Source organism: Sphingomonas swuensis, assembly GCF_039538045.1.
Lineage (GTDB): Bacteria > Pseudomonadota > Alphaproteobacteria > Sphingomonadales > Sphingomonadaceae > Sphingomicrobium > Sphingomicrobium swuense.
Genome location: NZ_BAABBQ010000001.1, coordinates 1,218,286 through 1,273,711, shown reverse-complemented (window position 1 = coordinate 1,273,711; position 55,426 = coordinate 1,218,286). Strand labels below are relative to the sequence as shown.

Annotated in this window: 56 protein-coding genes and 1 pseudogene (2 of these 57 running past the window's edge); 21 read left to right on the top strand and 36 right to left on the bottom strand. The window is 66.8% G+C overall.

The annotated features are described in order from the left end of the window. From ABD727_RS06320 to ABD727_RS06285, 8 genes are all read right to left on the bottom strand, one after another. On the bottom strand, positions 1–7 hold the 5' portion of the coding sequence (locus ABD727_RS06320) for a hypothetical protein (RefSeq protein WP_344706540.1). 317 nt of this gene lie to the left of the window's left edge; only the first 7 of its 324 coding nucleotides appear in the window; its start codon is at positions 5–7; its stop codon lies beyond the left edge, outside the window. 172 nt (positions 8–179) lie between these two features. Continuing rightward, positions 180–818, bottom strand: coding sequence for a hypothetical protein (locus tag ABD727_RS06315; protein ID WP_344706539.1), 639 nt, complete (start codon positions 816–818; stop codon positions 180–182). Next, the gene (locus ABD727_RS06310; RefSeq protein ID WP_344706538.1) at positions 815–955 is read right to left on the bottom strand and encodes a hypothetical protein; all 141 of its coding nucleotides are present in this window, start codon (positions 953–955) and stop codon (positions 815–817) included. The genes ABD727_RS06315 and ABD727_RS06310 overlap by 4 nt, the downstream gene beginning before the upstream one ends. Beyond that, positions 940–1,233, bottom strand: a complete 294-nt coding sequence (locus tag ABD727_RS06305; protein WP_344706537.1) for a hypothetical protein — start codon at positions 1,231–1,233, stop codon at positions 940–942. Before ABD727_RS06305 ends, ABD727_RS06310 begins: the two co-directional genes overlap by 16 nt. Continuing rightward, positions 1,230–1,595 carry a hypothetical protein gene (locus tag ABD727_RS06300; protein WP_344706536.1) on the bottom strand — a complete coding sequence of 122 codons (366 nt, stop codon included), beginning with the start codon at positions 1,593–1,595 and terminating at the stop codon, positions 1,230–1,232. Before ABD727_RS06300 ends, ABD727_RS06305 begins: the two co-directional genes overlap by 4 nt. Further along, complete coding sequence (locus ABD727_RS06295; RefSeq protein WP_344706535.1) at positions 1,592–2,290, bottom strand: N-acetylmuramidase domain-containing protein; 699 nt, start codon at positions 2,288–2,290, stop codon at positions 1,592–1,594. The genes ABD727_RS06300 and ABD727_RS06295 overlap by 4 nt, the downstream gene beginning before the upstream one ends. Continuing rightward, a complete protein-coding gene (locus ABD727_RS06290; protein ID WP_344706534.1) occupies positions 2,287–2,715 on the bottom strand; it encodes a hypothetical protein in 429 nt (142 codons plus the stop codon). Before ABD727_RS06290 ends, ABD727_RS06295 begins: the two co-directional genes overlap by 4 nt. Then, positions 2,705–2,986, bottom strand: a complete 282-nt coding sequence (locus tag ABD727_RS06285) for a hypothetical protein (protein ID WP_344706533.1) — start codon at positions 2,984–2,986, stop codon at positions 2,705–2,707. Before ABD727_RS06285 ends, ABD727_RS06290 begins: the two co-directional genes overlap by 11 nt. A 119-nt stretch (positions 2,987–3,105) precedes the next feature. Here ABD727_RS06285 and ABD727_RS06280 point away from each other — a divergent pair, with 119 nt between their 5' ends. The 3 genes from ABD727_RS06280 to ABD727_RS06270 all read left to right on the top strand — a co-directional run bounded on the left by ABD727_RS06280 (position 3,106) and on the right by ABD727_RS06270 (position 5,513). Then, on the top strand, positions 3,106–3,315 hold the full coding sequence (locus ABD727_RS06280) for a hypothetical protein (protein WP_344706532.1): 210 nt from the start codon (positions 3,106–3,108) through the stop codon (positions 3,313–3,315). Positions 3,316–4,063: 748 nt separating this feature from the next. After that, complete coding sequence (locus ABD727_RS06275; protein WP_344706531.1) at positions 4,064–5,038, top strand: hypothetical protein; 975 nt, start codon at positions 4,064–4,066, stop codon at positions 5,036–5,038. Beyond that, positions 5,025–5,513 carry an OB-fold protein gene (locus tag ABD727_RS06270; protein WP_344706530.1) on the top strand — a complete coding sequence of 163 codons (489 nt, stop codon included), beginning with the start codon at positions 5,025–5,027 and terminating at the stop codon, positions 5,511–5,513. The genes ABD727_RS06275 and ABD727_RS06270 overlap by 14 nt, the downstream gene beginning before the upstream one ends. A gap of 173 nt (positions 5,514–5,686) precedes the next feature. On the opposite strand, the gene ABD727_RS06265 is transcribed toward ABD727_RS06270, so the two are convergent. From ABD727_RS06265 to ABD727_RS06235, 7 genes are read right to left on the bottom strand one after another with little or no spacing between them, the layout of a single operon-like run. After that, positions 5,687–8,572: a hypothetical protein gene (locus ABD727_RS06265; RefSeq protein ID WP_344706529.1), complete on the bottom strand. Its 2,886-nt coding sequence runs from the start codon at positions 8,570–8,572 to the stop codon at positions 5,687–5,689. Positions 8,573–8,615: 43 nt separating this feature from the next. Continuing rightward, the gene (locus ABD727_RS06260; protein ID WP_344706528.1) at positions 8,616–9,485 is read right to left on the bottom strand and encodes a transglutaminase family protein; all 870 of its coding nucleotides are present in this window, start codon (positions 9,483–9,485) and stop codon (positions 8,616–8,618) included. Further along, the gene (locus ABD727_RS06255) at positions 9,485–10,426 is read right to left on the bottom strand and encodes an alpha-E domain-containing protein (RefSeq protein WP_344706527.1); all 942 of its coding nucleotides are present in this window, start codon (positions 10,424–10,426) and stop codon (positions 9,485–9,487) included. Before ABD727_RS06255 ends, ABD727_RS06260 begins: the two co-directional genes overlap by 1 nt. Next, complete coding sequence (locus tag ABD727_RS06250) at positions 10,404–11,879, bottom strand: circularly permuted type 2 ATP-grasp protein (RefSeq protein ID WP_344706526.1); 1,476 nt, start codon at positions 11,877–11,879, stop codon at positions 10,404–10,406. Before ABD727_RS06250 ends, ABD727_RS06255 begins: the two co-directional genes overlap by 23 nt. 2 nt (positions 11,880–11,881) lie before the next feature. Continuing rightward, positions 11,882–13,876: a M3 family metallopeptidase gene (locus ABD727_RS06245; protein WP_344706525.1), complete on the bottom strand. Its 1,995-nt coding sequence runs from the start codon at positions 13,874–13,876 to the stop codon at positions 11,882–11,884. Continuing rightward, entirely contained in the window at positions 13,869–14,684 is an 816-nt protein-coding gene (locus tag ABD727_RS06240) for a transglutaminase-like domain-containing protein (RefSeq protein ID WP_344706524.1), read from the bottom strand. Before ABD727_RS06240 ends, ABD727_RS06245 begins: the two co-directional genes overlap by 8 nt. Before the next feature lie 5 nt (positions 14,685–14,689). Further along, a complete protein-coding gene (locus tag ABD727_RS06235) occupies positions 14,690–15,610 on the bottom strand; it encodes a transglutaminase family protein (RefSeq protein WP_344706523.1) in 921 nt (306 codons plus the stop codon). Between the two features lie 43 nt (positions 15,611–15,653). On the opposite strand from ABD727_RS06235, the gene ABD727_RS06230 reads away from it, so the two are divergent. Together ABD727_RS06230 and asd are read left to right on the top strand one after the other, a co-directional pair. Further along, a complete protein-coding gene (locus tag ABD727_RS06230) occupies positions 15,654–16,412 on the top strand; it encodes an N-formylglutamate amidohydrolase (protein WP_344706522.1) in 759 nt (252 codons plus the stop codon). Positions 16,413–16,508: 96 nt separating this feature from the next. Beyond that, positions 16,509–17,360: an archaetidylserine decarboxylase gene (gene asd / locus ABD727_RS06225; protein WP_344706521.1), complete on the top strand. Its 852-nt coding sequence runs from the start codon at positions 16,509–16,511 to the stop codon at positions 17,358–17,360. Positions 17,361–17,436: 76 nt separating this feature from the next. On the opposite strand, the gene ABD727_RS06220 is transcribed toward asd, so the two are convergent. The 5 genes from ABD727_RS06220 to ABD727_RS06200 form a co-directional block, all read right to left on the bottom strand. Continuing rightward, the gene (locus ABD727_RS06220; protein WP_344706520.1) at positions 17,437–18,909 is read right to left on the bottom strand and encodes a DUF3482 domain-containing protein; all 1,473 of its coding nucleotides are present in this window, start codon (positions 18,907–18,909) and stop codon (positions 17,437–17,439) included. Between the two features lies 1 nt (position 18,910). Beyond that, complete coding sequence (locus ABD727_RS06215; protein WP_344706519.1) at positions 18,911–20,413, bottom strand: DUF2868 domain-containing protein; 1,503 nt, start codon at positions 20,411–20,413, stop codon at positions 18,911–18,913. Between the two features lie 184 nt (positions 20,414–20,597). Next, entirely contained in the window at positions 20,598–20,750 is a 153-nt protein-coding gene (locus ABD727_RS06210; RefSeq protein WP_344706518.1) for a hypothetical protein, read from the bottom strand. A 27-nt stretch (positions 20,751–20,777) separates the two neighbouring features. Continuing rightward, complete coding sequence (locus ABD727_RS06205; protein WP_344706517.1) at positions 20,778–21,929, bottom strand: hypothetical protein; 1,152 nt, start codon at positions 21,927–21,929, stop codon at positions 20,778–20,780. Positions 21,930–21,933: 4 nt separating this feature from the next. Next, entirely contained in the window at positions 21,934–22,149 is a 216-nt protein-coding gene (locus tag ABD727_RS06200; protein ID WP_344706516.1) for a hypothetical protein, read from the bottom strand. Positions 22,150–22,516: 367 nt separating this feature from the next. Between ABD727_RS06200 and ABD727_RS06195 the strand changes: the two genes are divergently transcribed. Next, entirely contained in the window at positions 22,517–22,735 is a 219-nt protein-coding gene (locus ABD727_RS06195; protein ID WP_344706515.1) for a hypothetical protein, read from the top strand. A gap of 82 nt (positions 22,736–22,817) precedes the next feature. Here the strand turns inward: ABD727_RS06195 and ABD727_RS06190 are convergent, their stop codons facing one another. Beyond that, positions 22,818–23,195, bottom strand: coding sequence for a sugar 3,4-ketoisomerase (locus ABD727_RS06190; protein WP_344706514.1), 378 nt, complete (start codon positions 23,193–23,195; stop codon positions 22,818–22,820). Between the two features lie 107 nt (positions 23,196–23,302). Between ABD727_RS06190 and ABD727_RS06185 the strand changes: the two genes are divergently transcribed. From ABD727_RS06185 to ABD727_RS06165, 5 genes are all read left to right on the top strand, one after another. Next, the gene (locus ABD727_RS06185) at positions 23,303–24,397 is read left to right on the top strand and encodes a DegT/DnrJ/EryC1/StrS family aminotransferase (protein ID WP_344706513.1); all 1,095 of its coding nucleotides are present in this window, start codon (positions 23,303–23,305) and stop codon (positions 24,395–24,397) included. A gap of 142 nt (positions 24,398–24,539) precedes the next feature. Further along, on the top strand, positions 24,540–24,965 hold the full coding sequence (locus tag ABD727_RS06180) for a DUF2231 domain-containing protein (protein ID WP_344706512.1): 426 nt from the start codon (positions 24,540–24,542) through the stop codon (positions 24,963–24,965). Beyond that, positions 24,962–26,287 (top strand): PQQ-dependent sugar dehydrogenase, encoded by a 1,326-nt coding sequence (locus ABD727_RS06175; RefSeq protein WP_344706511.1) that lies wholly within the window; start codon positions 24,962–24,964, stop codon positions 26,285–26,287. The genes ABD727_RS06180 and ABD727_RS06175 overlap by 4 nt, the downstream gene beginning before the upstream one ends. A 62-nt stretch (positions 26,288–26,349) precedes the next feature. Beyond that, positions 26,350–27,030 carry a cytochrome c oxidase assembly protein gene (locus ABD727_RS06170; protein ID WP_344706510.1) on the top strand — a complete coding sequence of 227 codons (681 nt, stop codon included), beginning with the start codon at positions 26,350–26,352 and terminating at the stop codon, positions 27,028–27,030. Next, complete coding sequence (locus ABD727_RS06165) at positions 27,027–27,698, top strand: cytochrome b (RefSeq protein WP_344706509.1); 672 nt, start codon at positions 27,027–27,029, stop codon at positions 27,696–27,698. The genes ABD727_RS06170 and ABD727_RS06165 overlap by 4 nt, the downstream gene beginning before the upstream one ends. 13 nt (positions 27,699–27,711) lie before the next feature. On the opposite strand, the pseudogene ABD727_RS13955 reads toward ABD727_RS06165, so the two are convergent. Then, positions 27,712–28,263: pseudogene (locus ABD727_RS13955) on the bottom strand (c-type cytochrome); the annotation flags it as partial. Positions 28,264–28,281: 18 nt separating this feature from the next. Here ABD727_RS13955 and ABD727_RS13950 point away from each other — a divergent pair. From ABD727_RS13950 to ABD727_RS06130, 7 genes are all read left to right on the top strand, one after another. Beyond that, positions 28,282–28,647, top strand: a complete 366-nt coding sequence (locus ABD727_RS13950; RefSeq protein ID WP_425566764.1) for a c-type cytochrome — start codon at positions 28,282–28,284, stop codon at positions 28,645–28,647. A 2-nt stretch (positions 28,648–28,649) separates the two neighbouring features. Beyond that, on the top strand, positions 28,650–29,588 hold the full coding sequence (gene coxB / locus ABD727_RS06155) for a cytochrome c oxidase subunit II (RefSeq protein WP_344706507.1): 939 nt from the start codon (positions 28,650–28,652) through the stop codon (positions 29,586–29,588). Continuing rightward, on the top strand, positions 29,585–32,122 hold the full coding sequence (locus tag ABD727_RS06150; protein ID WP_344706506.1) for a cbb3-type cytochrome c oxidase subunit I: 2,538 nt from the start codon (positions 29,585–29,587) through the stop codon (positions 32,120–32,122). Before coxB ends, ABD727_RS06150 begins: the two co-directional genes overlap by 4 nt. Next, on the top strand, positions 32,122–32,412 hold the full coding sequence (locus ABD727_RS06145; RefSeq protein WP_344706505.1) for a hypothetical protein: 291 nt from the start codon (positions 32,122–32,124) through the stop codon (positions 32,410–32,412). Before ABD727_RS06150 ends, ABD727_RS06145 begins: the two co-directional genes overlap by 1 nt. Before the next feature lie 122 nt (positions 32,413–32,534). Further along, a complete protein-coding gene (gene otsB, locus ABD727_RS06140; RefSeq protein ID WP_344706504.1) occupies positions 32,535–33,260 on the top strand; it encodes a trehalose-phosphatase in 726 nt (241 codons plus the stop codon). After that, the gene (locus ABD727_RS06135; RefSeq protein ID WP_344706503.1) at positions 33,257–35,038 is read left to right on the top strand and encodes a glycoside hydrolase family 15 protein; all 1,782 of its coding nucleotides are present in this window, start codon (positions 33,257–33,259) and stop codon (positions 35,036–35,038) included. Before otsB ends, ABD727_RS06135 begins: the two co-directional genes overlap by 4 nt. Next, the gene (locus tag ABD727_RS06130) at positions 35,035–36,414 is read left to right on the top strand and encodes an alpha,alpha-trehalose-phosphate synthase (UDP-forming) (protein ID WP_344706502.1); all 1,380 of its coding nucleotides are present in this window, start codon (positions 35,035–35,037) and stop codon (positions 36,412–36,414) included. The genes ABD727_RS06135 and ABD727_RS06130 overlap by 4 nt, the downstream gene beginning before the upstream one ends. Before the next feature lie 15 nt (positions 36,415–36,429). Here ABD727_RS06130 and ABD727_RS06125 read toward each other — a convergent pair whose 3' ends face one another. The 11 genes from ABD727_RS06125 to paaA form a co-directional block, all read right to left on the bottom strand. Continuing rightward, positions 36,430–37,467, bottom strand: coding sequence for an AI-2E family transporter (locus ABD727_RS06125; RefSeq protein ID WP_344706501.1), 1,038 nt, complete (start codon positions 37,465–37,467; stop codon positions 36,430–36,432). Between the two features lie 46 nt (positions 37,468–37,513). Further along, complete coding sequence (locus ABD727_RS06120; RefSeq protein WP_344706500.1) at positions 37,514–38,278, bottom strand: SDR family NAD(P)-dependent oxidoreductase; 765 nt, start codon at positions 38,276–38,278, stop codon at positions 37,514–37,516. A gap of 10 nt (positions 38,279–38,288) precedes the next feature. Then, positions 38,289–39,515: a zinc-dependent alcohol dehydrogenase gene (locus tag ABD727_RS06115; protein ID WP_344706499.1), complete on the bottom strand. Its 1,227-nt coding sequence runs from the start codon at positions 39,513–39,515 to the stop codon at positions 38,289–38,291. Positions 39,516–39,526: 11 nt separating this feature from the next. After that, a complete protein-coding gene (locus ABD727_RS06110) occupies positions 39,527–40,408 on the bottom strand; it encodes an SRPBCC family protein (protein ID WP_344706498.1) in 882 nt (293 codons plus the stop codon). Between the two features lie 54 nt (positions 40,409–40,462). After that, positions 40,463–41,677, bottom strand: coding sequence for a dihydrolipoamide acetyltransferase family protein (locus tag ABD727_RS06105; protein WP_344706497.1), 1,215 nt, complete (start codon positions 41,675–41,677; stop codon positions 40,463–40,465). A 1-nt stretch (position 41,678) separates the two neighbouring features. Beyond that, a complete protein-coding gene (locus tag ABD727_RS06100) occupies positions 41,679–43,730 on the bottom strand; it encodes an alpha-ketoacid dehydrogenase subunit alpha/beta (RefSeq protein ID WP_344706496.1) in 2,052 nt (683 codons plus the stop codon). Then, positions 43,723–44,931 carry an amino acid aminotransferase gene (locus tag ABD727_RS06095; RefSeq protein WP_344706495.1) on the bottom strand — a complete coding sequence of 403 codons (1,209 nt, stop codon included), beginning with the start codon at positions 44,929–44,931 and terminating at the stop codon, positions 43,723–43,725. The genes ABD727_RS06100 and ABD727_RS06095 overlap by 8 nt, the downstream gene beginning before the upstream one ends. A 19-nt stretch (positions 44,932–44,950) precedes the next feature. Further along, a complete protein-coding gene (locus ABD727_RS06090; RefSeq protein WP_344706494.1) occupies positions 44,951–46,027 on the bottom strand; it encodes a 2Fe-2S iron-sulfur cluster-binding protein in 1,077 nt (358 codons plus the stop codon). Continuing rightward, entirely contained in the window at positions 46,024–46,845 is an 822-nt protein-coding gene (paaC, locus tag ABD727_RS06085) for a 1,2-phenylacetyl-CoA epoxidase subunit PaaC (protein ID WP_344706493.1), read from the bottom strand. Before paaC ends, ABD727_RS06090 begins: the two co-directional genes overlap by 4 nt. Further along, complete coding sequence (paaB, locus tag ABD727_RS06080) at positions 46,845–47,126, bottom strand: 1,2-phenylacetyl-CoA epoxidase subunit PaaB (protein WP_344706492.1); 282 nt, start codon at positions 47,124–47,126, stop codon at positions 46,845–46,847. Before paaB ends, paaC begins: the two co-directional genes overlap by 1 nt. 64 nt (positions 47,127–47,190) lie before the next feature. Then, complete coding sequence (gene paaA / locus ABD727_RS06075) at positions 47,191–48,186, bottom strand: 1,2-phenylacetyl-CoA epoxidase subunit PaaA (RefSeq protein WP_344706491.1); 996 nt, start codon at positions 48,184–48,186, stop codon at positions 47,191–47,193. A 68-nt stretch (positions 48,187–48,254) separates the two neighbouring features. Here paaA and ABD727_RS06070 point away from each other — a divergent pair, with 68 nt between their 5' ends. Next, a complete protein-coding gene (locus tag ABD727_RS06070) occupies positions 48,255–50,417 on the top strand; it encodes a primosomal protein N' (protein ID WP_344708033.1) in 2,163 nt (720 codons plus the stop codon). Positions 50,418–50,449: 32 nt separating this feature from the next. Then, positions 50,450–51,979: a hypothetical protein gene (locus ABD727_RS06065; protein ID WP_344706490.1), complete on the top strand. Its 1,530-nt coding sequence runs from the start codon at positions 50,450–50,452 to the stop codon at positions 51,977–51,979. Here the strand turns inward: ABD727_RS06065 and ABD727_RS06060 are convergent. Beyond that, the gene (locus tag ABD727_RS06060; protein WP_344706489.1) at positions 51,976–52,470 is read right to left on the bottom strand and encodes a CAP domain-containing protein; all 495 of its coding nucleotides are present in this window, start codon (positions 52,468–52,470) and stop codon (positions 51,976–51,978) included. The genes ABD727_RS06065 and ABD727_RS06060 overlap by 4 nt on opposite strands. 122 nt (positions 52,471–52,592) lie before the next feature. Here ABD727_RS06060 and ABD727_RS06055 point away from each other — a divergent pair, with 122 nt between their 5' ends. Then, positions 52,593–54,203: a cryptochrome/photolyase family protein gene (locus ABD727_RS06055; RefSeq protein WP_344706488.1), complete on the top strand. Its 1,611-nt coding sequence runs from the start codon at positions 52,593–52,595 to the stop codon at positions 54,201–54,203. Here ABD727_RS06055 and ABD727_RS06050 read toward each other — a convergent pair. Next, entirely contained in the window at positions 54,143–55,366 is a 1,224-nt protein-coding gene (locus ABD727_RS06050) for a sulfotransferase family protein (protein ID WP_344706487.1), read from the bottom strand. The two genes, ABD727_RS06055 and ABD727_RS06050, sit on opposite strands and share 61 nt — an antisense overlap. Continuing rightward, a protein-coding gene (locus ABD727_RS06045) for a CPBP family intramembrane glutamic endopeptidase (protein WP_344706486.1) crosses the window boundary here: on the bottom strand, positions 55,363–55,426 show its end. 863 nt of this gene lie beyond the right edge of the window; 64 of the gene's 927 nt are visible here — the last part of the coding sequence; the start codon falls outside the window, past its right edge; its stop codon occupies positions 55,363–55,365. Before ABD727_RS06045 ends, ABD727_RS06050 begins: the two co-directional genes overlap by 4 nt.

Genomic DNA, 55,426 nt, shown 5'->3' with positions numbered 1-55,426 from the left:
GGATCATGCGCCTTCCTTCGCTCGGTATGTCGTGATGACCGGACAAACAGGAAAGCCCGACCCCATGCGATGCTCAAGATAGCGCTTGCCGCACACCGCACAGTCGGGTCGCTGGCTATCCAAGATCATGCGGGCGATGTCTTCGGCGGGCCGGTAGCCTGTCTGCGAGACTGAGTTCATTACAGCACCTCGAATGATAGAATGGTGATGGAGCTAGGCGTGTCGGCAGTGACCCCGTGGCCAAGCCCGTCCCCGCCTCCGAGGGTGAAACCGACACGATCCGCCTTTGCCTTGGCTGCCTCGAAGGCTGCCGCATTGGCGGAGGTCATGGTCATGACGCTGCCCCACACACCTTTGAGTGAGGCGACCAGTTCATACTCGCCGGGCTCGATCGGCATCGGCGGCAGGGAGACCCACCAGCGCTGTCCATCGCTGCGCCAGTCGTTGTCGCTGGTCGCGAAGTAGAGGACCGGGCCAATGCTCGGCAGCTCGGGAGCCTTCACCGGGCGAAACAGCCCGCCCTCGACGCGGTAGCGCATTCGGATCGTGGTCTTGCCAGCCAGCGAGCCATGCCGGAAGGCGACATAGTGGACGTGCGTCTCGGGCGTCGGGAAGGAGATGACCAGCCCGTCTGCGGCCTGCTCCGGGTGCAGCGGAGCGCCGCCGCTGTAGTTGTTGCCGTTGATGACGGGGCCGATCTCCCATGCCGTGCTGACCGCCGGGTCACCTAGCGGACCCATCTCCTCCGGGGTCGGTGCGCGCGGCTGATCGTCGTCGCAGCCGGCGAGGAGCAGGGCCGCGAGGACGAAGCGCTTCATGCCGTGCGGACCCGATAGGTGGTCGCCGGGTTTGCCTCGGCAAAGGCCTTGCTCACGAAGCGTCCGGTGACGCTTGAGCGGTAGGCGTAGCGGCGCCGCAGAATGACGTCCGCAGCCTTGGTCAAAAAGCCAGCCATGTTTCCTCCTTTGCGTTCTTGAGGCCCTGCAGCCATCGCTGGACGAACAGGACTGCTTCTTCCTCCAGCGCAGCCAAAGCCTGCCGTTCGGGAGTGAGGGCGACCCCCTGCGCCATGAGGAGCGAAAAGGACGTCGCACCCATCCACTGCGCCAGTTCGGCGTGCAGACCGTCGTGCGCGTTGTTCATTTCCTCGACCGTCTCGCAGCCGAGCCACTCCGCCATTTCTTGCTGATGCGCCTCGAAGGGCTGGTCGGGCTGTCGGCGGGGTATCGTCACGGTCGCGCCTCGGCGATCTCTTCCGCCTTCTCGCTGGCCGCCGCCGCAACAGCCTGAGCCGCCGCCGGGGCATCATCACCGCCCGACGCTTCGAATCCGTCCTTGCCGAGCTTCAGCGTCCGCTTGTTGATGGCGAGGCCATAGCTGGCGAGAGTGATGCCGCTGATCGACAGGATGAGGATCAGCGCGAGACCGAGCTTGTCGATGCGGGCGAGTTCGGTGCCGGCGGCCCAAGGCCCCTTCCACAGGATCCAGGTGATCCAGACAGCGAACACCGTCATGGCGATCCCGCCGCCGATCGAGGCGATGAGGGCGATCAGCGCGCGAAGGTCCCGCGGCGCGAGGGAGCGGAGCCAGGTCATCGGGCGGCCGCCACAGCATCGGCGAGCTTCTCGTGGTAGCGGAAGGTCTCGTAGGTCGGGCCGTTGTAGCCCCGGGCGAAAGCGCGGTTGTCCGCCGGGTTGGTCGACAGCGACCGGAGCGCGCCGCGCAGGCCAGCCTTCTCGATGTAGCGGGCCAGCAGCTCGTAGTGGGCCGCCTCGGTGCCCACGGTCGAGTAGGCGAGCTCGAGCGGCGACGAATAGCCGAGGTCGAGCATCCCCGGGTAGCGCGGGGCTCCGGCATGAGAGCCGAGCACCTGGAAGCGGCCCCAACTGACCGCGGCGAAGGCGGCGACAGGATCAAGGCAGGCCGCCTGCGCGAGCTTGTCCCAGCTGTCCTCGCCGTAGCCGCCGCCCTTTGGATTGCTGAAGGCGGAAAGTCCGTGCGCGCCGCCGGTGAAGCGGTGAAACAGGTGCCGCTCGAACAGGACCTTGGGCCGGCCCTGAGCATCGTAGGCCGTGCCGCCGCTCTCGACCTTGGCGACGGCACGAAGCTGGCGCGTGGCGCAACCGAGGCGCAGGGCGATGCCGCTGATCTCCTCGTTGGTGACAGCCGGCGCGCAAGGATTGGTGAAGGCGACCACGAGCGCCGCGCGCGTCTGCCGACCGGGCAGCCCGTCGACGGCGATCGACTGCCCGCGCTCGACGAGCCACTGTTGGAAGTCGCGAGGGGTCATGGGTGATCCACGATATTCTGAGTGCGCGCCCTGGCCAGCGCGACCTTCTCTTCGCCGATCTGTGCCCGGCCAGCGTCGCGGCGGACCTTGACCCGCTTGGCGTGTTCCGCGGCCTTCTCGGGGTTCGCCTCGATCAGTTCCATGAAGAGGTCGAGGGCGTGGTTCGCATTGGCGAGGTCGTGGCGGAGAACGCGCATCTCTTCGTAGGCGAGGTCGAGCCGCTTCTCGAGGGCGCTGATGTGGTCACGCATACTGGCCATCTCGTCGGCCCTCTCCTGCAGGAGGTCTTTCTCGCGCTTGTTGGCGAGTTCGGTCAGGACGGGCTTCAGCTTGAACCAGCCGCCGACCAGCAGAGCGAGGAGCCCCCACCCCCACGGAGCGCGCTCGAAGGAGCCGCCCACTGCGACCATGATCTTATCGAACATGCCGCCCCCTCCCGTAGGTGCGCATCAGGCGCAGGACGAAGCAGCCGGTGCCGCAGGACAGGACGAACACCACCGCGAGCAGGGACTCGCTCTGCGGCGCGAAGAGCCAGCGCAGACTGCCGAGCAGGATGGTGGCGGAGACCATCGCGACCCCGAGGCGCATCGGGTCGCCTTGCCTTGCCGAATGGCGGAAAGCCGACACGGCGCCGGGGGCGGAGTAGACGAGCGTGGATCCCCAGATGAGGACCGCCAGGACATAGAGCAGCGTCATCCCCTACCCCTGCCCGCGGCTGTGCAGCGCTTGAATCATCGGCCTCATGCTCCTGTGGTAGGTGGCGCGGTGGGTGGTCGCGTGTGGACAATTGCGCGGGGTTGGACCTAGAAAGTGGGATGAGCGACGTCGTGCCATTCCCCAGTCGGCCGCTGGCCGTGGACAAAAGCAGCGCAGGGATGCTCGCCGCCGAAGCGATGAGGCTATCGGCTGGCTCGAACAGCAATCCGGATGATGGCCAATCGGAAGAGGACTATGATCGGGCTATCGCCATGCTCGAGCTTGCGAGCGCCTTTGTGAGGAACTGGAAGACTGCAAACCTCGCCTAGGGGTTTGCCGCCCGTGCTTCTCCGAACTCACCTTCCCTCGCGAAGAATGCTGTCTTATGAGCAGGAATGCGCCTCCGACGATTTTTCCGCCGATGGTCTCCACAGGACTGGCTGTTCCTGGCAGCCTGCGCTGCCCTGATTGGCGCCGTTGCCGCGCTATTGGCATTAGCCGGCCCCCAGCTGTTTGACGGCTTCATCAAGTCTCAGACCGGATGATTCTGCCTCCGAGTGCTCGAAGGCTATGAGCTTGCCTGATTAATTTAGCCGACTATTAAGGCCGCATGCGCTTTCTTCGCCAGTACCTTGCTATCGTCGAGCGAGTGGACCCAACTTCAGCCTTAGCTCTGGTCGTCCTAGGCGTCGGCGCTTTAGCGCTGCACTTCGACCCGCGCTTCGCGCACCTATTTTGAGCACTAGCGCTGCGGCGAGCCAAGACGGGACAGCGTCAAGGCTGGTTCCAGTCTTTTCAGCTGTAGCTGCCGTGCTCGTCGCACTACAGTTCATTGCCGTATTGTTGCTCACAGCGCCCTGGATGCGCTCTGCTGACTCTGCGAGGTATCTTGCTTTAGCTAAGAACCTTTCTGCTGGATTTTTCAGCCCAGACGGCACAACGCCGGAGGCGGTTTGGGCGCCCGGCTATCCCGCTATCCTCGCCGCTTTGCATTACGGCGCCGGACTACACCTCGCAGTTGTAGTGTTCCTCCAATTGGCCCTTGTGGGTGCGGCGATTGCTCTGGCAGCTCGCACGTTGGACCGGACCGCCAGGCTGTTTTTCCTGATGCTTTGCGCCGGCTACCCCATGATCGCACTGTACAGCAGCGCAGTCATGTCCGAGGCAGTCGCAACGGCTGGCCTCACGACGCTGGCCATCTGGCTCCTGCGACAGCCCTCTGTCGGTCACCTGATTGCCGCGGGAGCGACGTGCGGACTGTTGACAATGGTCCGGCCCGATCTTGCGCTCCTGCCTTTCCTGATCGCGGCCTATCTTGTGTTGACACGCCGATGGAAGGAAGCCGTCCTGCCGATACTGGCCGCGGCGGCCGTCCTCACTCCATACGCGGTATGGAACGCCGTTACATTTGGAAAACCGTCTCCTCTCCCAGTGGCGTCGGCCGTTGGCTCCTCGCTATACCTAGCGACATGGCAGGGGAAGCTGCCTCCTTCGGACTTGAACGCGCTCTACCAGCAAGAGGCGACTCCTATGGCGGAGGCCTCAGGACTCGCCCGCGAGGTTCGCTCCGTCAATGAATCAGTCGGAGCGCCCCCGCTTCACCCACCCTGGAATCCATTCCTTTATCCGAGTGCCTTGCAGAGTGATGTCAACTCTAGACTACTGGCTCTTGCGGTTTCTCGCATCCAGAATGACCCGCTCTCCTACGCGAAGCACGTCGTCCGCAACCTTTGGGCGCTCTGGAACACGAGCTCCTATCCACCACAGGTCCCAGCGCCGATCGCTTGGATTCTCGCAGTGTCCTCCGCCATAATCTTTGTGCTTGCTCTGGGAGGGGCCTGGCTTACCCGGCGCACCTTTCTGCCCTACGTCACGTTCTACCTCGCAGGAGTGCACTTGCTGCTGCACACGGAAGCTCGCTACACCGCACCGTCACGCATCTTGCTGCTCATGCTTGCGGCGGTGGCCCTCGAGCGGGTGTTGCGTTTACCTTACTTCAGCAGGTTGCAAGGCCCGTTTGCCTTGAGGAGTGGCCTAGATGCGTTTCGCTAATTCCGAGGCTGGAAAGTTGAGCACCCAGAACAAACTCGTGCTCGGCATGGCCGTGTTGTTCGCCGTGCTCTCAGTCTTCCTTCCTGTAATCGACTACTTGGCGAAAGACGTATTCAGCAGCCGTGCTGCAGAGCCGGTGATTGAAGTCACTGCCCACGATCTTGCCCTTGCGTATCACACGAACGACGAGGCTGCTCAGGAGCGCTTCGGCGGACGGCGGCTCCGGGTCAGTGGTGTGCTAGACGGCGTCGCTCGGGAATATAGTGAGCCCTTCCTGAAGCTCGGCGGCATCAATGAATTCATGCCGCTGCAAGCCAGGTTGGCGCCTCAAGACCATGCATTGGCGTCGAAGCTGACGAGGGGAGCGACCGTAAGCCTTCGCTGCGACGCGGTTACTGAGATGGCGGAAATTCCGGTGCTCTCCAATTGCAGTATCTTAGAGGACTCCGGGATGGGGGCGAGACCATCCTTCTAACACGCCCGGAGTCGAAAACCTTCTGAAGGCCCTGCTTTTCCCCTTAAAGCCTCACTTGAGAGCAGCAGAGTACGCCGCAAGCGGCGCGCCGATGGCCTCTGTGAGCCATGCGCCAAGCCTGTTTCCAAGCCTGGCGATCCAATGTGCCTCAACTGCTGGGCTGAGGATGAGATCTAGACCTTCTTGAAGCTGAGGTTGGTGAAGGTCGCGGTGTCTCCCATCGCGCCCCATCCGTCGATGCCATCGAGGACGCGAAGATCGACAGCGACGGCAGTTGACGGTCCCGGTAACATCACAGTGAGGTTGATCGTCGATCCCGCTCGGAGTTCGTGCTGCGCGCTTACGCCGCCGCCAAGCTGGATCGTGGCCTTCACCCCGCTCGAGGCCGCCAGTGTGCCGGTCAGCTTGTAGCTTGCCCCCACCTCAAGGCCGCTGATTACCTGGCGACAGAGGTCGCCGGCTGCGTTCTGCGTCATCACGAGAACGCCTGCGCTGGGCTGAGTGAGGGTTGGAGTGCCGACGCGGCCGTCGAACGCGGCGGGCGTGTTGGTCAGAAGCTCAGGATTGGTCGTGCCTCCGGTTCCGCCCGTGCCACCGGTGCCGCCCGTGCCGCCCGTGCCTCCGTCAGTGGTTGAGGTAGTGCCGGCGAATCGCAGAACCTCGATCGCTTCCCCCTGTTTGAAGGTGTAGATCGACAGCTTTAGCGGCTCGGTCGGAGAGACGGCGAGATCCTGAAGCAGCGCGCCGCCCCTTAAGAGTTGCAGCCGACCGCCGACCCGGCGCAGGGTCTCAACAACATCCACCCCGTAAGAGCCCCCACCGTCTTCGGTATTGCCGTCGTAGAAATACACGGAAGGGTGCTGGTAGCGGACACGGAAGCGGATTACGCCGGCGCTTGTTGCCACCCCGATTGCGGTGCCAGCGCACTGCTGCTTCACCCGCCAAGACAGCTGAAAATCGCCGGTCATCAATTCGGACGAAGTAACGATCTTGTCGAAGCCGGTGGTGCTGTCAGCCGCCGTCCGCGTGAAGGTGTTGGCCGGGTTCTCCGTGACACCAGTCGGAACGTTGCGTGTCCAATCCGCTGCCGCCGGAAGCGCGGGATGCACGATCGGGGCGCCCGATCGGAGCCGCTCAAGAGCGCCTGGCGGGTGGCGATAGTTCTTCCCGAATGGAATAGGAACCCCGGTCACGCCTTGGATAAGCGGGCCGTCGATGTCATTGCGGACGTATGCCGGAATTGCGCTGTGGTGGCCCGTTCCTGCCGCAGCGAGCGAGGCGGAAGCCTCAGGGAAGCGGTTATTGATGATCGTCACCAGCTCGCCCTCGGCCATGTTGCCCATAGCAACCGGGACAGCCGTGCCGTGGATCAGGAAGTCATTGTCCTGAATGTCGGTGAAGAGCGGCCGCGAGGACTCGCTCATGTCGATGCTATAGCCCGGAACGCCAAGCGCCACCGGATCACGGGCGTTGCCGATGATCTTGTTGCGCCGGTAGGTGAAGCTGCCCATGCGGGTGCCGCTCAGCTTCACCGGCAGCGACACACCATCGAAGATGCAGTCCTCGACGATCAGCTCGTCGATGCCGTGAACCGGGTGAAGCGCGTCGGGCTCGGAAAGGACACTGAGCAGGCCGATGCGCTCGTCCGTGCTGGTCCGGTCGTTGACGGTGTGCAGCCGCGAGATGCGAAGGGTCCCGAGGCATTCGTTCATGGACAGCGGCTTGGCGGCATTCTCGACCCGGATGTTGTCGAGCGTTACGTCGCGAAGCTGGCGACGCATTGCCGGGGTGCCGGTACGGAACGAGCCCTCGACGATGGCAATGCCAAGGTTCGAGCTCGAGGAGCCGCCAGCCGTGCCGCCACAGGCAATGCGCCCGTTGCGAATGTCCACCCGCTCCGAGGCAAGGATGCGAAGGTTGGGCGAGAAGACCGTGCCGTCGGTGATGTCCGACTGGAACAGGAAGTCGTGCGCTCGGAAGTCGTCGGTGCCGAAGACGCTCATCGCCTGGCACTTGTGCCGGATGGTGAGGTTCCAGGCATGGATGTTGCGCGAGGCGATCCAGTCAGTGGCAGGCGCATCCTTGGCAGAAGCGCCGACGACCAAGCCAAGGCCCGTGTCGTCGAGAAGCACGTCATGGATGGCGATGTTCTCGAGCAGGCGAGGAAGGTTGGTCGTGTCCCAGCTGGTCGTGACCGCGATGCAGGCGGGGTTGTTGGAGCCAATTGCCGGCAGGTTGCTCTGCGAGATGCGGAAGTGGTCGACTTCGATGTCCCGGGCCTGGATGTAAAGCAGGCTGATGCCCTGCCCATAGGATGAGCCGTCGACCTTCTTGATCCGCGACGCAAAGCCATGCCCGGTTAGACGAACGCCGTTGTTCCGGATGAAGATCTGGGACTCGAGCTGCGAGGTAAGCATCGTGAATGGCGGCAGCATCAGCGTGGAGCCAGCCGGGATCGACATCAGCGCGTCGTTGAGGATGGGCACGCACTCGGTCGTGTCCGGGGTCAGGCCCCACCAAGTCGCGAGGAAGGTGAAGCCGCGCAGCACTCGGACGAAGGCGCCCGCGCTCGAGGCCGTGTCGTTGGCCTTGATGAACAGCGCCTCGCGATTGTCCTGCGTGATCTGAGCGGAGTAGTCGCCAGCGCGCCACTCGAACTCACCGACGCGGCCCTGCTCCATCAACAGGAAGACGTCGCCGACGTTCTTCTCGGTGATCGATTTGAGCGCCGCACGGTCGACGACCGGGATGGTCAGCTTGCCCGAGAGAGTCGTGCCCGCCAGCAGGTCGACGATGTTGTCGCGGACGCCCGCCGCATAGGCCGCATCGGCGCTGGCAGTGTCGACCCAACCCTTCGCGCTCTTGACGAGCAGCCCCTGGCCGGGCGCCGGGCCCTGCGCCCATGCCTGGGCCGTCGAGATTGCACCAGCCGCCTGCCCTGCCGAGCCGCTGGCCGCGCTGGCGCTGAGAGCGGCCTGCGCGGCATAGCCGTTCGCCGCGTCGCGCGCAGCCAGAGCCGCCGGGGTCACGTCACCCGACGGCCCGGCGAGCATCTTCACCGGCTTAGGGCGGGTGAACGGCCATCCTGCCCACCCGCTTCGATCATCCTTGCGATTGCTGCTGCCACGAACCGCCGCTGCCTTGCCGCTGCGACTGGCGGCTGCGTGCCGAACTGGTGACCCGGACCTCGACGGTCAGCTCCTCCTCGCCACCACCCCGCCGTGCACCGACGATCGGCGACACGTCGGCAAAGTCGAGGCCGGACGCGATCCGCACATAGGCATCGTCGGCACAGATGCCGTTGGTCGGGTCGAATGCGACCCACCCGAGGTCCTCGACCCAGGCCTCGATCCAGGCGTGGCTGGCCGGCTGGGTGCCCGCCCCGTCGCGGCGGTAAAGGTGGCCTGACACATAGCGGGCAGGAATTCCGCCGGCACGCGCCGCGGCGATGAAGATGTGGGCATAGTCCTGACACACCCCGCGCCCGGTGGCGAAGGCTTCGGCGGCGGTGGTCGACACGCTCGAGGTGGCGACGTCGTAGGTCATCCGCTCGGACAGGCTGGCGTTGAGAGCATGGAGGCGATCGAGCGGTGCCGGCACCCTCCCCGCGATCTCGTCGGCGAAGGTGCGGAGCGCGTCATCGGGCACAGTCAGCGAAGTCGGGCGGAGGAACACGCCCGGCGGCAGGTCGCTCGAAAGTCCGGACACGACCCCGGCGCGGTCCTCGGTCACGACCTGACCTTGCGCGGTGATCGTCAGGGTCGTCACGGGCTGGTCGACGTACAGTGCGGTGACGCAGTTGCCATAGCCATCCCGGGCCTCGCGCAGGCGGGCGTCGCAATCGACGTCGATCCGCCAGTCGAGGACCGTCTGGTTGAGGCAGCTGAGCGGCGTCAGGCGCAGCATCTGGATCGCGTCGCCCAGCGGCCGGGCAAAGCGGAAGCGCGTGCGATGGCTGATCGTCAGGCGCATCAGGGAAAGCGGAACTGCTGTGAAATGGCAGCGTCGATCCGTGCGTTCTCGGCGACATAGTCCTTGAGGAATTCGTGCAGGCCGCTGCGGAACACCTCGTCGATATTGGTGTCGGTCAGTCGCGAGTGGCGCAGGCGCGCGAGGCGGTCGGCCTCCCCCTGTCGCCCGGTGCGACCGCCGATCTCGGCCAGCAGGTCGACGACTTCGGCCGAGGCCCCGGCGACCGAACGCGGCAGTTCGCTGCGGAACAGCAAAAGGTCCGCAACCAGCCACGGCTTGAGCGTGTCGCGGTAGAAGAGGCGGTAGGCATTGCGCGCCGACACCGTGTGCAGGATCGCCGTCCACTGATCGCGATCAAGCACGCCGCCGACCTTCTGCCCCTTGGGCAGGAGCAGATAATATTTGACGTCGAGCAGCCGCGCGCTGTTGTCCCCGCGTTCGACCGCAGAGCCGAGGCGCATGAACCAGAAGCCTTCATGGCGCAGCATGCGCGCAAGTGCGCCTTCGAACCCGCGGCTGCTGGCCTTGAGCGAGTCGATCAGGGCGAGGGTGTGCTGGACACTTCCGGGGCTGGTGCGGTCACCGACGTCGAGCCAGGCGCGGTTGATCGCCTGCCACACCTCGGAGGAAAGCGCATTGCGCGCCGAGCGGGCATTGTCGCGCGCCCGCGACAGGCAGGAGCGGATCGAATTGGGGTTGTCGAGGTCGAGCGCGAGCGTCCGGCAGACGTTGAATGCGGTTGCACCCGGCGCCGCGGTCTGCCCGGGAGCCGGACCGCGGCCGACCACTGCAAGGGCACTTTCCCAGGTCGCGCTGGCAGCGTCGGCGCCATAGGACAGCGACGACAGGCGCAAGGTCGCCTCGATCAGCCGCGTGGTGAACTCGGCGCGCTCCATGTAGCGGCCGATCCAGTAGAGGTTAGCGGCTGTACGGGAGAGCATGCTGCTCCTCCTGTTCCGCTTGGACGGGGCCGGCGATGATCAGGCTGTCCTTGGTGCCCCCGCCCTGGCTCGAATTGACGACCAGCGAACCATCCTCGAGCGCGACCCGGGTGAGGCCACCGGGAACGATGGTGACCCGCTCGGCGCCGCTCAGCACAAACGGGCGGAAATCGACGTGGCGCGGGGCGACACCGGCATCGGTCAGGGTCGGGACGGTCGACAGCGCAAGGGTCGGCTGGGCGATGTAGCGCTGCGGCTCGGCGATCAGCGCGGCGCGGAAGTCGGCGATCTGCTGCTTCGACGCGGTCGGGCCGACCAACATCCCGTAGCCGCCAGATCCGTCGACCAGCTTGACCACCAGCTGCTCGAGGTGATCGAGCGTGTAGCGAAGTGCTTCGGGCTCACGGCAGCGGAACGTCTCGACGTTGGGGATGCGCGCCTCCTCGCCCATGTAGTAGCGGACGATTTCCGGCATGAAGCTGTAGACCGCCTTGTCGTCGGCGATCCCCGTCCCGGGCGCATTGACGATGGTCACGTTCCCCGCGCGATAGGCCGCCATCAACCCGGGGACGCCGAGGCCGCTTTCCGGATTGAACGTCAGCGGATCAAGGAAGGCGTCGTCGATACGGCGATAGATGACGTCGACCCGGACCTTGCCCTCGATCGTCCGCATGTAGACGATGTCGTCCGCAACCTCGAGATCGCGGCCCTCGACCAGCTCGATACCCATGCTGTCGGCGAGGAAACTGTGTTCGTAGAAGGCGCTGTTGTAATGGCCCGGCGTGAGCAGCACGCAGACCGGTGAGTGCGATCCGCGCGGGGCGACCGAATAGAGCATGTCCCGCAGGAGGTCGGGATAGGTATCGATCGGCTGCACCTCGAGTTGCGCGAACAATTCGGGGCAAAGGCGCAGCATCGCCTCGCGATTCTCGAGCATGTAGGACACGCCCGAAGGAGTTCGCGCATTGTCCTCGAGGACGAAGAAGTCGTCCGCTCCGGTGCGGACAATGTCGATCCCGCAGATGTGGGTGTAGATCCCGTGCGGCGGCACGGCACCGTTCGCAGGGATGCAGAACTGAGGGTTGCCGAGGATGATGTCCTCGGGGACTATTCCGTCTTTCAGGATATGCCGCGGGCCATAGACGTCGGCGACGAAGGCATTGAGGGCACGCACCCGCTGCTCGAGCCCGAGCGACAATCCCGACCATTCGGCGGCGGTGAACAGCCGCGGGATGATGTCGAACGGAATGATCCGCTCCCCCGCTTGCTCATCCCCGTAGACGCTGAAGGTGATGCCGAGGCTGCGGAAAGCGGCTTCGGCCATGGCCTGGCGGCGGGCGAGCTCGTGCACCGGAGTCTCGCGGAGCCAGTCGCCCAGTTGCTCGAACCCGGGACGCGCGGTTTCGCCGGCGCCCTGCCCCCACAGTTCGTCAAACGCCTTGCGCCTTGCCATCGTCAGGCCAGGCAGCGTGCGCGCAGAAGCGCGGCTTCGTCGGGCTGGCGGCCGCGGAAGGCAGTGAAGGACTGCATCGGATCGCGCGCATCACCCCGCGCCAGGACCTCGCGCCGGAGCCGGTCGGCGAGATCGCGATCGAACAGGTTGCCCGTCGCGGTGAACGCCTCGAAGACGTCGGCATCCAGGACTTCCGCCCACAGGTAGCTGTAGTAGGCGCTCGCATAGCCGCCGTCGAAGACGTGGGTGAAGTAGGCAAGCCGATGGCGCATCCCGATCGCTGCGGGCATTGCGAGCGCGGCCAGGGTGTCGCGCTCGAACGCTTCGATATCGGTTGGCGGCGGCTGCGCCTGGTGGAGCTTCAGGTCGACGATCGCCGAGGCGAGGAATTCGATTGTCGCGAACCCCTGACCGAAGGTTTCGGCGCGCGCGACGGCGTCGGCCAGGTCGGCGGGGATGCCGAAGCCGCGCAATGCTTCGGGCGAGGCGACCCAATGCTCCATCAGCTTGCTCGGGAATTCGACGAAGTCGCGTGCCACCGCCGTCCCGGCGAGGCTGGGATAGGTGACGTCGGACAGCAGGGCATGAAGCGCGTGGCCGAACTCGTGGAACAGGGTTCGCGCCTCGTCGAGCGAGAGCAGAGCGGCATCCTCGGGCTCGGCGCGGGTGAAGTTGGCGACCGTATAGACGATCGGTCGAACCGGCCCGTCGATCTTCTCCTGGACTCGGAGGCTGCCCATCCACGCCCCGCCATGTTTTTCGGGCCGGGCGAGATAGTCGGTGAACAGCAGCCCGACCCGTGTCCCGTCGTCATTGTCGACCGACCAGGCGGCGACGTCGGGATGGTAGACCGATACGTCGGGGCGGCGGGTGAAGCGCAACCCGTATAGACGTCCGGCGGCAGCGAAGGCGGCTGCTCGAACCTTGCCCAGCGACAGGCGCGACCGGATCGCGCCCGAGTCATAGGCGTAGCGCTCGCGGCGCACGCGGTCGGAAAAATAGCGCCAGTCCCAAGCGGCGAGCGTGAAGCCGCCGCCGTCACGGTCGACGATCTCCTGCAGCGCCGCCGCTTCGCGTTCGGCCTGGATGAGGCCAGGCCGCCAGACCCTTTCCATCAACCCGGCGGCAGCCGCCGGAGTCCTGGCCATCGCATCTTCCAGCGCGAAATCGGCATAGTTGTCGTAACCGAGCAGCCGCGCCTTCTCGTTCCGAAGCGCGACGATCTCGGCGATCAGCGGATAGTTGTCGTAAGGGCCCGCCTGGCATCGCGCGGTGAACGCACGCCAAACCCGCTCTCGCACCGATCGCGTGTCGGCGAAGGTCAGGAGCCCTTCGTAGGTGCCGCGGTCGAGCCCGAACAGCAGCTGTCCCGTCAGGCCCCTGGCCGCGGCCGCTGCGGCCGCCACCGCACGCAGGTCGTCGGGAATACCTCCTGCCTCGTCCTCGGCGACAAGGACCTCGGTCGCATTGGTCGCGGCAAGGACATTCTGGCCGAATGTCACCCCGAGCATTCCAAGGCGCTCGCTGATCTCGGCCAGCCGGCGCTTGGCCTCCGGCTCCAGCGCCGCGCCGCCGGCCACGAACCCCTTGTAGCTGTTGTCGACCAGTCGCGCCTGCTCGGGATCGAGGCTGTCGCGCCCCTTCCACACCGCGGCGATGCGGGCAAAGAGCGCCGCGTTCTGGCTGACTTCCGTACCCCAGGCCGTCAATCGCGCCGACACCTCGGCCTCGATCGCGTGAATGCCGTCGTCGGCCTGCGCCGAGGAGAGCATCCAGAAGATCCGCCGCACCCGCGCCAGCGCGGCGCCGGAGCGCTCGAGCGCAGCGACGGTGTTGGCGAAGTCGGGTGCCGCGGGATTATCGGTAATCGCGGTCAGTTCGGCTCGGCTGAGCGCGATCGCCGCGTCGATCGCCGGCAAGAACTGATCGGCCTTGATTGCAGCGAAATCGGGCGAGCCCGCCGGTCCGGCCCACTCCTCGAGCAAGGGATCAGTCAATGCTGTCGACCAGATCGGTATGGACGTCGAAGCCGGTCAGGATCGCCGAACCGAAGGCGGTCGTCAGCGCGCAGTCGGTGGCGTCGCGCCCGCGAGCCATGAGGATCCGGCCGATCCGCGGAAAATTGTGCCGGGCATCGACCGTGTGCCACTCGCCGCCGAGATAGGCTTCGAACCAGGCCGAGAAATCCATCGGGGCGTCGGCCTTGGGTACGCCGATCTCACCGAGGAAGCCCGTGCAGTAGCGCGCCGGGATGTTCATGCAGCGGCACAACGCAATGGCGAGGTGGGCATAATCGCGGCACACGCCCCGCCGCTCCTGATGCGCATCCCAGGCGGTCTTGGTCGACCGCGCATGCTGGTAACCGAACTCGATCTGCTTGTGGGTGAAGTCGAGGATGGCCTGGAGCCGGGTCCAGCCGGGGGCGACATGGCCGAACAGCCCCCAGGCGGTGTCGGACAGCCGGTCGGTCTCGCAGTAGCGGCTGCCGAGGAGATAAACGAGCACATCGTCCGGAAGGTCTTCCACCGGATGCTGGATCGCATCGGGGGTCACCCGGTCGGGTTCGCCGCTGTCCTCGATGACGAAGGTGTTCGACAGCAAGGTCTCGCCCTCGGGGAGGACGAAGCGCGTCGCGACATTTCCGAAACCGTCGGTGTAGTCGTGCATGGCGATGGCGGGATCGCTGACCAGCTTCGGTTGGGTGCGCAGATCCTGATGGCGCGATTCGTGGACACCGAGAAGGGCCATCATCGGCGTCGGCTGGCGGCAGGTGAAACGGATATCGTAGCCGGCGCGGATCAACATTCGGATTACTTTCTCACTGCAGTGGCGCGGATCGCCGGGGAAACGGATTGGGCGGAATCGTCAAGGGTGACGTCGACGGTGACCGCCATTCCCAGGTCGCTGGAGGGAAAGCCGCTCCACGTGCCGGAGATCGGGATCGCCTGTGCGGGATCACGGGCGACGGCGACGCGGATCAAGCCCGCATTGCCGACGATGCCGTTGGTCGGATCAAACTCGACCCAGCCCGAGCCGGGGAGGAAAATCCGAACCCACGCATGTGTACTGCCACCCCCGATACGCCCCGAAGTTCCTTTGGGATTATACAGATAGCCGGAGACGAAGTGGGCGGCGAGTCCCAGCGCGCGGCACGCTTCGATCATCAGCACCGCGAAGTCGCGGCACGTGCCCTGGCGCTTCTGGAGCGTCTCGATCGGCGACTGGGTGCCCTTCTCGGCGCGCGGAAGATAGGTGAAGTCACGGCGGATCGCGTTGGTCATCGCGCTCAGCATCGCCAGCGTGTCGGTCTCGCTGCTCTTCTTGACGAATGCCCGGGCCCAATGGTCGAGGATCCGCTCGGGATCGTTGTGCTGGCGCTCCATCGAGCGGAGCAGGTCTGGCAGTTCGTCGGGCGAATAACCGAAGGGATAGCGCCGCGCGTAGGGCTCGATCTCGACCTCGTCGGTCAGCAGAGGGTCGTGCTTCATCCGGATCCAGCTGTCGATCCGCAGTTCCTTTGCCCGGCGATCAAAGGTGGCAAGCGCAAGCGAATTGCCGAACACGTCCTGGGTCCAGCGCAATTCTGCGGGTTCGGGCGTGATATCCAAGCGCGCTTCGAGCAGATGCTGGTCATAGCTTTCGCGCGGACGGACAAATATACGGTGCTCCCCGAACGCCACGGGCTGCCGGTAAGTGTAGCGCGTCACATGAGAAATGGTCAGTATCGTCATGCAAAATCGGCCCACCGTGGCAGCGTCACCGGTCGCTCCTATCTTGGCTGTTGATGAGCCGCCACCCGTCAATGTGCTGAACCCCAGGGCACCTTCTCCGTTCCTGCTGCTTGGCGACCATGCCGGAAATCGCATTCCGCGCCTCCTTGCCGATCTCGGCCTCGACGAGAAGGAGCGCACACGGCACATCGCGGTGGATATCGGGATCGGCGCCCTTGGGACCGCGCTGTCCAGCCGGCTCGACGCGACATTCATCCACCAGACCTATTCGCGGCTGGTCATCGACTGCAATCGGCGTCCGGGTGCCCCTGACTCGATCCCGGCGGTCAGCGACGGAACCGCGGTTCCCGCCAACTCCGGACTTGACCAGGCCGGCGCCGCCGCCCGGGCAGCAGCCATCCACGCACCCTATCAGGCAGCGATCGGAAGCGACATCGAGCGCCGGCTCGCTGCTGGTCAGCAGACGATCCTGATCGCACTGCACAGCTTCACCCCCTCAATGCGCGGGTTCGACCGACCCTGGCAGGTCGGCATCCTCCACGATGCAGGCGACAGCCGCTTCGCGCGCGCCATGCTGGCCTTCTTCGACCGGGACGCGGAGCTGACCGCAGGGGACAACGAGCCTTATTCGATGGACACCATCGACTACACCATTCCCTTCCACGCCTACGAACGCCGGCTGCCTTACGCCGAGATCGAGGTCCGCCAGGACCTGCTTGCCGATGCTGATGGTGTTGCCGCCTGGTGTGACCGCATCGAACAGGCTCTCCGATACGCACTTGTCGAATACCCAACGCTTTGACCGCGACATCGTCGGGCCCATCCTTTCGGAACGCCCGTCAGCCATCGTGCGCTTCATGACCTGCTTTTTCTGTTTTCCCTTTTCGAAAGACCGCGATTGTCCGACCGCCTGAAGGTGCTGCTTCAACATCTGCTGCCCAAGCAGCGCCTCACCGCCTTGGCGGGGCGCGTGGCCGGCGCCAGGGACGCGGCTCTCACTCCTCACCTGATCCGCTGGTTCGTGGAGAAGTATCAGGTCGACATGACCGAGGCGGAGCATCCGGACCTCGGCAGCTACCGAAGCTTCAATGATTTCTTCACGCGCCCCCTGAAGGCGGGAGCGCGTCCGCTCGCGGCGGCCGACTTCATCTGCCCCGTCGACGGCGCCATCAGCCAGTTCGGAGCGATCGACGATCATCACATCGTTCAGGCCAAGGGGCATGGTTTCACCACGACCGAGCTGGTCGGTGGCGACGCAGCCCTGGCAGAAGACTTCCGGCACGGCAGCTTCGCCAACCTCTACCTGTCGCCGAAGGACTACCATCGCCTGCACATGCCTTGCGATGGCCGCCTTACCCGCATGATCTATGTGCCGGGGGCGCTTTTCTCGGTGAATCCGGTGACCGCCCGCGGCGTCCCGAAACTATTCGCACGCAACGAGCGCGTCGTTTGTGTCTTTGACTCGCCAGAGCACGGTTCGTTCGTGATGGTCCTGGTCGGTGCCACGATCGTCGGCAGCATGGCCACCGTGTGGCATGGCGTCGTCAACCCAAAGCGCACCGGCAAGGTGTCCGAATGGGATTATGGCGACCAGCATATCCTGCTCAGGAAGGGCGAGGAGATGGGTCGCTTCCTCCTCGGCTCGACCGTCGTGCTGCTGTTCAGAAAAGACACAATTGCCTTCAATCCAGACTGGGCGCCGGAGCGACCCGTCCGGCTCGGCGAGATGATGGGCAATCGTCCGAACTGAGGACTCTCGGCGAGCACGGCGCGCCGTGAACCTGTCGGCGATCCGATTGATCGACGTCAGGACCGACCGATGATCGTCAGGCAGGCACCGGCGGGGATTGAAGTTCGCCCGCAAACAGGCGCCTTGCCTCGGGATAGAAAGCTTCCAGCAGCCGCTCGGAGCAGCGACCGAGCAGCCGCTCGATCTGCGCTGCCAGCTCCTCGAGGGGCGTATCCTTGGCACGGGCCCAGATCCGGCGGATGTCGGTCCGCTCGTCGGCGACCTGCTCCTGCACGGCAGCCTGCCAGCTGGTCGGGTGTTCGGCTTCCTCCCAGTCCCCGCGTCCACGACCGAAGTGGGCGACCGCGAGATAGCGAAGCAGGGCGGAGCGAACGAAGCCGGTGAACGCTTCCTCGGACCACCGGGCCGCATTGGTCTGCTCGCCCCGGACCATGTTGTAGCCCCGGGCGGCGCTTCCGGCCCCGAGGGCCCCGAGGATGCTCCCGATCACCATTCCGCCACCAAGCGTCAGCCCGCCTGCCGCCAGGTCGGCGGCCAGACCACCTGCCGCGCCCGAGGCAAGGCCGCCGAGGACCGCTGATATGCCTTCGCGCGCCGGCGCGCTTTCGGTGTAGTCCCTGCGCAGGCGAGCAAGGATCTCGTTGCCGGCGCGACCCGAGAGGCCGTGGAGCCGGATCAGCTCGTCGGTGCTCGTCCGGATGCGCTTGTCGAGCCGCTCGCCGAGCTTGCCGATGGCGCGCTTGCCTGCCGCCGACATTTCGCCACCGGTCGGATTGAGGATCGCGCCGGTCACCCGGTCGTGCCACTTGCGATCGCCAATCTCCTCGCGGTCGGCGACCGTGTCCGCGAGCTGCCTGGCAAGCGTCTGCATCGATCGCTTGAAGCGGTCGAGATTACGTTCCGACCAAGCGTCGATCAGCGCTCGCATGGCACTCTGCTTGGCCGCCGGGAGGAGCGGCTCGACCATCTGGAGGAGGGTAAGCTCCTGGACCCAGCAGCGGGCGAAGGCGTCCAGCGTCAGGCTGCCACGAACCAGTCCGGTCGAGCCGAGATGCTCCTTCCAGCGTTCCTCGTCGCCAACTCCCTCAGCGTTGGGTGGGCCCGCCTGGTTGAGCAGGAGCACGACCGGTTTGCCGATGAAGGACAGCACCTCCATCTCGAGTGGCACGTAAGCGGCGCCGATCGGATCCTCGCTGGCGTTGACGAGGTAGAGGATGACATCCGCCTCGTCGCGCGCGTTGCGAGCCGCCTGCTGGCTCGACCACAGGGGCTTGTCGCGGTAGCGGTCCCAGACCTGCCCGAGCAGCCAGCCGATCGGATTGCCCGACAGCCGCAATCGGCGCACCAGCCGCGCGGTGTCGCCGAACCCGGGCGTGTCCCACAGCATCAGCGCATCGTCGTCCGCCTGGACCATGAGGTAACCGGTCGCGACCTGGGTCACATGCGCAGCGTCGCGCACTTCGCCGACATCCTGCTGCAGGATGGTGCGGGCAAGCGTCGTCTTTCCGGCGTTGGTGTGGCTGATGAGGCTGAGATTGACGGTGGTCATGTCAGCCTGCCGCCGTTCGGGTGCGAAGAAGCCCGCGCTCCAGCGACTGCGCCGCTTCGTCCTCGGCTGCAGCTTCAAGGGACGTGAGGATGGGCTCGACCCCGGCGCCGGCGAGGACTGCACTCCAGGCCCGCACCCGCTCGGCGATGCGACCGTCTGAACTGCGGGAAGCCGGCAGGCGCGCGCGCATCGCCCCCTCCTCGAGCAGGACGACGAGGCTGGCCGGTCCGCCCGCCAGCTGTTTTCGGACAGCGCCAGCGAAGGCGCCGTGATTTTCGGCCTCGGGGGTCGAAGAGAGATTGAACAGGAGGATGAGGTAGTCGCTGTCAGACAGCGTGCCGGCATTGTCCGACAACCACTCGTCCTCATCGCCATAGGCGACGGGTGCATCGAAGCTGATGCTGACCTTTTCGCCAAGGGCGACCCCCAACATGCGACCGAGGCGCTGGCGCCTCTCCCCGGCCAGATCGATGCCGTAAGCGACGACCCGCGCCTTGCCCGCTTCGCCCAGGGCGTCGCGAAGAAGGCCCCTGAAGTAGAAGTCCTGCCGGATCGGCAGACCGCGCCGGAGGATCTCGGCCTTGAGCCCGCTCAGCAGGGCCAGCAGCAGCCGCGGAAGGATCACGAACAACGAGGCCGTGACCGCCCACAGGAGCAGCCAGTTGCCTGCATTCTGGGCGCTTCCCCGAAGCTCCTTCAGTTGTTCGACATCGGGGAGAGGAAGCCCCGTCAGCAAGCTGGCGGGACCCAGGACGACGTGCAGGATAATGGCGATTTCCTGCTCGGCCCCCGCCCAGGTGCCCGACCAGCCAGCCTCATAATCGGCCATGTAGCGGGCGCGAAGAAGCATGGCCGCGATCACCCCCACCGCAAACAGGGCGGCGCCGAGGTGCAGGCTCCGGCGCAGCCGCGCATCGGTCAGCTCACGGGAGGAGTCCGCCCAGTCGCCGGCGAAGCGGATCAGTCCGCGCTCGAGCGTCGGCTGGCCGGCGAGGCGGTCGCTCCTCGGCTGGGTGACGCGGCGGATTGCGTTGCCGAGCCAGCCGCCCTTCGGGACTCCGGGCCGCACCACCCTGGCGAGCCATTCCACAGCCAGGACGACGAAGACCGCCAAATTCCAGGCGATCAGGCCCAGCAGCGGAAAGGCGACGATGTTGAGACGATTGCCGGCAAAGGCGTCCGTCGAGAGAGCCAGCAACAGTGCCGCTGCCGGTATGCCGATGCTCAGCCAGGCCGGCCAGCGAACGGCAGCGACATATTTGTTCAGACCGGGATAGCGGCCTCCAAGCCGCTCGAGCGCGATCTCGGCCCGGCGCGATAGGAATTGCGCGGCTTCGTTGCGGGTGCCCGGCCTCCCCTTCAGCCCCGACAGGGCGGCGCTGGAAGCATAGAGACGGTCGTCCGCCGTCAGCAGGGCAGCCTCGCGATCTTCCGTCTCGATGGCGCGGACCAGCAACAACCTGCTCGCCCTGGCTTCACCGATGCGGATCGTATCTGGAAGCAATGGCCGGCCCTTTTCAGTTCACGGCCCCAACTCGCCGGTGCGCGGAACGATGCAATCACCGACGCGCGATGCGCGGCGCCGCAAGTCCCACTCCTCCTTCAGCAGCGCCAAGCGAAGTAGCATCCGGTGACATCCATCCTCGCATGCAAAATAGCGAGATCCGGCGATCGCGTGTTGGCGCTGCCTAGTAGGTCTTCCAGCGTGTGCCGGCAGGCCCGACGGAGCGGATCGACCGGAGGTTGAAGGCGTCGGCCAGGCACTGGTTCTCTTCCGCCTTCAGCGAGATCAGCCGCTGCGAGAAGAGCGAGGGATAATAGGACAGGTCGGGCGCGCTCACCTCGCCGGACTGCTTCGAGAGGCCCGATCAGAAGGCCCTCTGCTCGGCCTTGAAGCCAGCAAGCTTCGGAAGATCGTGCAGGGCCATGGTGGTGTTCGGTCCGGTGACGATCAAGGCAGCAAGCGCGATGAGCGATGCGGCCTCAAGACCCTTGTTGCTGATCGTCCCGCGCAGGTGCCAGGCGGCAGCGGCGGTGGCGGAAAGCATGACAGCGAAACCGTAGCCAAGGACGCGGTACGAGGGGACTGTTCCGGCCGCAGCGATGTAGGCGGCATTGCCGGCCAGGGCAGCGACCAGCCCGAGAGCAAGGACCGGGATGGCGCGGCGTGGATTGGGCGATGCTCCGAACCGCGTGGAGCAGGCGGCGACGAGAAGAAGGCAAAGCAGCCGCGGGTCGACAATCGATGCGAAAGCCGAGTCATATGGGCGGAAGAGCTTGGCGGCGTAGCCGAGCAGGCTCGCTTCGGTCTCGACCTGCGCATCGAGTCGCTGCGCCGTTCCGGCCGCGAAGATGACCACGGCGGACGCGAGTAGGGTGAGAACCAGCGCGACGAGCAGGGGCATAAACGAGCGGTTGCGCCGCCACCGATCGACGGCGAGCAGGGCGAGAACAGGGACCAGGACAATGCCCGCCAGTTCGTTGAACGTCGGAACCGCGGCGGCGACAATGGCGCCGATGCCGCTTGCCCAGGCAGGCCGGTCGACCGCCAGCAGGAAGAGACTCAGGCAGGACAGCGCAAAGGGGACGGAATAGCCCGACACGCCGGCAGTCCAGTAGAAGAGGTCGAGCGCGCCTGGGGTCGAGGTCCAGAACAGAACGAGCAAGACCAGCGCCGCTGCACCCCGCTGGGCAGCGCCGGCTCCACGCATGACGAGAGCAGCGAGGAAGAAGAATCCGGCCAGCCAGAGTGGCAGCGACCACCAGACGAGGGCGCCCATCCCCTGCTGCGCGTAATCATGCCCCGATGCCATCGCGGCATAGAGGAACATGGCTGACCAGCGCCCGGACCAGTTGGTGAAGAACCAGTTGGCGGTTTCCGCGGGGCTCCGCTGCCATAGCGTGAAGCAGAAATCGTCCTGATAGGGGTAAGCGGCAGTGATGTAGGCAAGTGCCAGCGCGAGCGCGAGGAGACTTGCCGCGACAACGCTGACGGCGCCCAGCCGGGTATAGAGACGCAACGACCTAGCCGATGTTCGCAGTGTGCCACTGCAAGATCAGCAGCCGGGCTTGGTCGACCAGCGCGAGCGCGCGATTGAAGTCATCCGCTGACTGTCCATCGTCCCGGCTCGCATTGTCCGTCGCCGCGAGGCGCATAGCTTCCGAGGCGAGGAGGCCAGCGGACATTCGATCGGACTTGGGCGCCGCCGGAAAAGGCAGCACGTTGGCGCAGTTACTCATGAATCGCGTCTATGACGGTTAACCGCGCGAGGGCAAGCGCAGCATTGCTCATTTTCGCGGACGTTGATCATCCGAGCGCCAGAATGTCCGGCCTCACAAGAACTACGGCGACAAACACGAGCAACAACAGGCAGGCCATCGAGAACAGGAAATCGGTCGGTGACCGGCGGCGGAAAAAGCGATGTAGGCGCATAACGCCCAGTTAACGCGCAGTTCTGGGTTTCGCTCAATGTTTCGTGCGAGACAAGCGGAACGACATTGCAGCGAGAGCACCTTCAGGCACCCGCGCGACCGCGTCGGTGATCGATCCACAGAAATCGGCAGTCAGTCCGTTCCCCTTATGTTCTCGCTTCGCTATGCCGCAGCGATGTCCACGAAACATATTCGGACCATTGCCGATCTCGTCCGCTTCCGGGCGTCGCTGAAGGTCGAGTGCGGGGACTGCGGAGCCTCGCGGACGCTGGCCGGGGTCGAGGCTGCCGCGATGGCAGGCAATTGCGACCTGCAGCGGCTCGGCGCGCGGCTGAAGTGCGGCCGATGCGGCGGCCGGGCGGGCCGGCTGGTGATCTTGCCCCCCGGGGGCTGAGAGTTCGTAATTGCCCGGCAAGGCCTCCGCAAACTAGGGAAGACATGCGACAGCGAAACCGAAGAGCCCCGACTTGCACAACTTAGGCAGTAAGCGTTTCTCTCTCCCAGATGTAATCATCAGCATCGTAATACTGGTCGGCATAGACCACGAGCACGCAATCTTGAGTGAAATCGCTCATTTCGCGCCACTGGCCAGGACCGAGAGTTACTCCCTTGGTCGGCGCATCAAGGCGATGAGGAATGCCATCAATCGTCATCGTGCAAGCGCCCGCAACGCAGTGTGCGAGTTGACGGAGATTCTTGTGAGCGTGGCGGCCACGCACCGTTCCTTCGGTCGTCCCATAAATCACATAGATACGCTTCACCGCGAAAGGCGGCTGCACATCTGAAGGGTCGACCTCTACAGGTCCAAACGTCGGAAATGGGCCGACAATACGCCCGGCGTCATCATGGTACATACGCTTCGCCTACAGCATGGGGGATGGTGCCGCAAACCAAGTCTCGCCATCGAGTGCTCGGCCCGCTAAGCCGCCCAAATCAAACAGATAAAGGCTTGCAGCGTTCCGTGATCCCCTTTTTGAGCCTGAAAGCGGCCACCGAAGAGCTTTCCACAGAAATCGAAGCAGCGGTTCTCAGGTCAGTGCGCTCCGGTCAGTATATAGGAGGGGAAGAGTGCGCGGTATTTGAGCGAGGCTTCTCGGACTTCACTGGCGCAGCTCACACAGTAGGCACGGGCAACGGCTTGGATGCGCTGCATCTAGCGTTACGCGCCATGGGTGTTGGCCCTGGTGATGAAGTTATTGTGGCGGCAAACACCTTCATCGCCACCTTACTTGCGGTCACGATGGTGGGCGCAACGCCCATCTTGGTGGAGCCCGACGAGCGAACCTACAACCTCGACCCGGCAATGGTCGTCGCAGCAATCACCAAGAAAACGAAGGTCATTCTGCCTACCCACCTCTACGGACAGCCGGCAGACCTCGACGCCCTTCAAAAAATTGCCGACGAGTACGGATTGCAGCTTCTTGAGGATGCGGCGCAAGCCCACGGAGCAGAATACAAGGGTATTCGTGTAGGCGCGCGCGGATCAGCAGCTTGTTGGAGCTTTTATCCCGGTAAGAACCTTGGTGCGCTGGGTGATGGCGGGGCGGTGACAGCCAACGCGCCCGAACTCGCCAACGCTGTGCGGCTACTTGGAAATTATGGTTCGAGTGTTCGCTACGCGCATGAGATGCAGGGCTTCAATTCACGCTTAGATCCCATTCAGGCAAGTGTTCTGAGCGTAAAACTGGCGCATCTGGAGGAGTGGAATAAGCGGCGGGCTGCAATCGCGGGTGCTTATCTCAAAGGATTGAAGGGCACCGGCCTTACTCTGCCAGTCGTGCCAGAGTGGGCGAAGCCATCTTGGCATCTATTTGTGGTGCTCTGCGACGATCGTGATGGATTGCAGAAACGCTTGCTCGCTGAGGGCGTGCAGACGCTGATCCATTATCCGACACCGCCGCATCTGCAGGGTGCTTACCAGGATCTGGGCTTCAAACGAGGCTCGTTGCCGATCACCGAAAGGCTCGCCCGCCACTGTCTCAGTCTGCCGATTGGACCTCATCTTGGGCCCGAACAGGCCGCAGAGGTGATCGAGGCGATCAGGCGCTGCGTTTAGTCCAAGGCGCAAGAGGCAGCGCCTACCAATGGCGTCTGCATCTGCGAGCGAAGGAACCGAACGGGGCGGCGCGGCTTTGGCAGTGGGGGCGCTCCACCCCGCGTGACGCGTTGGTGCGGAACCGACCTTGGAAGGACCAGCTTTGGAACGAACTGCCACCGCCCCGAGGGTGATCCATCCGGTTCACGCCGCGCTGCTCGCCGCGATCCTGCCGCTGTTCCTCGGCGCGCTGCTCGCCGACTGGGCCTATTCGTCGAGTTACCAGGTCCAGTGGATCAACTTCGGCGCCTGGCTCAACGCCGGGGCGCTGGTGTTCGCCGGCTTTGCCCTGCTGTGGGCGGTGATCGACTTCTTCCGCGCCGACCGCCGGCGTGACCCGCGCTCGGCGCTCTACCTCTTGGCGCTGATCGCGACCTTCGTCGTCGGCTTCATCGGCGCGCTGGTCCATGCCAAGGATGCGTGGGCGTCGATGCCCGCGGCCCTCATCCTCTCGCTCGTCACCTTCGTCCTCGCGCTGGCTTCGGTCTGGCTCGGCTTCGCCACCCTTCGCAATGGAGCCGCACGATGAGCCGCCGCCCTGCCGTCCTCGCCCTGCTCGCCACCGCGACCCTGCTGAGCGCCTGCGGAAGCGCCTCCGGCTCCGAGCAATATGGCCCCAACCCCGAGCTTCCGAAGCCCGAGCGGGGGCTGATCCCGCCGATGACCATCGCCGATCCGGCCGGCTGGGGCGACCGCCGCCCGACGGTGCCGCAGGGCTATCAGGTGACGGCGATCGCGACCGACATGAAGATCCCGCGGCAATCGCTGGTGCTGCCCAACGGCGACATCCTCGTCGCCGAGGGCAAGGGCGGCGGCGACGCGCCGATCGTCCGGCCGAAGGACCTCATCGCCGGCTATTTCAAGAAGAAGGGCACGAGCTCGGTCAAGGGCGGCGACCGCCTGACCCTGCTCCGCGACGCCAATGGCGACGGGACCTACGAAGGCCGAACGGTCTTCGCCGAGAAGCTCAACGCGCCGTACGGTCTGGCGCTGGTCGGCAACCGGCTGTTCGTCGCCAACCAGGATTCGCTGGTGCGGTTCGACTATGCTCCGGGGCAGACCAGGGCGAGCGGGCCGCCGGTGCTGGTGACCAAGCTTCCGGCCGAGATCAACCATCACTGGACCAAGTCGCTCGCCGCGAGCCCCGACGGGCGCAGCCTGTTCGTCGGGATCGGCTCCAACAGCAACATCGGCGAACGCGGAATGGCGGCCGAGGAAGAACGGGCGATGGTCTGGCAGGTCGATGCCGAGACCGGCGCGACCCGCCGCTTCGCTACCGGAATCCGCAACCCGACCGCGCTCACCATCCAGCCGGGCACCAACCAGCTGTGGGCGGTGGTCAACGAGCGCGACGAGCTCGGCTCCAATCTCGTGCCGGATTATCTGACGTCGGTCCGTCCGGGCGCCTTCTACGGCTGGCCCTACGCCTATTGGGGCGCGAACCCCGACCGCCGGGTGCAGCCGTTCCGCGAGGAGATGGTCGGACGAACGGTCCGGCCCGACTATTCGCTGGGGTCGCACATGGCGCCGCTCGGGGTCGCCTTCTCCTCGGCGGCGATGGGAGGGCAGTTTGCCGACGGTGCCTTCGTCGGCCTCCACGGAAGCTGGAACCGCGAACAGCCGGTCGGCTACAAGGTCGTGTTCGTGCCGTTCCGCGGCGGCAGCCCGGCAGGTCCGCCGGTCGACTTCCTCGCCGGCTTCCAGGGTGATGGAAAAACGTTCGGGCGACCGGTCGGCGTCACCGTCGATCCTCGCGGCGCGCTGATCGTCGCCGACGACCTTTCCAACACCGTGTGGCGCGTGACTCCAGTGCGGCAAGCCGCCCCGGCGCGGGTCGCCTCGGCAGGGTGAACCCAGCGGGGGCGCAACTCTGGTTTCCCTATTGCGGCGCAGCGCCGGTGCCGGCCGACCTCATGGGACGCTGGAACCTCGATCCCATGCTCCTCGCCGTCCTCGCGCTGGCGGGCTGGTGGCTGTGGCGGCAGGCGCAAGGTGCCGGCCAGCGCCGGCTGCTGGTCGCGGCGGGCAGCCTTGCGCTGTTCCTCTTTGTCAGCCCCTTCTGCGCGCTGAGCTCGGCGCTGTTCGCCGCGCGGGTGACCCACCACGTCCTGCTCGCCGCGGTGCTCGCCCCCTTGCTGGTCTTCGCCTTGCCCGAAGAGCGGATCCGCTGGCCGGGCTCGCTGGCATTGTGGACCGGGCTCCAGGCGGTGACCTTCTGGCTGTGGCACGCGCCCGCCTTCTACGCCGAGGCGCTGTCGAGCGACCTCCTCTACTGGACGATGCAGCTGACGATCACCGGGACGGCGGTCGGCTTCTGGGCCGCGGCGCGCCGCTCGAGCAGCCTCGGGGCGGTTGCGGCGCTGCTCGTCAGCACGGTGCAGATGGGGCTGCTCGGGGCTTTGCTCACCTTCGCTTCCAACCCGCTCTACCTGCCGCACTTCCTGACCACCGAGCCGTGGGGGCTTGCCCCGCTCGAGGACCAGCAGATGGCGGGGCTGATCATGTGGGCGCCGTCGGCCGGCCTCTACCTCGCGGCGGCACTGGCGATCACCCGGCGCTGGCTGGCCGAGCAGGACCGCGAACTGCCGGCATGATCGAGCGGCTTCGGCAATGGGGCAACAGCCATACGCGCCGCGGGCGCTACTCGCCGGTGGGGATCGCCTTCCACTGGGTGATGGCGCTCCTGATCCTGTTCCAGATCGGCTGGGGCTTCTGGACCGACTGGATGATGCCGGGCGGCGACAAGGTGCATGCCTATCAGGTGCACAGCGCCGCCGGGCTTCCGGTGTTGCTGCTCGTCGTCCTGCGGATCCTCTGGCGGATCCTCATCACCGACCCGGTCAACGATGCCGACAAGCTGGGCTGGCAGACCACGGTGGCGCACGTCACCGCGATGCTGTTCTACGTCACCTTCTTCACCCTTCCGCTGTCGGGCTGGGTGATGTGGTCGTCGCTGGCCAGTCCGGGGCCGCTCTACCTCGGCGGAATCCTGCCCTGGCCGCAAGTGCCGCTCGAGGGGCTCGAGCCCGCGACCCGCTATGTCATCCTCGACCTTGCCGAGGACGTCCACACCGCCTCGGTCATTGCCTTGCTCTTGCTGATTCCGGCTCATGCAGGGGCGGCCCTGAAGCACCACTTCTGGGATCGACAGGACGTGCTGCAGGCGATGCTTCCTGAAGTTCCGGACTGGGAGGGCCACCCGGCAGGCGCGCCGAATAGTCCGCCAGCGCCCGGGCTTCCGAAGGGGTCAGAAGTTGGCTGATCCGAAGCATCACGTCGCCGGGATCGTTGCGCCGCTTGCCGATCCGCCAGAGGCGGAGCTGCTCGGCAAGGTAGGCGGGCGGCTGACCGGCGAGCGGCGGATTGGCGGCGCCGAGCCCCTGCCCTTGCTCGCCGTGGCAGGCGGCGCAGGCGACGAGGCCGCGCCCCGGATCCCCCTCGTGGTAAAGGGTGAGCCGGGCAAGCGGGCCAGTGCCGCCCGCCGCAGCGGGAAGCCCCGCGTAATAGGCCGAGACCGCGCGGCGCTCGTCGGGATCGAGCTTGCCGGCGATCCACCCCATCTGCGCATGATAGCGGCGGCCGTCGGCATAGGCTTCGAGCTGCCGCTCGAGATAGCCGGCATCAAGACCGGCAAGGCGCGGCGAGCCGGCTCCGTTCCCACGACCCTCGAGTCCGTGGCAGGTGACGCAGGCGTTGGCGGCTCCGGCGTCCGCGCCGCTGAAGGCGATCAGTCGGCCGGTTTCGGAATAGCGATCGAGCGAGGCGGTGTCGGCGTCGGTGCAAGCGCTCAGCAGCGTAAGCGCGGCCAGTGGGAGAAATCTGCGCACCCGCGCGCAACCGCCGGATTGCGCCGCTTGTTCCCGCTGGCGCTGCTCGCGCTCGCCGCCTGCAAGCCGCCGCCCGACCAGCGGCAGTTCCTTGCCGAGGGAGATGCCGGCCGCGGCCTTCAGGCGATCAAGCGCGCCGGTTGCGGAAGTTGCCACCAGGTGCCGGGGCTGCGCTGGCCCGAGGGGAAGGTCGGGCCACGCCTCGACGGCCTTGCCGAGCGCGCGCTGATCGCCGGCCAGTTGCCCAACCGGCCCGACGTCCTCACGACCTACATCCGCAACGCGCCCGCGCTGGTGCCCGGATCGGCCATGCCGGCGATGCCCGTCAGCGACACCGAGGCGCGCGACATCGCCGCCTACCTCTACGACCAGGGAGCCAAATAAGCATGTTCGACGGTTGGCCGCCCCCCGTGCTCGATCCCGCCGGGCCTTATGCGTCCTCGGTCTCGCTGCTGAGCTGGATCCTGTTCGCGATGGGCGCGGCGGTGCTGCTGGTCGTGCTGGTCGCGCTCTACCTCGCACTGTTCGGGCGGCCCGCGATGCAGGCGAAGGTCGGCGGGCGGACCACGATCTGGATCGGCGGAGTGGCCTTCCCGCTGGTCGTGCTGACCGCGCTCCTCGTCTACGGGCTATCACTCACCCGCCACCTGTCGGCGCCCGTCGCAGGCGACGAGATGCGGGTACGAATCACCGGCGAGATGTGGTGGTGGCGGGTCGCCTACCTCGACACAGAGGGGCGCGAGGTCATCCAGGACGCGAACGAGCTGCACATCCCGGCAGGCCAGCCAGTGGTGCTCGAACTGCAATCGGCCGACGTCATCCACAGCTTCTGGGTACCGCGCCTGTCGGGCAAGCTCGATATGATTCCCGGACGGCGCAACCTGATGCGGATCCAGGCCGACCGCCCAGGCGTCTTCGGCGGGCAGTGCGCCGAATATTGCGGCGGACCCCATGCGCTGATGGGCTTCACCGTCGTCGCCCATGCACCGGCCGACTTCGCCCGCCTGATGGAGGCGCGCCGGCAGCGCGCGACAAGCCCCGTGCTCGCAGGCTCGGCCGGAGCCCGCCTATTCGAGCAGACCGGCTGCTCGGCGTGCCACCGGATCGCCGGGACCGGCGCCAATGGGCTCGCCGGGCCCGACCTTACCCATGTCGGCAGCCGCCGCACGCTCGGCGCCGGGATCCTGCCCAACAACCGCGGCACGCTGATGGGCTGGATCGGCAACAGCCAGGCGATCAAGCCCAACAACCGGATGCCGCCCTACACCAATCTCGACGGGCAGCAGCTGACCGACATCGCCATCTATCTCGAGGCGCAGAAGTGACCTCGGAGACAGGCTTCGATCCCAAGCTGTTCGACCGCTTCCCGATCGCGGAAGCGCGGCCGGACAGCGAGCGCGAGGAGCTGGAGCGGATTTGGAAGGCACCGACCGGCTGGGCCAGCCTGACCATCGTCAACAACAACTACGTCGGCCTGTGGTACGTCGCCACGGCGTTCCTCTTCTTCCTGCTGGCGGGCGTGCTGGCGCTTGCGATCCGCGCCCAGCTGTCGCTGCCGCTACTCGGCATCCTCCCCCAAGAGACCTACAACCAGTTCTTCACCATGCACGGCACGGTGATGATGTTCCTGTTCGCCGTCCCGATCATGGAGGCGATCGGGGTGATGCTGCTGCCGCAGATGCTGGCGGCGCGCGACCTGCCCTTCCCGCGGCTGTCGGCCTACGCCTTCTGGGCCTATTTCGTCGGCGGGCTGTGCTTCTTCGCGTCGATCTTCGCCGGCCTCGCGCCGGACGGGGGCTGGTTCATGTACCCGCCGCTGACCAGCACCACCTACTCGCCCGGGATCAACGCCGACTTCTGGCTGCTCGGGATCGGCTTCATCGAGATCAGCGCGATCGCCGGCGCCATCGAAATCCTCGTCGGTATCCTCAAGACCCGTGCGCCGGGAATGACGCTGGCGCGGATGCCGCTGTTCGCCTGGGCGATGCTGGTGTTCGCCGGAATGATTCTGATCGCCTTCCCGTCCGTCATCCTCTCGACGCTGCTGCTGGAGATGGAACGGGCGCTCAACTGGCCCTTCTTCGATCCGACCCGTGGCGGCGACCCGATGCTCTGGCAGCATCTCTTCTGGTTCTTCGGCCACCCGGAAGTGTACATCATCTTCCTGCCCGCCGCGGGCCTCGTATCGATGATGGTCTCGGCGCTCGCGAAGGCCGAGCTGGTCGGATACCAGCTGATCGTCCTCGCCCTGCTCGGCACCGGCTTCATCAGCTTCGGCGTGTGGGCCCACCACATGTTCGCCACCGGCATGCCGGCATTGTCGACCGGCTTCTTCTCGGCCGCGAGCATGGCGGTCAGCATCCCGGCCGGAATCCAGGTGTTCAGCTGGATCGCCACGCTCGCGATCGGCAAGCCGAGCCACAATGTCCCGACCCTGTTCCTGATCGGCGGATTAGTGACCTTCGTGATGGGCGGGCTGACCGGGGTCATGGTCGCGATGGTGCCGTTCGACTGGCAGGCGCACGACACTCACTTCATCGTCGCGCATCTCCACTATGTGCTGATCGGCGGAGCGGTGATGCCGGTGTTCGCGGCATTCTATTATTGGGCCGGGATGACCAGCAAGCGGCCGCTCTCCGAGCGCCTCGGCAGGTGGATCTTCTGGCTGTTCTTCGCAGGCGTCCACATCACCTTCCTGCCGATGCATCTGACCGGGCTGATGGGTATGCCGCGGCGGGTCTACACCTACCTTCCGGGAATGGACTGGGAGTGGACCAACCTCATCTCCACCGTCGGTGCGTTCGTGCTGGCCGCGGGCGTCGTCCTGTTCCTCGTCGACCTTGCCCGCAATTTCCGCTTCACCACCGACGACGATGCCGGAAACACCTATGGCGGCGGCACGCTCGAGTGGCTCCCGACCGGTCTCTACTCGACCCGCAGCATCCCGGTCGTGCGCAGCCGGACGCCGCTGTGGGACAATCCCGGGCTCGCAAGGGAGGTGGAGGAAGGCCGCCACTTCCTGCCCTACTCGGCGACGGGCCTTCGCGAGACGCTGATCACGAGCCCTCTCCGGGCCGAGCCGCAATATCTGCAGATCATGATGGGCCCCTCGGTCTGGCCGCTGTCGGGCGCGGTGTTCACCGCGGGATTCTTCCTGCTGCTGACGGTGCAGGCCTATGTCCTCGCCATCATCTGCCTGCCGCTCGCGACCTGGTCGATCCTGCGCTGGCTGTGGGATACCGATCGGCCCGTTCCTCAAAAGGAGGTCGATGTCGGCGCCGGGATCATGCTCCCGACCTATGTGACCGGGCCAAGCGCGCACAGCTGGTGGGCGATCGTCTGCGTCATCGTGGTCGCCGCGATGATCTTCCTGATGGCGGTGTTCGGCTATCTCTTCCTCTACGGCGTCCATCCCGAATATTGGACCGTGCCGACCGACCGCTGGTGGGCGGCGCCGATCGCCGCCGCCTATGCGCTTGCGGCCGGGCTGGTCCTCTATGGCCGCCGGCTGATCACCCGCGAGGGCTCGACAACCTGGAGCCCGACCGCCGCTTTGCTGTTCGCCTGCGCGCTGATCACCGGCGCGCTGATCGCGGATGGGCTGAGCTGGCAGGCGCAGGGGGTCGACCCCGAGACGACGTCGCAGGGAGCCTTCGCCGCGGCGATGCTGGCGCTGCAGGGCCAGCTGGTCGCGGTGGTCGTGCTGATGGGCGCCTATCTCGCTGCCCGGACCGCGCGCGGCCTCGTCACCCGTCCGCGCAACGTGACCTTCGACGTGGTCAGCCTGTTCCTGCTCTACACGTGCGCGCAGGGAGCGGCGACCGCGCTGCTTCTGCGGCTGTTCCCGACGAGCGTGTGATGGGTATCTGGCGTCACCTCCTCGGCGGAATGCTGCTGTGGACCGCCCATTTCTTCGCGGCTTACGGGATTGCCAGCCTTCTTCCGGGGTCGAGCCTCGCGGCCGTGCTCGTTCTCATCGTCACGGCGCTGGCATTCGGCGGCGCGATGCTGCTCCTCGCCGCGACGCTGCGCCGCCGCCAGGCCGACGAGGACGGACTCCGGCGCTGGAGCAGCGAAGGGGGCGCGGTGCTCTATGGCCTCGCCGGCGTGGCGATCCTCTACCAAGGGTTGCCAGCGCTCCTCGCCTGAACCAGGCCGCCCGAAGTGCGATACTTCGGAACAGGGGCGTTACGGTGTCGTTCTCCGGATGCAGCGGCGGGCTCCCCTCTGCTGCCTGTCTCTCATTCCATCATCGAACCCACGCGAGGACCATGCCCCTTCCGACGCCGCCGCAAACCCTGCTGCGCGACGCTGCCCTGTTCCTCGACTTCGACGGAACGCTCGTCGACATCGCCGAGCGCCCCGACGCAATCCGGGTGGAGCCGGCGCTGCTCGGCCTGCTGCAGACGCTCGAGGAGCGGCTCCAGGGACGGCTGACATTGGTCAGTGGGCGGGCATCGGCCGACGTCCGCGCATGGCTTGCGCCACTTCAAGTGTCGGTGGTCGGGAGCCACGGTCTCGAGCGTGACGGCGTTACGGTTGCGCGCAGCGCAGCGCTTGACGAAGGGCTCAGCCACCTGCGTGCCGTCTTGGCCCGCCACGAAGGGGTGATCGTCGAGGAGAAGCCGATGGGTGCCGCCCTCCACTACCGCGAGGCTCCCGCCGCCGAACAGGAGTGCCACGCGGCCGCAGCGGCTGTCGCCGAGCGGCTCGGCATGGAGGTCCAGCCGGGCAAGATGGTGGTCGAGATCAAGCCCGCGCACGGCGACAAGGGCACCGCGATCGAAGCCCTGATGGCCGAACCGCGGCTTGCGGGAACCCGCCCGGTCTTCATCGGCGACGACCTTACCGACGAGCATGGCTTTGCCGTGGTCCGCAGGCTCGGTGGCGCGGGCATCCTCGTCGGGAAGGAACGCGAAACGGAGGCGGCTTTCCGGCTGGCGAGCGTGACCGAGGTGCACCGCTGGCTGACCCAGGCAAGCGAGGTGCTGGCATGAGCTCGCTCGATCTCTGGCCGATCGGCAACTGCCAGGTCAGCGCGCTCATCGATCGCGCCGGCGCGATGGTCTGGGCCTGCGTCCCGCGGGTCGACGGCGATCCGCTCTTCTCCAGCCTGCTCGGGGGTGAGCAGCCCGAACGGGGCATGTGGGCGATCGACCTCGACGGCGAGACCGAGGTCGAGCAATCCTATCTTCGCAACACGCCGATCCTCTCCACCCGCAAGTCCGATGCCGCCGGCAACGCGATCGAGATCATCGATTTCTGCCCGCGCTTCTCGCGCCTCGGGCGGACCTTCCGCCCTGCCGCCTTCGTCCGGCTCGTGCGGCCGGTCAGCGGAAGTCCGCGGATCCGGGTGAGGCTGCGGCCGACGCAGAACTGGGGCGAGGCTGCCGCACCGCTGCCGGGCGGGTCCAACCATATCCGCTACCAGCTCCCGACCCTTCCGATGCGGCTGACCACCGATGCGCCCGTCACGGTTGTCCGCGAGGAACGTCTGTTCCGTCTGGAGCGGCCGCTGACCTTCTTCCTTGGCCCGGACGAGCCGTTCAGCGACGATCTGGCGCGGGCTGCCGGCGAGATGCTGAGCAGGACCTCCGCGGAGTGGAAGGAATGGGTGCGCGGGCTCGCCACGCCGGTCGAGTGGCAGGAAGCGGTGATCCGCGCGGCGATCACGCTCAAGCTCTGCCAGCATGAGGAATCGGGAGCGATCGTCGCGGCGCTGACCACGTCGGTTCCGGAGCATGCCGGGTCGCAGCGCAACTGGGATTATCGCCACTGCTGGATCCGTGACGCCTATTATACGGTGCAGGCGCTCAACCGGCTCGGCGCGCTTGACGTGCTCGAGCTTTACCTCGGCTATCTCCGCAACATCGTCGACGATGCCAAGGGCGGCCACATCCAGCCCCTCTACGGGCTAAGCGGCGAGGCACGGCTTGAGGAGCGGATCGAGGAAGGACTGCCGGGCTATCGCGGCATGGGTCCGGTGCGGGTCGGCAACCAGGCCTATGAGCAGGTCCAGCACGACGCCTATGGCCAGATCGTGCTGTCCAACGTCCAGGCCTTCTTCGACCACCGGCTGTTCCGAATGGCCACTGCCGAAGACTTCGCCTCGCTCGAGCGGGTCGGCGACCGTGCCTTCGAACTGTTCGACAAGCCCGATGCCGGCTTGTGGGAGCTGCGGACGCGGCGCCATGTGCACACCTATTCGGCCGCCATGTGCTGGGCCGCCTGCGACCGGCTTGCCCACGCCGCGGAAGCACTCGGGCTGGACGAGCGGGCGCGCCACTGGGCGACACGCGCCGCCACCGTCCGGAGCCGGATCGAGGAGGCCGCCTGGCGCGAGGACAGCGGACGCATCTCCGCCACCTTCGAGGGCGACGACCTCGACGCCAGCCTGATCCAGCTGCTCGACCTGCGCTTCTTCACGCCCGGCGACCCGCGCTTCACCGGGACGCTGGAGGCGGTCGAACAGGGGCTGAGGCGCGGCTCGCACATGCTGCGCTATGCCACCGAGGATGACTTCGGCCTGCCCGAGACCGCCTTCAACGTCTGCACCTTCTGGCTCATCGAGGCGCTTCAGGCGACAGGGCGCGAGGCGGACGCGCGCGCGCTGTTCGAGGAAATGCTGTCGCGTCGGACCGGGGCCGGGCTATTGTCCGAGGATATCGATCCGCAGACGGGCGAGCTGTGGGGCAACTATCCGCAGACCTATTCGCTGGTCGGGACCATCAACTGCGCTGTCCTGCTCAGCAAGCCCTGGAGCTCGATCCGATGAGTCGCCTGATCGTCATCTCCAACCGGGTGTCCGCGGCCACCGGCGGTACTGCCGGCGCTCAGGGCGGGCTGTCGGTCGCGCTGACCTCGGCGCTGCGCGAAAGCGGAGGGCTGTGGTTCGGCTGGTCGGGCGAGGTCACCGAGGAGTTCAGCGGGCAGATTACCTTTCACCGCGACGACGGGGTGACCACCGCCACGATCGACCTCGAGGAACAGGACGTCGAGGAATATTACAACGGCTACGCCAATCGCACGCTTTGGCCGCTGTTCCATTACCGCGTCGACCTCGCCGAATATGAGCGCGGCTTTGCCGGCGGCTATCAGCGAGCGAACGAGCGCTTCGCCGAGACCGTGGTCCCGCTGGTCGAGCCCGACGACATGGTCTGGGTTCAGGACTATCACATGATCCCGCTCGGTCAGGAGCTGCGCAAGCGCGGCTGCAAGAACCGCATCGGCTTCTTCCTCCACACGCCCTGGCCGCCGCGCCGGCTGCTGCTGACCCTGCCCGAGGCGACCGAACTGGTCGCGACCATGTTCGCCTACGACGTGATCGGCTTCCACACCGACGAGTGGCTGCAGTCCTTCGTCGACTTCGTGGTGCTCGAAAGCGGCGGCGCATATGCCGACGGCATCCTCCGGCTCGACGGTCGGCAGATCCGGCTGATCACCTGCCCGATCGGGATCGACAGCGACGAGTTCGCGACGCTCGCGCGGGGTGACGAAGCGCAGCAGACCTTCGCGCAGATGCGCGACAGCGCCAACGGCCGGGCGATGATCGTCGGGGTCGACCGGCTCGATTATTCCAAAGGCCTGGAAGAGCGCTTCCTCGGTTACGAGCGTTTCCTCATCGAGAACCCCGAGGAACGAAAGGAAGTGTTCCTGCTCCAGATCGCGCCGCCGTCGCGCGGGACGGTGGAAAGCTACCAGCGCATCCGCAGCAGCCTCGAGGGGCTGTCGGGCAGGATCAACGGCGCGCACGCCGACTACGACTGGGTGCCGATCCGCTACGTCAACCAGGGCTATTCGCGGGCGGTCCTCGCCGGCATCTATCGCGCCTCGAGGATCGCACTGGTCACGCCGATCCGCGACGGGATGAACCTCGTTGCCAAGGAATTCGTCGCCGCGCAGAACCCCGAGGATCCGGGCGTCCTGATCCTGTCGCGCTTCGCCGGTGCGGCTGACCAGCTCACCGAAGCGCTGCTGATCAATCCCTACAGCGCCGAGGAGATGTCCGACTCGATCCGCACCGCGCTGGCGATGCCCAAGGCCGAGCGTATCCGCCGCTGGCGGGCGATGTTCGAGAATGTCTGTGCCGAGGACGTGCTGTGGTGGCGCCGCCGGTTCACCGACGCACTGGAGCAGCACCAGCCGGTGTGAGCCGCCCAAACAACGCTAGTCGTTGTCGCGCTGGTCCTCGCCGGGAATGCTGGTCTCGGTGTCGAGTGCCTCGCGCACGTAGAGCCGCTTGATCAGCACGTAGATGACGACGGTCAGCGGCGCGGCGAAGATGACCCCGAGCGGACCGAACAAGGTCCCCATCGCGAGCAGCGAGAAGAGCAGCACCGCGCCGGGAAGATCGACCGCCCATTGCTGGAGCAGCGGCTGGAGGAGATTGCCCTCGATCTGCTGGACGACGAGATACACGCCGAGCACCCACAGCGCCATCTGGGGATCGGTCGAGGCGGCGATCAGCACCGCCGGGATTGCGGCGAGGATCGGGCCGACGAACGGAATGAACTCGAGCAGGGCGGCGAGCAGCCCGAAGGCGAGCGCGCTTTCCATGCCGACCAGCCACAGTCCGAGCCCGGTCGCGATCCCCACTCCGGCCATCGTCAGCAGCTGCGCCTTGAGCCACAGGCGGAGCGCGTTGCCGCTGTCCTCCAGCGCGCTCGCCGTCACCTCGCGGCGGCCGCTCGGGAAGAGCTTGAGGATGCCGGTGCGGTAAAAGCGCGGCGAGGCGGCGATGAAGACCCCGCCGACGACGATCAGCAGCGCGTCGGCAAGTCCGCCGCCAAGGCTCATCGCGAACTGCCCCGCCGTGGCCGCGAAGCCGCTCCCCTGCCCTTTCAGCGCCTCGAGCTGTCCCTGCAGGCCGAAGCCGGCAAGCCGCTGCTGGAGGCTGGCCCAGGCGCGGGGAAGCGCCTCGCGAATGCCCTCGGCCTGGCTCACGAGCTGCGCCCCGAACAGGGCGAAGGACAAGCCGACGATCGCGATCACGGTCAGCACCGAGAGGAGCAACGCGATGCCCTGCGGAATATGAAGGCGCTCGAATTGCTTCGCCAGGCTCTGGAAGAGCGTGGCGACGACGACCGCGCCGAAGACCATCAGCGCGACCTCGCGCAGCATCCACGCAAGTATCGTCAACGCCACCAGGGCGATGACGATCAGGGTCCGGCGAATGAAGCGCGAGTCGTCGTTGCTGTCCGTCATGACCCGCGAACGGGTCAGGCGGCGGTCCGTTCCGCCGCCCGAACGATCACTCTCCGCTGCCGGGCTCGTTCAGCTTGCGGCCCTGCTCGGCGACGACACTCTCCGGAAGCACGCCGGAGGCGAGCACCTGTGCCTTGTTCATCAGGCCATGCACGACGGCGTGCTCGCCCTTCTTCATCGCCTCCCAGCCGGTCTTGGCGACATCGGCGGGGTCGTCCTTCTTGGACTGTCCGACCTTGGTGTCCTCCATGCCCGCGCGCGAGAAGAATTCGGTCTCGGTCGCGCCCGGCTTGAGGCAGGTGACGGTGACGCCCGTGTCCTTGAGCTCGTTGCCGAGCGCCGCGGCGAAGCTGTCCACGAACGCCTTGCTGGCGTGGTACACCGCCTGGAAGGCGGCAGGAATGTGCCCGGCGATCGAGCCCGTGATGAGGATCCGCCCCTCACCGCGCCGAACCATCTTGCGGGCGAGCGGCTGGATCAGCAGCAGGGTCCCGGTGATGTTGGTGTCGATGACGTGGCGCCACTCGGCGACGCTCTGCTCAAGGAAGCCGTCGCCCAGCCCGTGGCCGGCATTGGCGACCAGCACGTCGACCTCGCGGTCGCCGATCTGGGTGAGCAGCTGGCGCACGCCCTGCTCGGTCGCGAGGTCGGCCTCGATGGTCGAGACGTCGCCGTCGAGTCCGGCCGACGCATCGACCTGCGGCGTGTCCGAGGCAACGATGAGGTCATAGCCCTCGGCCGAGGCGAGGCGCGCGATTTCGAGACCGATGCCGCTCGAGGCTCCGGTGATGACAGCAAGTTTGTTGGCCATGATTGTCCTTTTACGCTGGCTCGACGGCTCGCGCGGCGGCCAGATCGACCTTGGCGGTCTGGTCCATGCCGGGCTTGAGCACGATCTTGGTGTAGGTGTCCTGCTCGTCGTGCCACTTCTGGTAGAGGTCGGCGGCCTGGGTGAGCGGCTCGCGGTGCGAGATCATGAAGGTGGTGTCGAGCTCACCTTCCTCGATCAGCTTGAGCAGGTCCTTGGTATACTTCTGGACCGGGGTCTGGCCCGACTTGATGGTCAGCCCCTTCTCCATCAGCTGTCCAAGCGGGAACTTGTCGGCGAAGCCGCCATAGACGCCGGGGATCGAGACGCGCCCGCCCTTGCGGCAGGCGATGATCATCTGACGCAGCGCATGCGGACGCTCGGTGCCGAGCATCAGATGCGCCTTCACCGTGTCGGCGATGTTGTCGATCGCCAGCCCGTGGCTCTCCATGCCGACGCAGTCGATGACCGCATCCGGACCGATACCGCCGGTCATCTCCTTCAACGCCTCGAGCACTTCGACTTCGCGATAGTCGAGGATGTCGGCGCCCATCTTCTTGGCCAGGGCCAGTCGCGATGGATAGTGGTCGATCGCGATGACCCGGTGCGCGCCGAGCTTAAAGGCGCTCTGGATGGCGAACAGGCCCACCGGCCCGCAGCCCCAGACAGCGACCGTGTCGCCCGGCTCGATGTCGGCGTTGACCGCCGCGTGCCAGCCGGTCGGCAGAATGTCGGACAGGAACAGCACCTTGTCGTCGTCGAGATGATCGGGGACCACGATCGGGCCGACATCGCTGAACGGCACCCGGACATATTCCGCCTGGCCGCCAGCATAGCCGCCGGTCAGGTGAGCATAGCCGAAGGCGGCACCCATCGCGTGCCCCATCAGGGCCTCGGATGCGTCCGAGGTCTCGGCGGGGTTGCTGTTGTCGCAGGCGGAGAACTGCTGCTTGTCGCAGAAGAAGCAGGAGCCGCAGCTGATGGTGAAGGGCACCACCACGCGCTGGCCCTTCTTGAGGGTCGACTTGGCGCCGACCTCGATCACTTCGCCCATGAATTCGTGGCCGAGCACGTCACCGGCGCGGAGCGTCGGGATATAGCCGTCGTAGAGGTGGAGGTCCGAGCCGCAGATTGCGGTCGAGGTGACCTTGAGGATCGCGTCGCGCGGATTGACGATCTCGGGGTCGGGCACGTTGTCGACGCGCACGTCGTGGCGGCCGTGCCAGGTGAGAGCCTTCATGGGAGTATCTCCTAGATGTGCGGCTGCGTCGGGCTCTCGCTCTTGCGGGCCGACGGGGACGAATTGACCGGCACTTCGCCGGTTTCCATGAGCTGCTTGAACCGGCGAAGATCGCGTCGCGCCTGGACGTTGGGCTCGCGCTGCAGGAGCTTGGCGAACAGCCGCCCGATCTCGCCTGCCGGGAACGTGTAGCGGAGCAGCAGCCGGACATAGGTGCCGCGGCCCGGAGGCGCGTCGGCGAACTCGACCCGGCCTTCATGCTCGATCTGGCTGTCGGGCTCGCTTACCCAGGCGATCGTCTTGTTCGGAACGTCCTCGACGATCCGGGTCCGGACGCTCACCGTCGCGCCCATCGGGGCCTCGATGATCCACTCCGAGCTCTTCTCGTCGACCCGGCGGATCTCGCGGACATTGTCCATGAACTCGGGGAAACGCTCGAACGCGCGCCAGAAGGCGTAAAGCTCGCTCGCCGGCTTGGCGATGGTGACGGTGCGCCCGACGAGCGCCCGTCCGCCTTCCTGGTTGCGGGCCTCGCGAAGGGCGCGGCCGCGCAGCACATGGTCGGGTGCGTCGCTGATCGTCGGACCGTGATCCTCGTCCTCGGACCGCGCACGGGCGAAGAAGAAGGCCGCGGCACCGGCAGTCGCAAGGCCGAGGCCAAGACCGATCAGCGCTCGGTTCGAGGTGCCCGCATCACTGTTCCTGCCGGACTTGCCGTCGCGGCGCTTCTCGGCCGCGCCGCGAATGCGGACCCGCTCGTCCTCGTCGACCTCGGGCAGCTTGCGCTTGCCTGCCGGACTTGGGCGCTTCGCCTCGGCATCCGCGACGGCTTGCCGGTTGAGCCGTTCGACCTCCCGGTCGACCTTGTCGTGATCGTGTGTATCCTGGACCAATGGTGCCTCCTGTCCTGACCCGCCAACGGGTCGGACACTGAGGCGTTCCGGTTGTTACGCGGGCGGCGCGGGCCAGCCTTCGAGCAAGTCGACGAAGCGACTCAGCCAGGCGTTGGTCTGATGACCGTCGACCACGCGATGGTCGATCGTCAGGGTGACATAGGCCATCGGGCGGATGGCGATCACGTCTCCCGCCTCGGTGTCGCGCACCACCACCCTTTTCTGCAGCTTGCCAATTCCGAGAATCGCGGCCTGGCCGCCGTGGAGGATGATCGGAGCCGCCAGCAAAGAGCCCGACACGCCATGGTTGGAGATGGTGAAGCTTCCGCCAGCAACGTCGGCTCGCTCGAGCTTGCCCGACCGTGCCCTGGCAGTGAGGTCGTCGAGCCGGGCGCCGATCTCCTCGACCGACAGGTTGGCGCAGTCGCGAACGACCGGAACGACCAGCCCCTTCTCGCCAAGCGCGGTGCCAACCCCGATATCGACCGAGGGCGCAACCACGATCCGGTCCTCGGCCCAGCGCCCGTTGATGGCAGGGGCGACCGCCATCGCCTCTGCGGCGGCCTTGAGGAAGTAGGCCGTGTAGCTGAGCTTGCGACCCCGCGCCGCAAGCGCCTTCTTGTGCGCGGTGATGGCGCTGAAGTCGGCTTCAAAAAGGGCCGTGACATGCGGCGCGTCGCTGACGGCGCGCACCATGTTCTCGGCGATCGCACGCCGCATTCGGTCGTGCGGAATATCCTGCCAGTTCGCCTCCGCGACGCGCGGCTGGGCGATCGGCTTCTCGCCGCCATCGACATGGCTGACCGTCGCCCCCTCGACCGCGCGGTCGACGTCCTCGCGGGTGATCCGCCCATTTCGGCCGGTGCCGGTGAGGCGCGACGGATCGATGTCGTGCTGGAGGAGCGCCCGGCGGACCGATGGCGAGAGGCGGCTTTCCGCCTCTCCGTTCCCCGGTGAAAGCCGCGGCCCAGCATCTTCTGCTTTCTCCCGCGCTGGCAAGGGGACTTCGGATCCGTCCTGAGCAGGAGAGCCGCTCGCCTCCGCGTCGATCCGGCCGAGCAGCGCGCCAGGCACCGCCTCGGCATCGGTGTCGAGCAGGATTTCGGCGAGTACCCCCGCCGCGGGCGAAGGCACTTCCTGCGTGACCTTGTCGGTCTCGAGCTCGACCAGGGGATCGTTGAGCGCGACTGCCTCGCCCGGCTTCTTCAGCCAGGCGCGGACCACCGCCTTGGTGCCTTCCTGCTCGTCGGGAACGCGGACATCGATCACGTCAGAACCCCACCAGTCGGTCGATCTCGGCCCGGATTCGGGCGACGCTCGGGACCGCCGCCTCGAGCAGCGAGGGATGATGCGGGCTCGGGATGTCGGGCATGGTCACGCGCGCGACCGGCGCATCGAGGTCGAGGAAGGCCTCGTCCGCGACCACCGCCGCGATCTCCGCCCCGAACCCGCCGGTACGCAGGTCCTCGTGGACGATGAGGCAACGGCGCGTCCGCCGGACGCTTTCGAGCACCGCCTCGCGATCCCACGGCATCAGCGTGCGAAGGTCGAGCACGTCGGCGCTGACGCCCTCGGCCGCGGCTTCGCAGCGCGGGACCATCGCGCCCCAAGTGACGATGGTGATCCGGTCGCCTTCGCGGGTCTTCTTCGCCCGGCCGAAGGGAAGCACATAGTCGTCACCCGGCCACGGACGCCGGGCCCAGCTGTCGTCGAGCATCGCGCGATGCTCGAAGAAGAGGACGGGGTCGTTGCCGCGCAGGCTCATCCGCAAGAGTCCGACCGCATCCTCGGCATTGCTCGGCACCGCCACCATCCAGCCCGGATTGTGGACGAACTGCACCTCATTGGTCTGGCTGTGCCACGGATCGCCGCACTTGAAGAAGCCGCCGGGCACGCGGAGCACCATCGGCGCGGCGAAGCGATTGGCGGTGCGCCAGCGCATCGTCCCGCAGTCGTTGATCTGCTCGGTCGCCGGCTCGGCATATTTGCGGAACTGAATTTCGGGCACGGGAAGCAGCCCGGCGAGCGCCATCCCGACCGCACGGCCGACGATGCCCTCCTCGTTGAGACTGGTGTCGAACACGCGGGCGTGGCCGAACTTGTCCTGCAGCCCGAGGGTCACGGCATGAACCCCGCCCTTGGGGCCGACGTCCTCGCCAAACACGCACATGCGCGGGTTTGCGGCCAGCTCCTGGTCGAGCACGCGGCGAATGGCGGTGACCATGTTGATCCGCTGGCCGTCGGGGCGCGGCTCGTCGTGCGTGCGCTCGAGCCCAAGCCCGGCCTGGCCACCGACGGCCGAGTGACGACCCGAGAAGAAGACGTCGTCGGCGACATTGGCCACGTCGAGCACCGGTCGAGCCTCGGCCTCCTCTCGGGCGCGCCCGACTTCCCACGCGACCTGCTGCTCGAGTTCGCTCCACGCGCCCTCGCCGATCTGCCGGCCGGCGCAATGCACCTTCAGCCTCGGAAGCGGATCGCGGGCCCATTCGGCGGCGATCACGTCTTCGCTCTTGTAGGTCTGCGTGTCCTGGTAGCTATGGCCCTCGAGCCGCGGCACGGTGAGCCGCAGCAGCGCCGGCCCGGCGCCAGAGCGCACGTGCTGGACCGCCTGGTCGATCAGCCGCGCCGCCTCGACCGGCTGGGTCCCGTCACCGTTGAAGATCGCCAGCCCCTGGAAGGAAGCGAGGTTTGCGGCGATGTCCTGGCCCGGGGTCTGGTAGGTCGAGGGCACCGAGATGCCGTAGCCATTATCCTCGACGTAGAAGAGCATTGGCAGTTTCTGCGTGGTCGCGATGGTCAGGGCCGACCAGAAGCCGCCCGTCGCGCAGCTCGCGTCGCCGCCGAGCACCAGCGAGAGATTGCCGCTCGCCTGCTCCTTCAGCACCTCGGCCTTGTAGCGGATCGCCTGCGCCCAGCCGGCAGCCGGCGTATATTGCGCGCCGACGCCGCCGCTCATCGGAAGCGCGTGTGCGCCGCCCGGATTGGGATAGTTGAAGACTACCCCGATGTCGCGGCCGCCCGAATAGCCTCCGCTCCGCCCCATGCCCGAACCGAGCGCGTCGGCCAGTGGAACGCCGAGCGCGAGCAAGAGCGGACGGCTCCGGTAATAGCCGCAGGCCGCGTCGCCATCCCTCAGCTTCAGCCCGAGCAGCACCTGCGCCATGTCGTGGCCGCGGGCACTGAACTGGTAGAGCACCTGGCGAGCCGGGACGAGCTCTTCTTCCTCGAGGCGGTCCATCTCGCGGCTGGTGAGGACCAGCCGGGCAACCTCGCGCCAGTCGGTCTCGGTGCCGGTAAAGGCAGGGTCGGCGTCAGCCATGGACGGGAACTTCGTCCATCGCCTCGATCACCGCGGCGCAGAAGCGGTCGATGTCGCGGTCGGCGATCCCGACGACGTTGAAGCGGCCGCTGTCGGCCATGTAGACCGCATGGCGCTCGCGCAGCGCGCGGACCTGATCGGGGCTGAGCGGCATCATCGAGAACATGCCATATTCGTTGGCGATGTAGCCGAGCCGCTGGTCGCTGTCGGCGATCCGCCGGCGGACGGTGTTGATCCGGTCGCGCATCGCCGCCACCTCGCCCTGCCACTGCGAACGAAGCCCCGCGTCCTCGAGCACGATCCGGGCCGCCGCCGCGCCATGGTCGGGCGGCATCGACCAGGCCTCGCGCGCGATCTGGAGGACATGCGCCATCGCGTTGGCGGTCGCCGCCTTGTCGCGGGTCTTGAGCCAGAAGCTTCCAACGCGGTCGCGATAGACGCCGAAATTCTTGTCGCAGCTCTGCGCGATCAGCACTTCCTCGCAGGCGTCGAGCATGACCCGGACGCCGTAGCCGTCCTCCTCGAAGCCGCGGCCGAAACCCTGGTAGGCGATATCGATCAGCGGCGTGAGTCGGCGTTCCTTCGCGATTGCCGCGATCTCGCGCCACTCGGCTTCGCTGAAGTCGCCCCCGGTCGGATTGTGGCAGCAGCCATGAAGCAGCAGCACGTCACCGGGCGTCGCCTTCGTTGCTGCCTCGCGGAGCGCGCCGAAGTCGACCATCCGGGTCGCAAAGTCGTAATGGCGATATTCGACGATCTCGAGCCCGGCGCCCTTGAGCACCGGCGGATGATTGGGCCAGGTCGGCGTGCCCACCAGCACCTTGGCCTCGGGCTTGGCGAGCTTGATCAACCTTGCCGCGAGGAACAGCGCACCGCAGCCGCCGGGGGTCTGGACGCCCTCGATCCGCTCGTCTCCGGCGTGCGGTCCGAGTACGATCGGGCGCAGCGCCGCGGTAAAGCCGCGGTCGCCCCAGCCGCCGAGATAGGCCTTGGTCTCCTGGCTCTCGACGAGCCGCCGTTCGGCTTCCTTGACGCTCGCCGGAATGGGGGTGCGCCCCTCCCCGTCGCGGAATACGCCGACCCCCACGTCGATCTTGTTGTCGCGCGGATCGGCCGCGATCAGCGCGATCAGTGCGAGCAGCGAATCGCTGACGACGGGGTCGAGGTCGGCAATGCCCTTGGGCGCAGGCTGGGTCAGCATGAGCGCGGCTCTAGCGACCTTAGGCGTCGTAATCCACCGCCACGCCTTCGCCCTTGGGCACGGCCTGGCAGGTGAGGACGTAGCCGGCCGCGATCTCCTCGTCGCTTAGCCCGTAGCGCGCCGCCATCGAGACCTCGCCGGCGGTGACCCGCGCGCGACAGGTGGCACAGACACCGGCCTTGCAGGCGAACGGTGCCGGAAGCCCCGACGCGCGTGCGGCATCGAGGATGTTGGTGCCGTCGAAGGCGATCCGCCGGGTGCGCCCATCAATGGTGACGCTGATCTGCTGGCCCGCCGCCTGCTGCTGCAGTTCGGCCATCTCCGCCGCCAGCGCCGCCGAGGGCCGACCGGCGGTGAAGCGCTCGATCAGGATCCGCTCGGGCGCGACTCCGCGCTCGAGCAGCGCCGCCTCTGCCGAGTCCATCATCGGTCCCGGTCCGCAGATGAAGAAGGCGGCGACCTCGTCCGCTCGTGGCACGAAGGATTCCAGCAGCTGCACGCAGGTGTCGCGGTTGAGCATGCCGTTCAGCAGCTCGACATCGCCATCCTCGTCCGAGAGCAGGTGGAACAGCTCGAACCGGCCGAGGAAGCGGTCCTTGAGCTCGGCCAGCGCGTCGAGGAAGATGATGCTGCTGGCATCTCGGTTGCCGTAGAAAAGGGTGAAGCGGCTATCCGGCTCCTCGCTCAGCGCGGTCCGCGCGAGGCTCATGATCGGAGTGATGCCCGAGCCGCCGGCGAAGGCGACGAAGTGGCGCCGCTGGCCCGCCTCGAAGGGATAAGTGAAGGAGCCGTGCGGGGGCATGACGTCGAGGCGGTCGCCGGGACGAAGCGCGCGCGCGACCCAATTGGAGAAGGCGCCGCCCGCGATCTGCTTGACCGTGACCTTGAGCGCACCGTCCGCCGGCGCGGTGCACAGCGAGTAATTGCGGCGGACTTCCTCGCCGCCGATCTCCGCGCGCAGCGTCAGATGCTGGCCGGCGCGATAGCGGAAGACATCCGCGAGCTCGGGCGGAATGGCGAAGCGGAGCGAGCGCGCCTCGGCCGTTTCCTCGACGATCTCCGCTACCTCGAGGCTGTGGAAATGCTTTTCGCTCACCAGGCGGCGTCCGGGTAGGTGCGCGGCAGATATTGCATGACCGCGAGCAGATGGCCGAGATGCTCGCTGTGGTGGCCTCGACGGCCGCCGAGGATCGGCCGCTGGTCGGCAGGCACCGGCAGACGCGCTTCGCCGAGCACCGCGGCGATCGCGCTTCGGTAGTCGGCCTCGAAGTGGCGCGGGTCGACCGCGATTCCGCAGGCGATGGCCGACTGCAGCTCCTCGTCAACTTCGAACAATTCGGGGACGAAGCGCCAGCACCAGTCGAGCCCGTCCTGCGTCCGGCGGGCGCTCTCCTCGGTCCCGTCGCCGAGGCGGACGACCCAGTCGGCGGCGAGCTCGCGATGATAGGTGACTTCCTTGACCGCCTTGGCGGCGACCTCGCGGACGGCCTGGTCGCTGCTGCCCTCGAGCCGCTGGTAGAGCATCTGCTGCCAGGTCGAGAAGAGGAGCTGGCGAACCATGGTGCGGGCGAAGTCGCCATTGGGCTGCTCGACCAGCAGGCAGTTGCGATAGTCGAGCACGTCGCGCTTGAAGGCGAGCTCGTCGGCGTCGCCGGCCGCACCGAGCAGCAGGGTCGCCTGTCCGATCAGGTCGAGCGCGAGATTGGCAAGGCTGAGGTCGACCTCGACTGAAGGGGCATGGCCGCACCATTCGCCGAGGCGCTGGCCGAGGATCAACGAATCGTCGCCGAGCCGAAGGAGGTAGCCGGCACGGACGGGATCGTGGACGTCGGCAGGGGCGTCGAAGGCACCGGCTGGGCGGATCCGCTCGGCGACGGCCTCGTCCTCGGGACGGATCGGCGGAAGGCTGGGCATCAGATGTGCTTCACCACGTCGGGAATGTCGTAGAAGGTCGGATGCCGGTAGACCTTGTCGGCGGCGGGCTCGAACAGCTCGCCGGCCTGCGCCGGGTCAGAGGCGACGATGTCGCTCGACTTCACCACCCACAGGCTGACGCCTTCCTGCCGGCGGGTGTAAGTGTCGCGGGCGTGACGCAGCGCCAGTTCGGCGTCGGGCGCGTGGACACTTCCGAAGTGACGATGCGCCAGTCCGCCCTTGGTGCGGACGAACACTTCCCAGAGCGGCCAGTCGGACAAAAGAACCTCCGTCGTTCAGGCGCGGTGCCTGAGATCCCAGCCTTCGCGGGGACGACGGACTTGGTCAAGCCGCGGCCTTGGCGGCCCGCTTCTTCGCTTCGTGCGCCTGCGCCGCCTCGCGCACCCAGGCATTCTTCTCCCAGGCGTCGCGGCGTGCGGTCATCCGCTCCTTGGCCACCGGACCCTCGCCCTTCACCACGGCGTAGAACTCGTCCCAGTCGACCGCGCCGAAGTCGTAGCCGCCCTTCTCCTCGTTCCACTTGAGGTCGGAGTCCGGCACGGTCAGGCCTATGAACTCCGCCTGGGGCACGGTGATGTCGACAAACTTCTGGCGCAGGTCGTCATTAGTATCGCGCTTGATCCGCCAGCGCATGCTCTGCGCGGTGTTGGGCGAATTGTCGTCGGGCGGGCCAAACATCATCAGGCTCGGCCACCACCAGCGGTTAAGCGCGTCCTGCGCCATGCGCTTCTGAGCCTCGGTGCCTTGCGCGAGATGCATCATGATCTCGTAGCCCTGGCGCTGGTGGAAGCTCTCTTCCTTGCAGACCCGGACCATCGCCCGGGCATAGGGGCCGTAGCTGGTCCGCTGCAGCGGGACCTGGTTCATGATCGCCGCGCCGTCGACCAGCCAGCCGATCGCGCCGATATCGGCCCAGGTCAGCGTCGGGTAATTGAAGATGGTGCTGTACTTGGCCTTGCCCGAGTGGAGCGCCTCGATCATCTCCTCGCGACTGGTACCGAGCGTCTCGGCGGCGCAGTAGAGGTAGAGGCCGTGGCCAGCCTCGTCCTGCACCTTGGCGAGCAGGATGGCCTTGCGCCGGAGCGAGGGCGCGCGGCTGATCCAGTTTCCCTCGGGCAGCATCCCGACGATCTCGCTGTGCGCATGCTGGCTGATCTGCCGGGTGAGCGTCCGGCGATAGGCTTCGGGCATCCAGTCCTTGGGCTCGATGAACTCGTCCGCCGCGACCCGCGCCTCGAACGCCGCGAGCAGTTCGGGATCCTCCTGAGTGGCGATCGGCTGGACCTTGGCCCCGGGCTTGCTGAGATCGGTCGTGTACATGACTGCTAGATAGCCATTGCAAGGCCTTGGTTCCAGACGGTCCTTTCGCCTAGAGCGCGACCGTGCCCCTGCCCCGCGCCCGTGTCGTCACCCTCAATGCCGCGCTCGGCCCGCTCGACTATCGCATTCCCGATGGCATGGAGGTCGAGCCCGGAAGCGTCGTGATCGCACCGCTCGGGCCACGCCAGCTGGTCGGGGTCGCTTGGGAGGCCGAGCGGCTGCCGAGCGAGGAAGTCGGAGACAACCGCCTGCGGCCGCTGGCCGGGCTGATCGACGTGCCGCCGGTGCCGGCCGCCTTGCGCCGATTGTGCGAGTGGACCGCCGACTATTACCTCAGCCCCCTGGCGTCGGTGCTGCGGATGGTGCTTCCCTCCTCCTCGGCGCTCGAGGGCTCGCGGCAGCTCACCGAATATCGGCCGACCGGCGCCCGCCCCGAGAGGCTCACTCCGCAGCGGCTTCAGGCGCTCGAGCGGCTCGAGGGGCGGCAGGGCACCATCCGTGAGCTTGCCGCGCACGCCGAGGTCAGCGACGCGGTGCTCCGCGGGCTCGTCGCGGCGGGCGCACTCGAGCGGATCCAGGTCGAGGCGGACAGCGCCCTCGCCTGCCCCGACCCCGCCTTCGCGCCGCCCACGCTCAGCGAGGATCAGCAGGCCGCCGCCGACAGCCTCGCCGCCAGCGTCGGCAACGGCTTCGATCCGGTGCTGCTCGACGGGGTGACGGGATCGGGCAAGACCGAGGTCTATTTCGAGGCGGTCGCCGAAGCGCTCCTCAAGGATCTCCAGGTGCTCGTACTCCTGCCCGAGATCGCGCTGACCGAGCCGTTCCTCAAGCGCTTCGCCGCGCGGTTCGGCTGCGCACCGGTGGCTTGGCATTCGGACCTCCGCTCCTCGCAGCGACGGCGGGCGTGGCGCGGAATCGCCAGCGGCGAGGCGAAGGTGGTGGTCGGCGCCCGCTCGGCGCTCTTCCTCCCTTATGCGAGGCTCGGGCTGATCGTGGTCGACGAGGCGCACGAGCCGAGCTTCAAGCAGGAAGAAGGCGTGCAATATCACGCGCGGGACGTGGCGGTGATGCGCGCCAAGTTCGAGGACATTCCGGTGATCCTTTCCTCGGCGACCCCGGCGATCGAGACCCGCCACATGGTCGAGAGCGGGCGCTACCGCGAGCTTCGCCTGCGCGAGCGCCACGCCGGGGCACAGCTTCCCAGTCTGACCGCGCTCGATCTCACCGCCGATCCGCCGCCGCGCGGGCGCTGGATCGCGCCGCGACTGGTCGAGGAGCTCGAGGCCAATCTCGCGGCGGGCGAGCAGAGCCTGCTGTTCCTCAATCGCCGCGGCTTCGCCCCGCTGACGCTGTGTCGGACTTGCGGGCATCGTTTCCAGTGCCCCAATTGCACCGCCTGGATGGTGGAGCACCGGCTTCTCCACCGTCTCGCCTGCCACCATTGCGGCCATGTCATGGCGCCGCCCAAGGCCTGCCCGGAATGCGGCGAGGCGGACACGCTGGTCGCCTGCGGTCCCGGAGTCGAGCGGATCGCCGACGAGGTGCAGGCTTTGATGCCCGACGCCCGCACCGCGATCGTCACATCCGACACCATCTGGTCTCCTGCCCGCGCCGCCGAGTTCGTGCGCCAAATGGAAGCGGGCGAGATCGACATCGTGGTCGGGACCCAGCTCGTCACCAAGGGCTACCACTTTCCCAACCTCACGCTTGTCGGGGTGATCGACGCCGACCTCGGACTGTCCGGGGGCGACCTCCGCGCGGCCGAACGGACCTTCCAGCAGATCGCGCAGGTCGCCGGCCGGGCGGGCCGCGGCGACAAGCCCGGGCGGGTGTTCGTCCAGACCCACCTGCCCAACGCGCCGGTCATCGCCGCGCTCGTCAGCGGCGACACCGAGCGATTTGTCACCACCGAGACTCAAGCGCGCCAGGAAGCCGCGATGCCGCCATTCGGTCGGCTCGCCGCGATCGTGGTCAGCGCCGAGGACAAGGAAGAGGCCGAGGCGGTCGCCCGGCGCATTGGCCGCTCGGCGCCGCGGGTCGAGGGAATGGAGGTCTACGGACCCGCTCCCGCGCCGCTCGCCATGCTCCGCGGACGGCACCGCTTCCGGCTGCTGGTGCACGCCCGCCGGAGCCTCGACGTGCAGGACGTCATCCGCGATTGGCTTGGCGCAACCGAGTGGAGCGGCAAGGTTAGAGTTTCGGTTGACGTGGACCCCTATTCTTTCCTTTAATCAGGAGGTTGAACTTGGGGGGTCCTGATTCCATGCGTCGCTTCCTTCTCGCCTCGGTCCTGCTTCTCGGCACTTCTCCAGCGGCAGCAGCCTGGCAGGAAGCCCGGACCAAGCATTTCATCATCTATTCCGAGCAGAAGACCGAGGACCTGCGCGCCTACGCCGAGCGGCTCGAGCGCTACGACCGCGCCGTCCGCACTGTCCGCGGGATGGACGATCCCGCGCTCAGCGACGGAGGCAAGGTCACCATCTTCGTGCTTCCCAACGTGGCGGCGGTGCAGCGGCTGCACAGCTTCTCGGGGAGCAACGTGCTCGGCTTCTACCTGGGGCGTGCGGAAGGGTCGGTTGCCTTCGTCCCGAGCCGGATCGGTGCTCGTACCCGCGTCGAGATCGATGCCGACCACGTCTTCCAGCATGAGTATATGCACCATCTCCAGCTGAGCGATCAGAAGTCGCCGCTCGCGTCCTGGATGGTCGAGGGCATTGCCGAGTTCTTCGGAACGGCCGGAGTGGACGAGGACGGGACGGTCCGGATCGGGGCGCCGCCGCAGGTGCGCGGCTACATGGTGCTGGAAGACGTCGGATTCACCACCGAGCAGCTGTTGACGGGGCAAACTCCGAAAAACGCGATCGAGCGGGAGTCGGTCTACGGCAAGGGCTGGCTCCTCACCCACTATCTTGCCTTCGACAAGGCGCGGGCCGGCCAGTTGACGCGCTACACGACGGCACTGGGACGCGGCGAAAAGCCGCTTGCGGCGGCCAACGGCGCCTTTGGCGATCTCAAGAAGCTCGAGGCGGAGCTGGAGAAATATGCCCGAGGCAAGTTCAACGGGTTGAACGTCCCTCCCGGGCCCAAGCCCGAGGTCACGGTCCGTCCGGTGAGCGAGGGTCAGGCCGCGATCATGGCGGTCCGGATGCGCTCCGAGCGAGGCGTCGACAAGAGCAGCGCGCCGGGTGTGGCAAGCAGTGCCCGCGCGATCGGCCAGCGCTACCCCGGCGATCCACTCGTGCAGGGCATCGTCGCCGAAGCCGAGTTCGACGCGAAGAACTATCCGGCGGCACTGGCCGCAGCGGACCGCGCGCTCGCCGCCGATCCCAACAATGTCCAGGCGATGATCTACAAGGGTCGGACGCTGGCTGCGATGGCGAAGGAGAAGGGCGCGTCGGCCGACTGGGCGGAAGTCCGTCGCTGGTTCATCCGCGCGAACCGGGCAGATACCGAAAACGCCGAGCCCCTCTACCTTTTCTACCAGACCTTCGCCGACAGCGGGCAGGCGCCGACCGCATCGGCCAAGGAAGGCCTCTACTACGCCCAGGCTCTTGCCCCGCAGGACATGGGGCTGCGCCTCGCCGCCGTCCGCCAGCTGCTGCAGGACAACAAGGTCGCCGAGGCCGAGCCGATGTTCGCCGCGATTGCCTTCAATCCCCACCTCGGACCGAGCCAGCAGACCAAGCTGGCCGAGGTGATGGCGCTGATCCGCGCCCGCGACGGCAAGGCCGCGCTGGCGATGATCGAGGCCGAGGAAAAGAAGGCGAAGGAAGAAGCCGCCAAGCGCGCTTAAGGCAGGTAGCGCCCGTCGACATTGCCCGAGGGCGAGTAGCGGCAGACGAGATAGCTCCAGCGGCGGTTCGAGCGGATGGCGCAGCCCACCCGCTCGCTCCGCCGGGAGACGATCTGGCTGTAGTGGCCGACGTCGCTCCAGTTGCCGGTGCGGCTCACCGCCGGGAACACGCCCGGCCGGAACCAGCGGCCCTCGTTCAGCCACGCCCCGACCATCGCGTTGACCGGATAGGCGTTGACGCTGCCCATCCACAGATTTTCGCCCTGCCCGGCTCGGATCTGCCGCGGGCTGTGGCCCCAACGGTCGGTCCGCGCGAGCTCGGCGGCCCAGCGGTCGGCGGCAAGCGCGAGACCGAGGTCCCACGCCATCGGCGCGACGTTCCACCGGGCGCGCTCGGCATTGTGCAGCCGAAGCAGCTCGGCCGACCAATTCTGGGCGGCGGCCGGGCTGGCGGCGAGAAGAAGGGCGAGCAAGGGAACGATGCGACGCATGACACGCTGAATGTGCCGAGCGAAAATGAACAAGCCACTGACGTTAACCGCTGTTTACGGCGAACCGCTGGCCTCATGGCGGTGTGGCGTCGCCGCCAGATCACGTTAACCGCCGGGGCCGCATGACCACCATCATCCCGATCCTCGGCGACCAGCTGAGCCATGGCCTCGCCTCGCTTCGCGGGAGCGACCTGGCCTCGAGCGTGGTGCTGATGATGGAGGTGGCCGAGGAGACGACCTACGTCCGCCACCACAAGGCCAAGATCGTCCTCATCCTTTCCGCCATGCGGCATTTTGCCGAGGAGCTTCGCGGTGCGGGCTGGCAGGTCGACTATGTGCGGCTTGACGATCCCGACAACAGCGGCTCCTTCACCGGCGAGGTCGAGCGCTGCATCGGGCGCAACGAAGGCAGCAGCATCCGGATCGTCGAGGCGGGCGAGTGGCGCGTCCAGCAGGCGATCGGCGGCTGGCGCGACCGCTTCGGGGTGCCGGTCGAGATCCTTTCGGACGACCGCTTCATATGCCCCCTACCCGACTTCTTTGCCTGGGCGGCGTCGCGGCGCGAGCTGGTGATGGAGAGCTTCTATCGCCAGCAGCGCCGCCGCACCGGGCTGCTGATGGAGTCCGACGATACGCCGGTCGGCGGGCAGTGGAACTTCGACAAGGACAATCGCGCGCCCCCGCCCCGCCAACGCCCCTTGCGCGAACCCAGGCGCTTCGCTCCGGACGAGACCACCCGCGAGGTCATCGCGCTGGTGGAGGGGCGCTTCCGGCACCATTTCGGAACGCTCGACAGCTTCGCCCTCCCGGTCACCGCGGAACAGGCGCGCGCGCTCCTCGCCGACTTCGTCGAGGAACGGCTTCCGCGCTTCGGCACCTACCAGGATGCGATGCTCGAAGGCGCCGACTTCCTCTATCATTCGCGGCTGTCGACCAGCCTCAACTGCGGCCTGCTAACCCCGATCGAAGTGTGCGAGGCCGCCGAGGCCGCGTACCACCGCGGCGAGGCGCCGCTCAACGCCGTCGAGGGCTTTATCCGCCAGATGATCGGCTGGCGCGAATATATTCGCGGCATGTACTGGCTCGAGATGCCCGGCCTGTCCGAGGTCAACTTCTTCGGCAACCGCCGCGATCTGCCCGACTTCTACTGGACCGGCACGACCGACATGGCCTGCTGCGCCGACAGCGTCCGCAACACCCGCGACAATGCCTATGCCCACCACATCCAGCGGCTGATGGTGCTCGGCAATTTCGCGATGCTGGCGGGGATCGACCCGGCTCAGGTCGCCGACTGGTACCTCGTCGTCTACGCCGACGCCTATGAGTGGGTCGAGCATCCCAATGTGCTCGGAATGAGCCAGTTCGCCGACGGCGGACGCCTCGGCACCAAGCCCTATGCGGGTTCGGGCGCCTACATCAACAAGATGAGCAACTACTGCAAAGGCTGCCGCTTCGACGTGAAGAAGCGCGTCGGCGAGGACGCCTGCCCGTTCAATGCGCTCTACTGGGACTTCCTCGACCGCAACGAGGCCAAGCTGCGCGGCAATCGCCGGATGTGGCAGCCTTACGCGACCTGGAACCGCTTCGGGGACAGCACGAAGTCCGAAATCCGCGCCCAGGCCCGGCGCTTTCTCGACTCGCTCGAAGGCGCGGCGCCGGGCTGGGCGCGGGCCTATTCCGCAGCGACGGCGAGCGGCGGGGAGGAGACAGGAAAGAGCGGCCGCTCCGGCTGAGCGAAGGCCGCCTCGACCATGGCCGGATCGAGGCCATAATCCGCGAGAGCGTAGCGGTGACCGCGATGCTCTTTCGCGCCTGAGATGTAGCGCTCCATCGCCGCCATCACCTCGCCGGTGAGCGAAAGGCCGAGGAAGCGGTAGAGCCGGTGCATGGCGCCGCGCCAGTCGGCGGTCATCGTGTCGTAGTGAAGGTCGAAGGCGGGCACCTCGGGGTGAAGGGTGCGGACGGCGGCGAGCTGGCGCTGACGCCTCGCGGTGCGCTCCAGCCACTCGGGTCCGATCGCTCGCGCGTCGGCAGCGTCGCTGTGGATGCGCCGCTGCTGGTGGACCAGGCTGGCGCTCGACGCGACGACCTTCAGCGGATCGCGGCTGAGGCAGACGAGCTGCGCATCGGGGAAGGTCGCGATCAGCGCTTCGGCCATTCCGCTGTAGGCCGGGCACTTCAGCACCCAGCGGCGCTGGCCACTCTCCCCGCGCGCCCAGGCGTTGATCCGGAGCAGGGTGCGAAGCTCGGCCGCCACGGGAAGAAGATCGCGGCTTTCTTCCTGCTCAAGAAAGCCCGGCAGGTCCCACTGCACCGCGAATTGCCCGCTGTGGAAGGCGAAGGAGAGGTAGCCGAATTCCTCGTCGGGCTGCATCGGCCCCGACGGATGGAGCTGCTGCACCGCCGGGTTGAGCGTACGCAGGATCGCATGGACCGTGGCGGCGGCGGCGATCCGCTTGCGGTCGCGCCGTCCGCTCGGGACCGGGAACAGCGTCTCGTGGAGCCGCGTCCACGCCAGCCGCGGGTCGCAGGCGAGAAGCCGCTGCACTCGGGTCGAGCCCGACCGCATCGGACCCATGATGATGATCGGCGCAGCTATCGGCTGCTCGTGGATCTCCGGATGGCGGGCGAGCAGGCGCTCGGCCCGGCAGCGCGCCTTGAGCAGGCCGACCAGCTGGCCATTGGCCATGATCCGGCCGAGCGGAGACAGCCGCGCCTCATGGTGGAGGCTCTCGCACAGCGCCGCGAAGGCGGGGCGCCAGTGCGTTCCCGGCACCCGTGAAAGGCCCTGTCTCCGGCACACATAGGCTTCGATCCGCTCGGGATCGAGCGTGACCGGCGGAAGGCGCCCCAACGAGCGGTTGGCGAGGCGCAGGAGGCGAAGGTCGTCGGTCAAGTCACCGGGGGTAACGTCTCCCCCGTGCCGCCGGTTGCCACCTCTTGCGGCATTTGGCGG

Bases quoted from the DNA above. Each gene is read 5' to 3' on its own strand.
- ABD727_RS06165 (WP_344706509.1), top strand. From the start codon at position 27,027: ATGATCGAGCGGCTTCGGCAATGGGGCAACAGCCATACGCGCCGCGGG.
- ABD727_RS06120 (WP_344706500.1), bottom strand. From the start codon at position 38,278: ATGGCCAACAAACTTGCTGTCATCACCGGAGCCTCGAGCGGCATCGGT.
- ABD727_RS06190 (WP_344706514.1), bottom strand. From the start codon at position 23,195: ATGTACCATGATGACGCCGGGCGTATTGTCGGCCCATTTCCGACGTTT.
- ABD727_RS06055 (WP_344706488.1), top strand. From the start codon at position 52,593: ATGACCACCATCATCCCGATCCTCGGCGACCAGCTGAGCCATGGCCTC.
- ABD727_RS06270 (WP_344706530.1), top strand. From the start codon at position 5,025: ATGCGTTTCGCTAATTCCGAGGCTGGAAAGTTGAGCACCCAGAACAAA.
- ABD727_RS06300 (WP_344706536.1), bottom strand. From the start codon at position 1,595: ATGACCTGGCTCCGCTCCCTCGCGCCGCGGGACCTTCGCGCGCTGATC.
- paaC (WP_344706493.1), bottom strand. From the start codon at position 46,845: ATGCCCAGCCTTCCGCCGATCCGTCCCGAGGACGAGGCCGTCGCCGAG.
- ABD727_RS06130 (WP_344706502.1), top strand. From the start codon at position 35,035: ATGAGTCGCCTGATCGTCATCTCCAACCGGGTGTCCGCGGCCACCGGC.
- ABD727_RS06145 (WP_344706505.1), top strand. From the start codon at position 32,122: ATGGGTATCTGGCGTCACCTCCTCGGCGGAATGCTGCTGTGGACCGCC.
- ABD727_RS06170 (WP_344706510.1), top strand. From the start codon at position 26,350: ATGGGACGCTGGAACCTCGATCCCATGCTCCTCGCCGTCCTCGCGCTG.
- ABD727_RS06260 (WP_344706528.1), bottom strand. From the start codon at position 9,485: ATGCGCCTGACGATCAGCCATCGCACGCGCTTCCGCTTTGCCCGGCCG.
- ABD727_RS06255 (WP_344706527.1), bottom strand. From the start codon at position 10,426: ATGCTCTCCCGTACAGCCGCTAACCTCTACTGGATCGGCCGCTACATG.
- ABD727_RS06310 (WP_344706538.1), bottom strand. From the start codon at position 955: ATGGCTGGCTTTTTGACCAAGGCTGCGGACGTCATTCTGCGGCGCCGC.
- otsB (WP_344706504.1), top strand. From the start codon at position 32,535: ATGCCCCTTCCGACGCCGCCGCAAACCCTGCTGCGCGACGCTGCCCTG.
- ABD727_RS06125 (WP_344706501.1), bottom strand. From the start codon at position 37,467: ATGACGGACAGCAACGACGACTCGCGCTTCATTCGCCGGACCCTGATC.
- ABD727_RS06095 (WP_344706495.1), bottom strand. From the start codon at position 44,931: ATGCTGACCCAGCCTGCGCCCAAGGGCATTGCCGACCTCGACCCCGTC.
- ABD727_RS06315 (WP_344706539.1), bottom strand. From the start codon at position 818: ATGAAGCGCTTCGTCCTCGCGGCCCTGCTCCTCGCCGGCTGCGACGAC.
- ABD727_RS06100 (WP_344706496.1), bottom strand. From the start codon at position 43,730: ATGGCTGACGCCGACCCTGCCTTTACCGGCACCGAGACCGACTGGCGC.
- ABD727_RS06115 (WP_344706499.1), bottom strand. From the start codon at position 39,515: ATGAAGGCTCTCACCTGGCACGGCCGCCACGACGTGCGCGTCGACAAC.
- ABD727_RS06280 (WP_344706532.1), top strand. From the start codon at position 3,106: ATGAGCGACGTCGTGCCATTCCCCAGTCGGCCGCTGGCCGTGGACAAA.
- ABD727_RS06295 (WP_344706535.1), bottom strand. From the start codon at position 2,290: ATGACCCCTCGCGACTTCCAACAGTGGCTCGTCGAGCGCGGGCAGTCG.
- ABD727_RS06285 (WP_344706533.1), bottom strand. From the start codon at position 2,986: ATGACGCTGCTCTATGTCCTGGCGGTCCTCATCTGGGGATCCACGCTC.
- ABD727_RS06200 (WP_344706516.1), bottom strand. From the start codon at position 22,149: ATGAGTAACTGCGCCAACGTGCTGCCTTTTCCGGCGGCGCCCAAGTCC.
- ABD727_RS06175 (WP_344706511.1), top strand. From the start codon at position 24,962: ATGAGCCGCCGCCCTGCCGTCCTCGCCCTGCTCGCCACCGCGACCCTG.
- ABD727_RS06220 (WP_344706520.1), bottom strand. From the start codon at position 18,909: ATGACCACCGTCAATCTCAGCCTCATCAGCCACACCAACGCCGGAAAG.
- ABD727_RS06065 (WP_344706490.1), top strand. From the start codon at position 50,450: ATGCGTCGCTTCCTTCTCGCCTCGGTCCTGCTTCTCGGCACTTCTCCA.
- ABD727_RS06240 (WP_344706524.1), bottom strand. From the start codon at position 14,684: ATGTTGATCCGCGCCGGCTACGATATCCGTTTCACCTGCCGCCAGCCG.
- ABD727_RS06235 (WP_344706523.1), bottom strand. From the start codon at position 15,610: ATGACGATACTGACCATTTCTCATGTGACGCGCTACACTTACCGGCAG.
- ABD727_RS06135 (WP_344706503.1), top strand. From the start codon at position 33,257: ATGAGCTCGCTCGATCTCTGGCCGATCGGCAACTGCCAGGTCAGCGCG.
- coxB (WP_344706507.1), top strand. From the start codon at position 28,650: ATGTTCGACGGTTGGCCGCCCCCCGTGCTCGATCCCGCCGGGCCTTAT.
- ABD727_RS06195 (WP_344706515.1), top strand. From the start codon at position 22,517: ATGTCCACGAAACATATTCGGACCATTGCCGATCTCGTCCGCTTCCGG.
- ABD727_RS06290 (WP_344706534.1), bottom strand. From the start codon at position 2,715: ATGTTCGATAAGATCATGGTCGCAGTGGGCGGCTCCTTCGAGCGCGCT.
- ABD727_RS06060 (WP_344706489.1), bottom strand. From the start codon at position 52,470: ATGCGTCGCATCGTTCCCTTGCTCGCCCTTCTTCTCGCCGCCAGCCCG.
- paaA (WP_344706491.1), bottom strand. From the start codon at position 48,186: ATGTACACGACCGATCTCAGCAAGCCCGGGGCCAAGGTCCAGCCGATC.
- ABD727_RS06250 (WP_344706526.1), bottom strand. From the start codon at position 11,879: ATGGCAAGGCGCAAGGCGTTTGACGAACTGTGGGGGCAGGGCGCCGGC.